Here is a 57671-nt window from a genome sequence, read left to right on the forward strand (position 1 = left end):
CGATTTCGGCGCCGTTGACGTAGGCCGAGCGCGGGCTGGCCAGGAACAGGGCCACGTCGGCGATGTCCTGCGGCTCGCCGATGCGGCGGCTGGCGGTGACCTGGGCGCGCCGCGCTTCAAAGCCCGGCTCTTCGTAGAACTTGGCCGACAGGGCGGTGCGGATCATGCCGGGGCAGATGGCGTTGCTGCGGATGCCCAGCGGGCCCCATTCGGTGGCCATCTGGCGCGACATGAGCAGCACGCCGGCTTTGCTGGCGCTGTAGGCGCCGCTGGCGGTCTGCGGAAAGTTCGCTGAGATGGAGGCCACGTGCACCAGCGCGCCGCGCGTGCGCTGCAGTTGCGCCTTGAAGGCCCGCGCGCACAGCAGGTAGCCCGTCAGGTTCACCGACAGCACCGTGTTCCAGTCCGCCACGCTCACGCTCTCCAGCGTCCCAGCCTTCAACAGGCCGGCGTTGTTGATCAGGGCATCGCAAGGCCCCCAGGTGTCTTGAACTTTTTGGGCGACCTCCAGCATTTGCGCTTCATCACTGATGTCACACACCCAGGCCTGCGCTTCGCCTCCCGCCGCCTGCACCTGCTCGGCCATGCGCCGGACTCCCGGGCCATCCCGATCGAGCAAAACCACACGGGCACCTACCGCCGAAAACCCTGCGGCCATGGCGGCACCGATGCCGCTGGCGGCACCCGTCACGACGCAGACACGCGCCGCCAACCCCAGCCAATCCTGTCCTTCACGCAAGGCTTGTCTCCTGTTCAACTGAGCCGGGATTGTTGGTTCCGGGGCCGGATCCGAACCCAACGTTTATGGCAAAGAACAGGACGTTTCGTGCATGGATGGCCCGTGAATCAGCAATTTCAGGGTTATCCCTAGCGGGGTTTGAGCGCCAATCAGACCGCTGTCCCCGGTGCGTGAAACGGGCCGCGCACCCGCCATCAGTCGACCCAGGCACCGTCCACGGGCCCTGTCGACCCTACCTGCTGCGTAGGGTGCTATCGACGACGGTGTGGCTCGATTCGTGGTGCAGGACAGGCCCATCCACCCGAAGATTTCTGGCGAGCCCGGCGGGATCTGTGGCCCCTGCCCCCATCACACCCGGTCTTGTTGAAAACCTGCCGGCTTCGCCGCATTCCCAGCAGCACGATGAGGCGCGTCTCGAGAGCAGCCAGGCCCTCAGCAGGGTGCGCCCTGCCCCGCTGTCATGCGTTCAGGGAAGCTGTTCGAGCGCGTGCATGTAACGCTCACTGACCATCAGCGCGGCCCAGTCGAGGGAGCGCCCCTGAGGCACCAGAGCGCGCCGACGCTCTTCGCTGGCCGGGTTCGGGACCCAGCGGCCTTCGATCTGGGCCCGCGCCAGTGCTTCGATGGCCTCATCGATGGGAGCGCCCTCGTCCACCACCGACTGGTTGCACAGCAGCACCAGGTCGCCGCCCGCGCCCAGCGCAGCGAGCGCCGCCTCGGCAAACCCGACCTCGCGCCCTTCAATCACGCGGGCCGCCGCCATGCTCAGGTCGTCGCTGAAAATCGCCCCGGTGAAGCCGAGCCGGCCACGCAGGATGTCCTGCAGCCAGCGCGCCGAGAACCCCGCCGGCCGCGCATCCACCCGCGGGTAGATCACGTGGGCCGGCATGACCGCGTCCAGGCTCGCCGACAGCCAGCCGTAGGGCGCAGCGTCTTCGGCCAGGATGGCCCGCAGGCTGCGCCGGTCCACAGGCACCGCCAGGTGGGAGTCGGCACGCACAAACCCATGGCCGGGAAAGTGCTTGCCGCAGTTGCCCATGCCACTGTTGCGCAAGCCGTGCATGAGTGCCTGGGCCAGCATGGTCACCACGCGCGGGTCGCGGGCGAAGGCCCGGTCTCCGATGACCGCGCTTTCGCCGTAGTCCAGATCGAGCACGGGTGTGAAGCTGAGGTCGACGCCACACGCCCGCAGTTCCGCACCCAGCACGTAACCGGCCGCGGTCGCTGCGTTGGCAGCGCGCAAGGCCGGCCCGCCGTCAACCTCACCCGGGCGCGGGGTTTCGTGCCAGAGGCGGCCCAGGGCCGCCATGGGCGGCAGATGCGTGAACCCGTCGCCGCGAAACCGCTGCACACGGCCCCCCTCATGGTCCACGGCGATCAGCAGATCGCGCCGCACCGCCTTGATCTGCGCGCACAGCCGGGTGAGCTGCGCACGGTCTTTCCAGTTGCGCCCGAAAAGGATGACGCCCCCCACCAGCGGATGGGCCAGGCGCTGGCGGTCGGCGTGTGTCAGGCGGTGACCCGCCACATCGATGATCAGGGGCGCGTGATGGAGCATGGATGCGGGGCCGTCAGGCCTGGTGAGCAGAAGGTTCCAGGGTTTCGACCACCACGAAGCTGGCCGCGTAGTCGGTCTCGTCGGTCACCGTGACGTGTGCGCGCCAGCCGCGCGCGGCGAACCAGTTTTGCAGCTCGCCATGCAGCACGATCACGGGTTGCCCGCTGGGCAGGTTGGCGATCTCGCAATGCCGCCAGGTCATGGGCATGCGCATGCCCAGGCCGATGGCCTTGGAGAAGGCTTCCTTGGCCGAAAAGCGCGTGGCCAGGTAACGCAGGCCGCGCTGCGGCCACCGGGCACCTCGCCGCTGCCAGACGGCGAACTCGGCGTCGCTGAGCACCTTGTGCGCGAACCGCTCGCCCTGACGCTCCATCGTGGCCTGGATTCGGCGCACGTCGCACACGTCGGTGCCGATGCCCACGATCATGGTCAGACCGCCCCGGGTCCGAATGCCTGCGCAATGCAGTCCTGGTAGCCGGCCACCGTGGTGGCATAGCCCAGCTCCAGCGCGTCGGCGATCAGTGCATGCCCGATGGAGACCTCGCTGACGCCCGGCACCGCGCGCAGAAACGCCGTGAGGTTGTCGCGGTTGAGGTCGTGACCGGCGTTCACACCGAGGCCGACCGCCAGCGCCGCCTGCGCTGCGGCAGCGTAGCGGCCCAGTTGGGTCGTGGCGTCTGGCCCACCCCAGGCGGCCGCGTAGGGTTCGGTGTACAGCTCCACCCGGTCGGCTCCCACGGCGCGGGCGGGCGCCATCTGCGCCGGCTCGGGGTCCATGAACAGGCTGACACGCACGCCCAGGGCATGGGCCTCCGCCACCACCGGCGCCAAGCGCTGCGCATCGGCCGGGAATCCCCAGCCGTGATCGCTGGTGAACTGGCCTTCGCTGTCGGGCACGAAGGTCAACTGGTGCAAGGGCAGCCCCAGCCCCTTGAGTTCACGGGCCAGGGGCATGAGGTTGTGAAAAGGGTTGCCTTCGATGTTGAACTCGCGTTGCGGCCAGGCCTGCATCAGCTCGGCCAGTTCGAACACATCGTGCCGGCGAATGTGGCGCTCGTCGGGGCGCGGGTGGATGGTGATGCCTTGCGCACCGGCCTGCAGGCACAGCGTCGCCGCCCGGGTGACCGACGGAATGCCCAGATGCCGCGTGTTGCGCACCAGGGCCACTTTGTTGAGGTTGACGGACAGGGCGGTGCGAACGGAAGCGGTCATGGCAGAGGTGAAGAAGCGTCGGGCCGAACCACCGGTCCGGCCGGATCGGACGGGCTGAGCACGCTGCTCGCGCGGCCCATGGCCTGCACATCGAGCATCAGTTGCCGCGTGCGGAACACCCGCACGCCACTATGGTAGTGCAGCAGGCTCCGCGTCTGCGTGCGCAGGGCGGTGTGCACGGGCATGCTGGCGCGCAACGTGGCCAGGAACGCGTCGCGCGCCGACATCGCGGCATCCAGGGCCAACCACTGCGCACCCGTCAATCCCTGCCCGGCCTCTTCGTCGGCCAGGGGGCTCAGGCCGGCTTCCGGCCGCAAGGTGTAGGCCTGGTCCGGGTCGAGCACCGCCAGGCTGCTGCCCTCGCGCCCCAGATCCGGCAGCAGGCCGACCGAGCGCAACAGCAGCAGCTCGAACGCCCGCAGCACCAGTTGCGTGGCATCGCTGCGCTCGGCCAGCAGTTCGACCGCGAGCGCGTAGTGGTCGAACAGGACCGGGTGCGGATCGTCGCGCGCAAGCAGCCGCATCAGCAATTCGTTGAGATAGCTGCCCGCCATCAAGGCATCGCCTGTGGGCATCACGTGCCCACCCTGCCACTGCGCCGATTTGAGCGTGCGCACTTCGGCGTCGCCCCCCCAGGACAGCGACAGCGGTTGCAGCGGCAACAACACGGGCCGGAACTGCGAAGTCGGTTTCTTCACCCCCTTGGCCACGAGGGCGAGGCGGCCATGGTGCCGGCTGAACACTTCGAGGATGAGACTGGATTCGCTCCAGTCGTAACGGTGCAGAACGAAGGCCGCCTCTTCGCTGACCCGTTTGCTCATAGGCACCCGCAGCGGGTGTGCAGACCGGCCTGCCCCGCGCCTACGGCTGTGCGCAGGAGCACGGTGTGCGGCACGTGGCAATACGCAGAGGCTCTATTCATACCCGAACGACCGCACCCGGGCATCGTCGTCGGCCCAACCCGAACGCACCTTGACCCACAGCTCCAGAAACACCTTGCAGTCCCAGAGCTTTTCGAGCTCCTGCCGCGCTTCGGTGCCAATGCGCTTGAGCTTTTCGCCCTTTTCGCCGATGACCATGCCCTTGTGCCCCTCGCGCTCGACCACGATGGTGGCCGCGACGCGGCGCATGGCGCCATCCAGTTCGAACTTGTCCACCACCACGGTGGAGGTGTAGGGCAGTTCGTCTCCGGTCAGCCGGAAGAGCTTCTCACGCACCATTTCGGCCGCCATGAAACGTTCGCTGCGATCGGTGAGTTCGTCGGGTTCGTGCATCCAGGGCTGCTGCGGCAGGTATTTGCCACAGATGTCGAAGAGCCGGCCGATGTCGCGCGGGTTCTTGGCCGACATGGGCACGAATTCGGCAAAAGCGTGCCGCTCCTGCATCGAGCGCAGCCAGGGGGCCAGTTCGCCGCGCCGGTGCACGAGATCGAACTTGTTGGCCAGCAGGATCACGGGGATGTTCTTGGGCAGCAGGTCCAGCACCTTGGCATCGGCCAGATTGAACCGCCCGGCTTCGACGACGAAAAGAATGAGATCGACATCGGTCACGGCACCCAGCACGGTCTTGTTCAGCGAGCGGTTGAGCGCGTTGCCATGGCGGGTCTGGAAACCGGGCGTGTCCACAAACACGAACTGGTCGGTCCCCTGCGTGCGGTAACCGGTGATGCGATGCCGGGTGGTCTGCGCCTTGCGCGAGGTGATGCTGATCTTCTGCCCCACCAGGGCGTTGAGCAGCGTGGACTTGCCCACGTTCGGTTTGCCCACGATGGCCACGAAGCCGCAACGCTGCGCCGACTCGGGCACCTCCTCCGGGACCGCTTCTTCGGCCATGGGGACTTCGGTGGGCCCGGCAGCGGGCAACGGCTTGCCCAGCGCACGGGCCAGCATGGCGTCGAGATCGTCGGCAGCGGCAGAAGAGGGAACGGGCTTGGGAGAGTCGTTGGCCATGAGGTTCAGGCAGGGGTTCGGGAAGGTTGGGGATTGCCTGAGGCCTGCAGCGACTGCAACATGGCCTGGGCAGCCGCCTGCTCGCCCGCGCGACGCGAAGCGCCAATGCCGCGCTCGGTACGCCCCAGATCGGGCACCGCGCACTCCACGTCAAAAGTCTGTTTGTGCGCTTCGCCCAGGGTGGCAACGACCCGGTAGAGCGGCAGCGGCATCTTGCGCGCCTGCAGCCATTCCTGCAAGGCCGTCTTGGGGTCTTTGCCGAGGGCACTGGTGTGCACACTCAGATCGATGCCCGAGTAAAGCCGACGCACCAAGGCATTGGCGGTCTCGAAACCGGCGTCCAGATAGACGGCACCGATCACCGCTTCCAGCGCATCGGCCAGGATGGAGGGGCGCTTGTGCCCCCCCGAGCGCTTCTCGCCATCGCCCAGGCGCAGACCATCCGCCAGCCCCAGCCGCGAAGCCAACTGGAACAAGGCGTCCTGTTTGACCAGGTGCGCACGCACCCGAGAGAGGTCACCCTCGGGCACGTCGGGGAGTTTTTCGAACAGCAGACCGGAAACCGCGAGGCTGAGCACGGAATCGCCCAGAAACTCCAGACGCTCGTTGTGGTCGCTCGAAAAACTGCGATGGGTCAACGCCCGCTCCAGCAGGCGTTCATTCGAAAACCGGTGATCCAGGCGTTTTTGCAGCGCCACCAATGGGGGGTTCAAGACTTTGCGCACTCCTGCCAGGCCTGTGCCTGGCGCCTACCCGTCACTGGGAACTGCCTTGGTATTTCATGAGCACATAGGCCGGCCCGGCGATGTGCACTTCCCGGCTGTAGTCGTAGGACACGACCACCTTGTCGCCCTGCTTGCCCACTTCCAGGTCCTTGCCGGTAATGGTGCGGATGTCGTCGATCGCGGCGGCGCGGTCGAAGATGTTGCGGACCTCGGCCACCGTGGCGCCGGCAGCGGCTTTCTTGACCGCTTTGTCCACGGCCAGGTACTCGAGGTAGGTCGGCACGATCTGCGCAACGATCACCCCCAGGAAAGCCAACAGCCCCCCCACAAACAGGAGCCCCAGGAAGGTCAGGCCGGTCTGGCGTTTTTTCAGCTGCATGTGATCATCCTCCAATGGCCATGGACGGCCTCATTCGAAAGAGCCGATCCGCCCCAGGTCCCCGAAGTTCATCCAGACAAAGAAGGCTTTGCCCACAATGTTGCCCTCCGGCACGAACCCCCAGAAGCGCGAATCCAGCGAGTTGTCCCGATTGTCACCCATCATGAAATAGTGACCCTGCGGCACTTTGCACACAACCCCCTCCACGCTGTAGCGGCATTGGTCCTTGTAGTCGAAATCCGACACCCCGGGGACGAACGCCGGCCGATCGTCATCGTTGAGCGTGCCGTAGCGCTTGCCTTCCAGGGTTTCCCGGAACTGCTTGGCATAACGCATGCTGTCGCTGTCGAAAAAGTCCGGCAGGGCCTCTTTGGGCACGGCTTGGCCATTCACCGTCAGTTGTTTGTTCAGGTAGGCCACCTCGTCCCCCGGCACCCCCACCACACGCTTGATGTAGTCCAGGCTCGGCTGCGGTGGGTAGCGAAAAACAATCACGTCTCCCCGCTGGGGCTGGTGGTTTTCGATGATCTTGGTGTTGATCACCGGCAGCCGCACGCCATAGTGAAACTTGTTCACCAGAATCAGGTCACCCACGCGCAAGGTGGGGATCATCGATCCCGAGGGAATCTTGAACGGCTCGACAATGAAGGAGCGCAGCACGAACACCGCCAAGATCACCGGAAACAGGCCGGCAGTCCAGTCCAGCCACCAGGGCTGTGCCAGCAAGCGGTGCCGGGCGGCCTCTTCAAACTGCAGGTCCACCTTGTCGATGCCCTGTCGTTGGAGCGCTTCGCGGCGCTGCCCGACTTCCTGCTCCGCACGCTCCACGGCACGGCGGCGTTGCGGCAGGAAATAGAAGCGCTCGGCCAGCCAGTAAACCCCTGTCACCACGGTCGCCAGCAGCAACAGCAAGGCAAAGTTGCCCTCGATGAAGCCGAAATACCAACCTGCGGCGTAAGCCAGAAACGCCGCCAGCACCAAGGCGGTCACACTGCTCATCGCGTTCTGCATCACTCCTCCACCTGCAGGATGGCCAGGAAGGCTTCCTGGGGCACTTCGACCGAGCCGATCTGTTTCATGCGTTTCTTGCCTGCTTTCTGCTTCTCAAGGAGCTTGCGCTTGCGGGTGATGTCACCCCCGTAGCATTTTGCCAGCACGTTTTTGCGCAGCGCCTTGATGGTCTCGCGCGCAATGATGTTGCCACCGATGGCGGCCTGGATGGCCACGTCGAACTGCTGGCGACTGATGATTTCCCGCATCTTGGCCGCCACGGCGCGACCGCGATACTGCGCCTGCGTGCGGTGCACGATGATGGACAGCGCATCCACTTTTTCGCCGTTAAGCAGGATGTCGACCTTCACCACATCGGAGGCCCGGTACTCCTTGAACTCGTAGTCCATCGAGGCATACCCGCGGCTGACCGACTTGAGCTTGTCGAAAAAGTCCAGCACGATCTCGCCCAGCGGCATGTCGTAGGTCAGCATGACCTGCTTGCCGTGGTAGGCCATGTTCAGTTGCACGCCCCGCTTCTGATTGGCCAGCGTCATCACCGGCCCCACGTACTCTTGCGGCATGTACAGGTGTACGGTCACGATGGGTTCGCGGATTTCTTCGATGCGACCGATGTCGGGCATCTTGGACGGGTTCTCCACCTGGATCAGCTCGCCATCGCCCTTGAGCACTTCGTAGACCACACTCGGCGCGGTGGTGATCAGGTCCTGGTCGAACTCGCGCTCCAGACGCTCCTGCACGATCTCCATGTGCAGCAGACCGAGAAAGCCGCAACGGAAGCCGAAGCCCAGCGCCTGCGACACCTCGGGCTCGTAGCGCAGCGCCGCGTCGTTGAGCTGCAGCTTCTCCAGCGCGTCGCGCAGTTGGTCGTACTCGCTGGCCTCGGACGGGTACAGGCCCGCAAACACCTGAGGCTGTACCTCTTTGAAGCCGGGCAGGGCTTCGGTGGCGAAAGCCAAGTTAGCGCCGCTGCTGGTCTTGATAGCGGTGACGGTGTCGCCCACCTTGGCCGCCTTGAGTTCCTTGATGCCCGCAATGATGTAACCCACCTCGCCGGCTTCCAGCGATTCGCGCGGTTCGTTGTGCGGGGTAAAGACGCCCAGCTTCTCAGCGTTGTAGAGCGCACTGGTCGCCATCAGCTTGATCTTGTCGCCCCGGGCCAGACGCCCGTCGACCACGCGCACCAGCATCACCACCCCGACGTAGTTGTCGAACCAGCTGTCGATGATCATGGCGCGCAAAGGAGCGTCCGGTTTGCCGCGCGGAGCCGGCACTTTCGCCACCACCATCTCCAGGATGTCTTCCACGCCCATGCCGGTTTTGGCCGAGCAAGGCACCGCATCGGTGGCGTCGATGCCGATCACCTCCTCGATTTCCTGTTTGGCGTTGTCCGGATCGGCCTGCGGCAGATCCATCTTGTTCAGCACTGGCAACACTTCCACCCCGAGGTCCAGCGCGGTGTAGCAGTTGGCCACCGTCTGAGCTTCCACCCCCTGGCTAGCATCGACCACCAGCAAGGCCCCTTCACAGGCCGAGAGCGATCGCGACACCTCATAAGAGAAGTCCACGTGACCGGGCGTATCGATGAGATTGAGGTTGTAGACCTGACCATCGCGCGCCTTGTAATGGAGCGCCGCCGTCTGGGCCTTGATGGTGATGCCCCGTTCCTTTTCGAGGTCCATCGAGTCGAGCACCTGGTCGCTCATTTCGCGCTCCGACAGGCCCCCGCACAGCGTGATGATGCGGTCGGCCAACGTGGACTTGCCATGGTCGATGTGCGCGATGATGGAGAAATTGCGGATGTGGTTCATCGGAGATGAGGACCCGGCCCTGCGGAGCAGACAAACGCTCCCGGCACCGGCGAAACGAACATAAAAAAGGGCGCGTCAGGTGGTGACGCGCCCGTAACCAACAATCAATGGCAACTGCGATAGTTGGGATTTCATTGTAGGCAAAAAGCCCCGATCCGGTATCCCACCATCGCCCGCCTCGGCCTGTTGCGACGCAGCAACGCAGCCCTTAACCACAAGTTATCCACAGATTGTATGCCTTCGCAGATCACAAGGTGTGGACGACATGAACATATCCTGTGGACTTCTCGCATGATGAATCCGTCATACCGGATCCGTGCGAAATGGCCACCGGAAACCGCGTGATTTTACCGGGTTCGGTCACGAGCATGCATTCCAGTGAGTGATCACCAACACGAACCACGCTATCTATCGAGAAAGATCGATAGAAAACATCCTGTCGCGAAACGGCCAACCCTTAAAACCCCACATCCGACCGGGAAAGTCGGGTTTGGGGCTTGATCCCACCTTTACCGCCCCAGACGGATCACGGTGTACTGCGCCCACTCGCCGCGGCGGAACAGCACGCTGACCGGCTTGGAGCGATCTACCTTGGACAGCACACCCTCAAAGTCCTTGACCGAGGGCACCTCGGTGTTCGCCAAAGCAATGATCACATCGCCTTCGCGAAGACCCGCCCGGGCTGCAGCCCCGTCAGCGCTGTCGACACGAACACCGCCCTTCAGATTCAGGTCGCGCTTGTCGGCAGTGCTCAGATCGGAAAGCGCCAAGCCCAGCGCCTGTGCTGCCCCGGGGGCCGCCGGCGGCTTGCTGCCTTCGCCGGCCGAGGCCCGCGGCTGGGGTTTTTCCGGTTCTAGCTCCGCCACCGTGATGGTCAGGTCCCGCTGTCCGCCGCGCCGGAACACCGTCATGCTGCTGCGGTTGCCGGGCTTGGTGTTACCGACCAGCCGAGGCAGGTCGATCGAGCGCTCGATGTCCTTGCCGTCAAACTTCAGGATGATGTCACCGGCCTCCACGCCAGCTTTGGCCGCTGGCGAATTGGGCTCGACACTGCGCACCAATGCGCCACGGGGTTGGCCCAGGCCGATGGACTCGGCCACTTCCTTGCTGACCTGATCGATCTGCACCCCGATGCGGCCGCGGGAAACACGGCCGGAAGAGCGCAACTGGTCAGACACCCGCACCGCCTCATCGATCGGAATGGCGAAGGAGATGCCCTGGAAGCCTCCCGAGCGCGAGTAGATCTGGCTGTTGATGCCCACCACCTCACCACGCATGTTGATCAGCGGCCCGCCCGAATTGCCCGGATTGATGGCCACATCGGTCTGGATGAACGGCAGGAAGTCACCCGTATCGCGCTGCTTGGCGCTGACGATGCCGGCAGTGACGGTGTTTTCCAGCCCGAAGGGCGAGCCGATCGCCATCACCCATTCGCCCACCCGCAACCGGCTCACGTCGCCAATACGCACCGGCGACAGTCCCGAGGCCTCGATCTTCACCACCGCCACGTCGGTGCGTTTGTCGGCCCCCACCACACGGGCTTTGAATTCGCGTTTGTCCGGCAAGGTGACGATCAGCTCATCCGCGCCGTCCACCACATGGGCATTGGTCATGATGAAGCCATCGGCACTTAGCACGAACCCCGAACCCACGCCTTTGGGCTGTGCCTCTTCGGCTCCGCCCCGATCCGAACGCGGGGTCCGGGGTGTCATACCCGGTGGCACCGGAATGCCAAAGCGGCGGAAGAACTCCAGCATCTGCTCATCGGTGCCGCTCGACGCGCTGCCAGCGCGCTCAAGCGTCCGGATATTGACCACCGAAGGCCCCACCATTTCCACCAGGTCGGTGAAATCGGGCAACCCCCGCACGCTGGGCGCCACAGCCGGCTGGGCCGATGCGGCCACGGGGGCACCCAGAGCCATCAAGGCCAGCGGAGCCGCCACGGCGACGGATTGAAAACAACGCAAAGCGAAGGAAGGTCGGATCATGGCAAACCAGTCCTCGAAAAACGGGAAGAAACCGAAAACGGTGCGATAGATGGGGACAGGACAGGGGGATACAAGCCTGCCCCGGAAGCGTGCATCAGCGCGTGCGCTCCAGGGCCAGAACGAGCCGGCGCAATGCAGTGGGCGGCACCTCACCGATGGCCGTTACCCAGTGTTCCCCCATGCGGCGCGTCAGCGAATGGGTGGCCCCCGCAGCGATCACCTGTTCCTGCGTATGCCGCTGACTGTCGAATGGCTCAATGAACAGCGAGACCGACGCCAGCCCGTCAGAAAACACCCATTGCACCGAGGCTTCCGCGGGCGCAATCTGCGTGCCTTCCCGCACATAACAATTCATCGAGGCAAAGCCTGGCACCGGCTCTTTCAAACGCCAGCCCTGGGCCTCAGGCGTGGTCTTCTTCATCACAGGGCGGTGGACTTCATAGCCGCGCGTGTCCTTCATCTGCTTGGCCAGCTTGTCCATGCGCACCGGGGCGTCCATTTGCAGCTCGGAAAAGGCCACCTGCTCCAGCACCTTGTCCTGGTCCAGCGTCTGCAACTTGACCACCAAGCCCGTCTTTTTTTCCGCCCAGATGCGGTAACCGAACCGCAACCCGTCCTTGGGCACGATATCTACCACGTCGGCCAGGTGTCCGGCCACCCGCTCGGTGTCGCGCTCGTTCACCGCATAGAACTCAGCGATCGTGTTGCTTGGCGTGCGCAACAGCTCGGGGAACAGCCCCAGCGACTCGCGCTTTTCCACCCAGGCGGTCTTGGACTCCGGGATGAACGTGATGACTTCGTTGTTGCGGCGGATGGTGGTTCGGGGCACCCCGGTCAGCGTTTCGACGCGCTCCATCTGCTGGCGGCCATCACAGACGTGCCAGATGCGCGAAGCAGACATGTCGGTACCGGCCGAAACCACCAGCGTGCCGACGTAAGCCATTTCGCGCGAAGCCTCGTGCATGCGCGTCAGCCACTCGGTGAGGCTGCGAGCCGAGGTCGCGGGCGCCTGCGCCCAGGTGGATGCCCCCACCGTGCCAGCCAGCGCGACCAGCGCCACAGACACCCAGCGGCGCAGCCGGGGGCGTTGGAAGGAAAAAACCCAGGGAAGCGAGAGGGCCTGTTGCGTCATGAAACCGATGCTCAACGTCGCGGGCTGCCGTCATGGGTGGCATTGCGCAAGAAGCCTGCCGGCATCTGCAACGCCGACAGCCCACCGTACTGCCGGTGCTCTGCCAGCAGCTCCTCCAGCCGGGGATCGCGAATGATCGCGCCTTGCCCGGTCTGCACCACCACCATCGGCGACGCCGTTTCCGGCCCGGCATTCGACACCGCCTGCAGAACCGGCGTGCTACCGCCTGCGGCAGCCAACTGCGGCCCCGAGGCCGATCCGGCAGCGCCCGGCATCGCACCCAACACACTCCAGCCCACGGCAACCACCGCCGCCACCGAAGCCACGCCAGCCAGCATCTTCCACCGGAAAACGGCCTCGTTGGCCGCGCCCCCCCGAACCTGAGGGACCGGGGTCGTCAGCAACGCCGGCCGGACCACCTCATCCACCGTCAACCGTGCTTCGATATCGGCAAAGAAAGCACGGGATGCAGGCAGACAGGCCTGTCCGCGAAGCGCCTCCCCAATCAGGTGGTACCGATCCCAGTCGGCACACGCCTGGGCCGAGCCGCTACCACCTTGCAGCCAGACATCCCACTCCTGGGGCGTCGCTTCGCCGTCCATCAATGCCGACAACACGTCATCACCCGCCTGCGCGGGCACCAACCCGCCCGCCGTGGCAGCCGGTTTCGCATCAAAGGAAGAAGCGTTCATCATGACTCTCGTTCAAAACAGGGGCGTCGGCCTTACCAGCGTTTGCCGATCTGGCGGTCCAGCATGGGCTTGATCCGGTTGGAAATCGCTTCGCGGGCCCGGAAGATGCGTGAGCGCACCGTCCCGATCGGGCAATCCAGCGCCTGGGCAATGTCCTCATAGCTCAGCCCTTCAATTTCCCGCAAGGTGATTGCCATCCGCAGCTCTTCCGGCAAGGCTTCCATGGCCTCGTTCACCGCAAGGGCAATCTCCTTGCTGGCCAGCACGGCTTCGGGCGTCTCCGTATCGGCCACGCTGACATTTAGTTCACGCTCCGGCGCGGAAGTTTCATCGTCCTCACCGGATTTGAGCTGCGACTGAAAGACCAGCGGATCCCGCTTGAGTTCCATCAGCTGCTTTTTGGCCGTGTTCACCGCGATGCGGTACAGCCAGGTGTAGAACTGCGCGTCTCCGCGAAACTGCGCCAGCGCCCGATAGGCCCGAATGAAAGTCTCCTGGGCAATGTCCTGCACCAGATCGGTGTCGCGCACCATGCGCCCGATCAGGCGTTCCACCCGGCGCTGGTACTTGATCACCAGCAGTTCGTAGGCCCGCATCTCGCCGGCCAGCGTGCGCTGCACGAGCATGGCGTCGCTGTCGGGTGAAGGGGGAGCGGCGTGCGGATCGTTTGACATCTAGGGGTTAAGTTGGCCGCGGAAATATACCCGAAGGTCACCTCTCGGCACGCACCCGGTCCTTCTCTCAACCACCAGCCACCACAGCCCGCCGCATGGCCGACCAGTGGACCGGGTCGCATTGGCGCTCCACCCAGATCCAACGCGAGCCTCGATCCAGGAAGAACAGACGCAGACACATCCGGGTCTGCAAATCGAGCACGCATTCCACGCCTGTCAGGCGCGTGCCATCAGGGTAAGCCTGACTGCGCCAGAGCCAGCCGCCCTCACCCCGTTCGTCTGGCATCACGCCCGCTTCCCAGTGCAGCCATCCCTGAGGGGATCGCCACCACCCGTGAAACGCCACCAGGCACCATCCAGCCCAGGCCAGCAGGCCACCAGCCAAGGTCCAGGCTGCCCAGCCAGGCTGTCCAGACATGGAGTGCCCCCAAAGAAGCGCCATGACCAGCGCCAGCACGGCCAGCACACCCTGACAGGTACCATAGAAAGCACTGCGCCCCACCGGAAATACCACCGACGGGGCGCTGCGCATGGGAGAACAGGGCGGTCAGACCTTGCGGAAAACCAAGGTCCCGTTGGTGCCGCCAAAGCCGAAGTTGTTCTTCACCGCCACATCGATCTTCATATCCCGTGCCGTATTGGCGCAGTAATCCAGATCACACTCGGGATCCTGGTTGAAGATGTTGATGGTGGGCGGGCTCTTCTGATGATGCAGTGCCAGCACGGTGAACACGCTTTCAATGCCCCCCGCGCCACCCAGCAGGTGACCGGTCATCGACTTGGTGGAGTTGACCACGATCTTCTTCGCGTGATCACCCAACGTGGCCTTGATGGCATTGGTTTCGTTCACATCACCCAGCGGCGTGGACGTGCCATGCGCATTGACGTACTGCACTTCGTCGGCATTGATGCCGGCGTTGCGCAACGCGGCCGTCATCGAACGGCGCGGCCCATCGATGTTGGGTGCCGTCATGTGGTACGCATCGCCACTCATGCCGAAACCCGCGATTTCCGCGTAGATGCGGGCACCGCGCGCCTTGGCATGTTCGTATTCCTCGATCACCAGCACGCCCGCACCCTCGCCCAGCACGAAACCATCGCGGTCCTTGTCCCAGGGACGGGAAGCGGTCTTGGGATCGTCATTGCGGGTGGACAGCGCCCGGGCCGAAGCGAAACCGCCCAGACCCAGCGGGGACACCGTGGCCTCAGAACCCCCCGCCACCATCACGTCGGCATCGCCCGATTCGATCATGCGCGCAGCCAGCCCGATGGCGTGCAGCCCTGTCGTGCAGGCCGTAACCACCGCGATGTTGGGGCCCTTGAACCCGAACTTGATCGATACATGGCCCGAGATCATGTTGATGATCGAGGCTGGCACGAAAAACGGTGAAATGCGGCGCGGGCCGCGGGCCGTCAGTTCGGCATGGGTGTTTTCGATCAGCGGCAGGCCGCCAATACCCGACCCGATGTTCACACCGATGCGGGTAGCCTCCTCCTCGCCCAACGCATCGCCCGTCGGCAGACCGGAGTCGGCCACCGCCTGGCAAGCAGCGGCCAGCCCCAGATGAATGAAGCGGTCCATGTGACGCGCCTCTTTCTCGGGGATGTAATCCGCGATATTGAAACCCTTGACTTCACCAGCAAACTTGCACGCGAACGGGTTCGCATCGAAGTGGGTGATGAAGTCAATGCCGGACTGACCGGCGAGAAGATTGGCCCAAGTATCTTGCACCGTGTTGCCCACGGGCGAGATGCAACCCAGGCCGGTCACGACGACACGGCGACGGCTCATGGGCGAATCAGGCCTTCTGGTGCGAAACGGCGTAGTCGATGGCGTTTTGCACGGTGGTGATCTTTTCGGCGTCTTCGTCGGGGATTTCGATGCCGAATTCGTCTTCGAGGGCCATCACCAGTTCCACGGTGTCGAGCGAGTCAGCGCCCAGATCGGCCACAAAAGCCTTTTCATTGGTGACCTGACTTTCTTCCACGCCGAGTTGTTCGGCAATGATCTTCTTGACACGTGCTTCGATATCGCTCATAGATCCCTCTAAGGGTGGTTGAGATACAAACGTCCATTTTAGCCGGGACCGCCCGGCAGGCCGAATCCGGCCCGCCGGGCGGTCCGGCATGGGCTCATGCAGGCGACACGTTCAGGCCATGAACATGCCACCGTTGACGTGCAGTTCCTGCCCCGTCACGTAGGCGGCCTGGGGGCTGGCCAGGTACGACACCGCGTGCGCGATGTCGGCCGGCTTGCCAAGGTGCCCCAGCGGAATCTGACCCAGCAGCGCTTTCTGCTGCTCTTCAGGCAGAGAGGCGGTCATGTCGGTTTCGATGAAGCCCGGCGCCACGCAATTGACGGTGATGTTGCGACTGCCCAGTTCGCGCGCCAGTGCACGGGTCATGCCCGCCACGCCGGCTTTGGCCGCCGCATAGTTCGACTGGCCCGCATTGCCCGAGGCACCGACCACGCTGGTGATGCTGATGATGCGGCCATACCGCTGCTTCATCATCGGGCGGATCACCGCCCGGCTCAGGCGAAACACGGCTTTGAGGTTCGTGTCGAGCACGGCATCCCAGTCGTCGTCCTTCAAACGCATGGCCAGCATGTCGCGCGTGATGCCCGCATTGTTGACCAGCACCTGCAGGGCGCCGTGGTCTTTCACCAAGGCATCGACCAGCGCTTCGGCCGCAGCCGCGTCATTGACATCGAGCCGCGCCCCGCGGCAGCCTGTCACGGCACCGGGCACCGCCTGCAGCGCCTGGCTGATCCGGGCAGCACCATCGTCGCTGGTGGCGGTACCCACCACAATCAGCCCCTTGGCCACCAACTCCTGGGCAATCGCGGCCCCGATGCCGCGCGACGCGCCCGTCACCAAGGCCACCTGGCCCGCAAACTTCACTTCTGTCATAGACCTGTTCTTTCGCTTGGGGGATTCAGCCCAGCAGTGCCTTGACCTCGGCCAGCGTGGCCGGATCGAACAAGGGCGCGCCGTTCAGTTCGCTGTCGATGCGCTTCGTCATGCCCGCAAGGACCTTGCCGGGCCCACATTCGATCAGCGCCGCCACACCCCGCGCCTTGATAGCCTGCACGCATTCGACCCAGCGGACCGGCCCGAAGGCCTGGCGATACAGGGCATCACGGATGCGCTCGGCATCGGTTTCGACCGCCACATCGATGTTGTTGATCACCGGAATGCGCGGCGCCGCCAGCGTGGTGACTGCCAGTTGTTCGCGCAACTTGTCGGCCGCCGGTTTCATCAGGCTGGAATGGAACGGAGCCGACACAGGCAGAAGCAACGCGCGTTTGGCGCCTTGCGCCTTGAGCAGCTCGCAGGCCTTTTCAACCGCAGCCTTGCTGCCGGCAATGACCGTCTGGGCGGGGTCGTTGAAGTTCACAGCCTCCACCACTTCGCCGCTGTCGGCAGCAAAAGCGGCTTGCGCCTCGGCACAACCCGACCGGACCTTGCCGGACTCCATACCGAGAATCGCCGCCATGGCGCCGACACCCACCGGCACAGCCTCCTGCATGGCCGCGGCGCGAAACCGCACCAGCGGTGCTGCCTGCGCCAGCGTCAGCACGCCCGAGGCCACCAGCGCAGCGTATTCGCCGAGCGAATGGCCCGCCAAAGCGACAGGATCGGCGCCACCCTCAGCCTTCCACACACGCCAGGCAGCCACCCCGGCCACCAACATCACCGGCTGGGTATTGGTGGTCAGTGCCAGAGCCTCTTTGGGGCCTTCGTGGATCAGGCGTCCCACGTCTTCACCCAGGGCCTCGGACGCCTCTTTGAGCGTCTCGGCAACCACCGGATGATCGCCCCAGGCATCGAGCATGCCCACGGACTGCGAACCCTGCCCCGGAAAAACGAATGCAAATGCGGTCATCTTCAATTCATTCCATGACTGCGGGCCTGCCTGCGAGGCCCGACGCTCAGAAATCGAGCAGCACGGCACCCCAGGTGAAGCCGCCGCCCACACCTTCAAGCAACAGCGTGTCGCCCTTGCGAACCTGGCCTGCACGAACGGCGTGATCCAGCGCCAGCGGGATGGACGCTGCCGACGTGTTGCCATGCTGGTCCACCGTCACCACCACCTTGCCCATGGGCAGCTTGAGCTTGCGGGCCGTGCTTTGCATGATGCGGATGTTGGCCTGGTGCGGAATCAACCAGTCGATGTCGGCATCGGTCTTGCCAGCCTTGGTCAGCACGGCACGCGCCGCATCTTCCAACACACCGACCGCCAGCTTGAAGACCGCCTGACCATCCATCTTGAGCAACGGATCGCCAAGCACCTGCCCACCGGACACATGGCCGGGCACGCACAGGATGCCCACGTGCTTGCCATCCGCATGCAGATCGGACGCCAGGATGCCGGGCGTGTCCGACGCCTCCACCACCACGGCACCAGCGCCATCGCCGAACAGCACGCAGGTGGTGCGGTCGTTGAAGTCCAACAGGCGCGAGAACACTTCGGCACCGATCACCAGCGCCCGGTTGGCCGAACCGACCTTGATCATGGCGTCGGCAATGCTCAGTGCGTACACAAAACCGCTGCACACGGCCTGCACATCGAACACCGGGCACCCCGCCAGTCCCAGCTTGTGCTGGATGATGGCCGCGGTCGACGGAAACACCATGTCCGGCGTCGACGTGGCCACGATGATCAGGTCGATCGACGCACCGTCCACACCGGCCGCGGCCAGCGCACGACGCGCCGCTTCGGCCCCCAAATCGCTGGAAAAGACGCCTTCACCAACAAAATGCCGGGCCCGGATACCGGTGCGCTCGACGATCCATTCGTCACTGGTATCGACACCGCGCGGAGCCAGCAGGTCCACCATGTCCTGATTGGTCAGGCGCTGGGGAGGCAGGCAACTGCCGGTACCTGTGATGCGGGCGTAACGGGTCATGCGAAGTCGGGCGTGTCAGAACATCAAAGGGTGGGAATGCCGCGCAGGTCGCTCGGCGTCACATCACCGGAGATCAAGGGTGCGGCATGGGCAATGCGGGATTGCACATCGTCGAGCAACCGATGACGGGCCGCATCATAAGCCCGAGCCAGCGCGTGCTCGAACGCAAACGCGTCAGCCGATCCATGGCTTTTGAACACCAGCCCCCGCAGCCCGAGCAGCGCCGCACCGTTGTAACGTCGATGATCCACCCGCTTCTTGAACGCAGATAACACCGGATACGCAAACAAACCACCCAATTTGGTGAAGATGCTGCGCGAGAACTCTTCGCGAATGAAGCCCCCGATCATGGCCGCCAGCCCTTCGCTGGCCTTGAGCGCCACATTGCCCACGAAACCATCGCACACCACGATGTCCGTGGTGCCCTTGAAGATGTCGTCGCCTTCGACGTTGCCGAAAAAATTCAAGTCCCCGGTGTTCGCGGCATTGCGCAGCAACACGCCCGCCTTCTTGATCACCTCGCTGCCCTTGATGACCTCCTCGCCCACGTTGAGAAGGCCGACACTCGGGTTTTCGCGCCGATCGGCAGCCGCCACGAGGGCCGATCCCATGACCGCGAACTGCAGCAGGTGTTCGGCTGTGCAGTCGACATTGGCCCCCAGATCCAGCACCGTCGTGGCACCGCCACGGGCATTGGGCAACTGGGTGGCGATCGCCGGACGGTCAATGCCCTCCAGCGTCTTGAGCACATAACGGGCAATCGCCATCAAGGCTCCGGTATTGCCCGCCGAAACCGCCGCCTGCGCCGCGCCTTCCTTGACCTGGGCGATGGCCACCCGCATGGAAGAGTCCTTCTTCTTGCGCAGCGCCACCTCCACCGTATCGTCCATGGTCACGACCTCGGTGGCCGGTACCACGCGGCAGCGCACATTGTTGACGACCTGCGACCAACCGGCCAGGGCTTGCGGCTGCCCCACCAGCAGCAACTGCACATCGGCATGGCGCCCGAGAAAGGCCGCACAGGCCGGCAGGGTGGCGGAGGGACCGATGTCGCCCCCCATGCAATCCACGGCAATCGTGATCATGAACGCTTCCGGAGAATGACCCCATCCGGGTCACCAAAACAACAAAGGCCCGCATGAAAAGCCATGCGGGCCTGTGCCTGGGGCCTGACATGCTGGCGCGCTGCCGCGCCGCCAGACCAGGCGGGTCCGTCAGGCTTCGGACTTGTTCTTGAGCACCTGGCGGCCACGGTAGAAGCCGTTCGGGCTGATGTGGTGACGCAGGTGCGTTTCACCGGTGGTCGGCTCAACGGCGATACCCGGCACGCTCAGAGCGTTGTGCGAACGGTGCATACCGCGCTTGGAGGGGGACTTTTTGTTTTGCTGGACGGCCATGATGGGCTCCTTGGGATCCTTGAGGATCGGAATTGGTCTACGGGTGCGCCGCGAACCCTACACAAAACCGTGAAACGGATGCCAGCGCAAAGCCAAGCATTATAACCGGCTGATCGCCACTCGCCAAGCCTGGGCTTTTTACCGCTTTTTCAGGTCGGCCAGTGCAGCAAACGGATTCGGTGCCTCAGCGGGCGCAGCCCCGGCGGCATCCGCTCCCAGATCGCCGGCCGACATGACAACCGGGCCCGGGCACACCTCGTGCATGGGCACCAGGGGCAACTCCATCAGCAGCTCGTCTTCCATCAGATCCAGCAGGTTCGGCCGGGGCTCCAGCGCCAGCACATCCTCGTCGCTGTCCTCATCCTCTGCCGCCGCCGTCGCCTCGTCGTCGACAAAACGGAACCAGCGATCCACCCCCAGAGGCAGGACCACCGGCTTCAGGCAACGCTGACAGGTCACCGGCACCTGCGCCTGGGCCTGCAGATGCAGCCACACTGCGCCCACGCCCGAGGGCCCCGCACGCCAATCACCCTGGACGGACCAGCTCACCGGTACCTGACGGGTGGCATCCTCTGCCGACTCGGCCACCAGCCGGTCAAAATGGGCCAGAGGTTCATCACCCGACAGCGTCCCACCCGCCTGGGCAAAGGCGGCCACATCCAGCCGTTGCGGATTCCAGTTGACGTTGGCGGCTTTTTTCATGGGCGGCAGTGTACGGGACATCCCGCCGCTCGCCCGGATGCCCACGAAGACAGCGGCACAATCGCGGCATGACTCCGAGCACCGCCCTCCCCTCCACGGGCCGCCCCCTGATCCTGGGCTCAACCTCACCTTACCGCCGCGAGCTGCTGAGCCGGCTGGCCGTGCCTTTCGACACCGCCAGCCCCCAGGTAGACGAAACCCCTCTGCCCGGGGAAAGCCCGCGTACGCTGGCACTGCGCCTGGCCGAAGCCAAGGCCCGTGAGGTCGCCCGCCGGTATCCGCAGGCAGTGGTGATTGGCAGCGACCAGGTGGCCGATCTGGCTGGACTGCCCCTGGGCAAACCCGGCACTCACGAACGCGCCGTGGCCCAGCTGCGCCAGATGAGCGGCCAGACCGTGGTCTTCCAGACCGCCGTGGCCGTGGTCTGCGAAGCGACCGGTTTCTGCCAGATCGACCTGGCCGCCGTCAACGTGGTGTTTCGCCCCCTCGGCGACGCCGAAATCGAGCGCTACCTGCACCTCGAACAGCCCTATGACTGCGCCGGCAGCGCCAAAAGCGAGGGTCTCGGCATCGCCTTGCTCGAACGCATTGACAACGACGACCCCACCGCCTTGGTGGGCCTGCCACTCATCCGCACCTGCCGCATGATCCGCGCCGCCGGCGTGGCCATTCTGTGAGCCCCTCATGACGGGCAAGCTCTATCTCGTCCCCACACCGCTGGATTTTGGCTGCACGGACGAGCACCCACCCGCCCCAGTGAGTGCCTGGCTGCCAGCGAATACCTTGGCAGTCGCAGCCGGTCTGCAGCACTGGATTGCCGAAAACGCCAAGAGCACACGCGCCTTTCTCAAACGGGTGGGGGCCGAAGCCCCACTCGCAGCGCCACTGCAGACGCTGCAGATCACCGAATTGCCTCGCGCTGCCCACAAAAAGGGCGATCACCTCCCCACCACCGCCAGCGATGCCCAGGCCCGCAGCCTGTTGCAAGCTGCGCTGGAAGGACATGACATGGGACTCGTCAGCGAGGCGGGCATGCCGGCCATCGCCGACCCCGGCAGCGCCATCGTGCGCGCCGCCCACGCCCTGGGCATTCCCGTGGTACCGCTCACTGGCCCGATCTCGCTCATGCTGGCGCTGGCGGGCAGCGGGCTGAACGGGCAACACTTCGCCTTCGTGGGCTACGTTCCCCAGGAGCCCGCCGAACGGGCCAGGCGCTTGCGCGAACTGGAAACGCAGGCCCTCAAAAGCGGGCAGACCCAGATCCTGATCGAAACGCCCTACCGCAATGCCGCGCTGCTGCAGGCGCTGCTGCAGAACCTGCAGGCAAACACGCGCCTGGCGGTGGCGTGCGGCCTCACGCTGCCGAACCAGACCATTCGGAGCGCGCTGGTCTCCGAATGGAGAAAGACCGCCTCCCCGCACGACAACCCAACCCTCAAGGCGCCGGCCATTTTCATGCTGGGCAGGTAGCGCGTCAGAACGCCCGGCCCATCAGCTCAGCGCCTTTTGCATGTGTGCCCGCACGGCACCGCTGAGTTCGGGGTCTGCCAGCGCCAGATCGATCGTGGCCTCCAGGAACCCGGTTTTGCTGCCACAGTCGTAGCGCTTGCCCTGGTAGCGGTAAGCGTAGACCTTCTCGGTCCCGATCAGGGCGGCGATGCCATCGGTCAGCTGGATCTCGCCACCCGCTCCTTGCGGCTGGCGACGGATGCTCCGGAACACCGAGGGCGAAAGGATGTAGCGACCGGCCACAGCCAGGGTCGAGGGCGCTACTTCGGGTACCGGCTTCTCCACCATGCCGAAAACTTCAGCCAGCGATTCATTGACCCCGCGGACGTCGACCACGCCATAGCGGCGCGTGTCCTCGCGCGGCACATCCTGCACCGCCAACACCGTGCCGGGCGCACTTTCGTAGGCATCCACCATTTGCTTGAGCACCGACGGGCCACCCGGCGGGCCGACCATCAGGTCATCGGCCAACAACACGGCGAAAGGCTCATTGCCCACCACCCGCTCCGCGCACAGCACCGCATGACCCAGGCCCAGCGGACGCGGCTGACGGATGAACACGCAGTCCATGTCATCGGGTTTGATGGCGTGCACCAGCTTGAGTAGTTCGGTCTTGCGACCACGCTCCAGCTCGTATTCGAGTTCGAACGCCGCATCGAAGTGATCGCCGATGGCGCGCTTGTGCCGCCCGGTGATGAAAATCATCTGCCGGATGCCGGCGGCATAGGCCTCGTCGACGGCGTACTGGATCAAGGGCTTGTCCACCACCGGCAGCATCTCTTTGGGAATCGCCTTGGTGGCCGGCAGAAAGCGCGTGCCCAAGCCCCCAACAGGAAAGACGGCTTTGGTAATCAAATGGGCTCCTGGATGAAAAAGATCGGTAAGTAAGGTCAGCCAGCGCCGACTTACTTCAACGGTGCGAAGGAATGGGCGGCAGCCGCCTCGAACAGGCCCTGCCCCATGGACACGCCAAACTGGCGCGCCAGGCGCATGCCCACGTTTTCGCGCTGGGTGTAATCGACGATGGATTCGGCCTTGACGATCTCGCGGGCCACGAAGTCCACATTGCCCAGACCATCCGCCAGGCCCTGGGCCACAGCCTGCTGGCCGCTCCAGACCAAGCCGCTGAAGGTGTCGGGCGTTTCCTTGAGGCGCGTACCCCGGCCCTTTTTCACAACCGCGATGAACTGGTTGTGAATTTCGGTCAGCATGGACTGGATGTACGCCTTCTGCGTCTCGTCCTGCGGGCTGAACGGGTCCAACATCGCCTTGTTTTGGCCGGCCGTCATGAGGCGCCGCTCGACACCGAGTTTTTCCATCAACCCCGTGAAGCCGAACCCGTCCATCAGAACCCCGATGCTGCCCACCAGGCTGGCCTTGTCGACATAGATTTCATCAGCGGCGGCAGCGATGTAATACGCCGCCGAGGCGCAGGTTTCTTCCACCACCGCATAGACCTTCTTGCCATGCAGCGTCTTGAGCCGGGTGATTTCGTCGTTGATGATGCCGGCCTGCACCGGGCTGCCACCTGGTGAATTGATCAGCAGCACCACCGCCTGGGCGCCACTGTCCTCGAAGGCGGAGTTGAGCGAGGCCACCACATTTTCAGCACTGGCCTCGGCGTTCGCCGCGATGGTGCCCTCGATCTCGATCAGTGCTGTGTGGGGCGTGCTGACGCTGCTGGTCAGCCGGTTGGCGTTCCAAATGCCCCAGGCCAGCGCGGAAAAAACACCCAGCCACAGCAGGCGCATGACCAGCCGCCAGCGGCGCGCAGCGCGCTGCTCCTTCAACTGGGCAAAGAGCAGTTTTTCGATGGTGGCCCGCTCCCAGCCAGCGGGTGTGGAGCTGGGAAGCGCAGAAGCGGCCGGGCGGTTGTCGTCTTCGAACATGAAGGAATCGGTTTCAGTACAAAACGGGCTTAAGCAGGTATTGTGACTGCCAGTGCACCACGCCGTCACGCTCGACCAGATCGATCTTGATCAGACCGCCCTTGCACGGCCCCCCTTTGCAGGCGCCAGTGGACGGTTCGTAGTGCGCGCCGTGGGTGGCACACAGCAGCCATCGCCCGGAATCATCGAAAAAGCGGTCTGGCTGCCAGTCCATCTCCATCGCCACATGCGTGCAGCGATTGAGGTAGGCATGTGCCGCCCCCTGATACCGGATCGCAAAAGCGCGGCAAGTCTGCCCGGCGTAAATCACATCAAAACCCACGGCCAAGCCACCCTCGGCCAAGTCGGCACTGCGGCAAAGCGGATAGACGGGTTCGGTAGCGGAGGCAGACATCGACGCCCTCAATCAAGCATGGGCTGACAGCCAGTCCCGGAGCTCGCTCACCGAGTGCGCCACATGCAAAGGTTGCAAGGCGTGAAAAGCGTCCGGCTCGTGCGCCCCATAGCTCACCCCCACGCAGGCGCAACCGGCGTTGCGCGCCATCTGCAGATCGTGGGTGGTATCACCCACCATGAGCGTGCGTTCGGGGTCGACCCCGAACTCGCGCATCAGTTCGTGCAGCATGAGCGGGCTGGGCTTGCCAGCGGTTTCATCCGCCGTACGGGACCCGTCAAAAACCCCCTGCAGTTCGACCGCCTGCAAAGCCTCATCCAGCCCGCGGCGGCTTTTGCCGGTGGCCACCGTCAACCAGTGATGGCGCGCCTTGAGCGCGGCCAGCATGGGCAAAACCCCGTCAAACAGGCTGATGGCGTTCTGACTCTGCCCGTAGTGGTGACGGTAGCGCTCGCCCAACAAGGGGTATTTTTCGGGAGGCACATCCGGCGCGGCATGCGCCAGGGCCTGCATCAGGCCCATGCCGATGACGTAGCTGGCCGCCTGCTGGCTGGGCATGGCACCGCCCACGTCTTTCACGGCTGCCTGAATGCACCGCACGATCACTGCCGTGGAATCAAACAGCGTGCCATCCCAGTCAAAGGCGATCAGGTCAAATTGTCGAGGGCGCATCAGTTACCCCACCTTCTGCGGCTTGGGCAGGGCCCAATCCGACATACCATTGCTTGCCAAGCCTTGCCGATACAACCCGCATGTTTCAAATCGTCACAAATCAAGCAACCGCGAACCAATAGACCATTCAATGCATTTCTGTTGGCCATAGAAAAAGCGCCCGAAGGCGCTTTGCATCGGTCAGGGCGATCAAATGCGGAAATCTTCAATGCTCTTGCCAGAAGCCAGCACCGCCTTGACCCATTCCGGCTTGCGACCCGGGCCGCCCGCCCAAAGTTCCCCGTTGGGGCCCCGGTATTTGGCGGCCGACTTGGCTTTGCCCGCCTTGCGGGTACCCCCCGCAGCACCCAGATCGGCAACCGTAATGCCGTATTCTTTCATTTTGGCCTTGATGTCCGCAATCACGGAGGCCAGTTCATCCTTGCGGGCCTGTTCGGCCTGCGCCATCAGCGCTTGGGCTTGCGCCATCAGTTCGGAATAGCTTGCCATTGACGTTCCTTAAATTGTTTAATCTTGACTTTCACCAGCACCAACGATGCTGCCTGCATTTTAATCACAAACCCGCCCACCTCTGCAGCTCCCCAGGCAATTCGGAGCACAATTCCATGCTTGCCCCGGTCACCGGATGGGCGATTCGCAATCGCCAGGCATGCAGAAACATGCGGCGCAATCCCGCCCGGGCCAATTCCCGATTGAATGCAAAATCCCCATACTTTTCATCCCCGGCGATCGGATAGCCGGCACTGGCCAGATGCACGCGGATCTGGTGGGTCCGCCCCGTCTTGATCGTCACCTCCAGCAAGCTCAACGGCCCCAGCGCGGCCACGGGCACGCCCAGCCCCTCCGCAGCCCCTCGCACCTTGACCAGCGTCACCGAACGCATGCCATCCGGATCGTCCCGCCCAGTGACGCGCACGCGGCGTTCACCATCGGCCAACAGGTATTTGATCAACGGTTGATCCAACACCTTCAGGCGAGTCGGCCAGGCGCCTTTGACCAGCGCCAGATAGGTCTTGCCGGTTTCCCGCTCGCGAAACTGATCTTGCAGCGCCTTGAGGGCACTGCGCTTCTTTGCAATCAACAACAGGCCACTGGTTTCGCGGTCCAGGCGGTGCACCAGCTCCAGAAAACGCGCCTGCGGTCGCGCGCGACGAAGTTGCTCGATCACGCCGGAACTGACCCCGCTGCCACCGTGCACGGCCACCCCAGCCGGCTTGTCGATCGCCAGGAACGCCTCATCCTCATAAAGAACCGGGAATTCGCGGGCCGGTGCTGCCAGCGCCACATCGGGCTCGGCACGCTCCGCCAGACGTACGGGCGGAATCCGCAACACGTCGCCAGCCTCCACACGGTCATCCGCCGAGACCCGCCCTTTGTTGCGACGCACCTCTCCCGATCGGATGATGCGGTAAATGTGGGTTTTGGGCACACCCTTGAGGTGCCGGATCAGGTAGTTGTCCAGCCGCTGCCCGGCCGACTCCGCGTCGACCGTCAGATGCCGGACCGCAGCGGGTGTTGAAGGCGTCATGCAGATTCCGAAAAAGCCGCGCCACGCGGCCAAGGCTGCGCACTATAATGCACCGGACCCACCGATCAATGTAAGTGGTTGATTTGCTTGAGTTTACGGCAATCATCCGGCAGCCCACCTCCCGGCAGCCCCCATCATCACATTGTCCGACGGGTCGAGATGGCCACCGCCTCCCAGGCCCCGGCGGCGCTTCCTGCCTTGCGAGACGAATCCGCAGGCCGGCGGCGCGACTGCCAGGCTGGCTGGCGACCGTGAATCGAACGAGACTCGCAAACCGAATACGGAATACCCCAATCGGTCAGCCCGGCTTCCCGCCCGGCTGACCGAGGATCCAGTGAAGACAGCCTGGCCCACGGACAGATCAAAGATGCCGATCCCCTTCAAGCCCGCCCTGTTCACCCGGCTCCACGCGCCTACGTCCTGACTTGGCGCGGCAACGCAGCGTTTGGGCCTTACAACGCCCGCGCCCTGATGCGTCGCCGCCCGCCCCGCCAGCGACTCTCCGGCAATTCCTCCTTTGTTTGCGCCCTCGCCAGGCTCCGGCCTCCGGTGCCCGGGTTTCGACCCTGGCAACTGAAGTTCAACGCGAAGGAAACGCAACATGAAGCGCATGCTGATCAATGCCACGCAGGCGGAAGAGCGCCGGCTGGCCATCGTGGACGGGCAGAAACTGCTCGACTACGAAATCGAAATCGAAGGGCGCGAACAGCGCAAGGGCAACATCTACAAGGCGGTGGTCACCCGCGTGGAGCCCTCGCTCGAAGCCTGTTTCGTCGACTACGGCGAAGACCGCCACGGCTTCCTGCCATTCAAGGAAATTTCCAAGCAGTTCTTCCAGGGCAATGTGTCGCCGTCGCAGGCACGCATCAACGACGTGATCAAGGAAGGCCAGGAGCTGCTGGTCCAGGTCGAAAAGGAAGAGCGCGGCAACAAGGGCGCAGCCCTGACCACCTTCATCAGCCTGGCCGGCCGCTACGTGGTGCTGATGCCCAACAACCCGCGCGGCGGTGGCGTCAGCCGCCGCATCGAGGGCGAAGACCGCCAGGAACTCAAGGCCGCGCTGGACCAGCTGGAATACCCCAACGGCATGAGCATCATCGCCCGCACGGCCGGCATCGGCCGCGACGCGGCCGAACTGCAGTGGGACCTGAACTACCTGCTCAAGCTCTGGACCGCCATCGAAGGGGCTGGCAAAGCTGGCAAGGGCGCCTTCCTGATCTACCAGGAATCGAGCCTGGTGATCCGCGCCATCCGCGACTACTTCAACAGCGACATCGGTGAGATCCTGATCGACACCGACGACATCTTCGATCAGGCGCACCAGTTCATGGCGCATGTGATGCCCGAGCATGAGCACCGCGTGAAGCGCTACCGCGACGACGCGCCACTGTTCAGCCGCTTCCAGATCGAGCACCAGATCGAGACCGCCTACAGCCGCATCGTGAACCTGCCCAGCGGCGGCGCCATCGTGATCGACCAGACCGAAGCCCTGGTGGCCGTGGACGTGAACTCGGCACGCGCCATCAAGGGTGGCGACATCGAGGAAACCGCCACCCGCACCAACCTGGAAGCCGCCGACGAAGTGGCACGCCAGGCCCGCCTGCGCGACCTGGGCGGCCTGATCGTGATCGACTTCATCGACATGGAAGAGTCGAAGAACCGGCGCGAGGTCGAGAACCGCCTGCGCGACGCGCTGCGCCAGGACCGTGCCCGCGTGCAGTTCGGCTCCATCAGCAAGTTCGGCCTGCTCGAAATGAGCCGCCAGCGTCTGAAGCCCATGCTGAGCGAAGGCTCGTCCATCCCCTGCCCGCGCTGCGGCGGCTCCGGCCACATCCGCGACACCGAAAGCTCGGCACTGCAGATCCTGCGCGTGATCCAGGAGGAGTCGCTCAAGGACAGCACGGCCGCCGTGCTGGTGCAGGTGCCGGTCGAAGTGGCCAGCTTCCTGCTCAACGAGAAGCGCACCGAGATCACCAAGATCGAACTCAAGCAGCGCATCAACGTGCTGCTGGTGCCCAACAAGTCGCTGGACACGCCGAACTACAAGCTCGAACGCCTCAAGCACGACGACCCGCGCCTGGACAACCTCGACTCCAGCTACAAGCTGGCAGAAGAAGTGGACGACGTGGCCAGCTTCACGCGCCGCAGCCAGGAGCGCACCAACAAGCAGGAACCGGTGATCAAGGGCGTGCTGCCCGACGGCCCCGCTCCCGTGGCGGCGCCCAAGCCCGAAGCGGTGGCGGCTGCGCCCGTGGTCGCCCCGGTGGCACCGGCTCCCAAGCCGGCAGCACCGGCCGAACGCGGCTTCTTCGGCTGGCTCAAGAGCCTGTTCGGCGGACAACCCGCCGCAGCGCCCGCACCGGTGGCAGTGCCCGCTGCCGCCCCGGCAACCAGCAAGGACACTCGCAGCGATGGCAAGAGCCCCCGTGGCGACGGCCGAGGCCGTGGCGGCCGCAGCGAGGCCCGCGGCGACCAGCCTCGCGGCGAAGGACGTTCGGGCAACCGCCCCCCGCGGGAAGGTCGCAACAACGAAGGCCGCGGCGAAGGGCGCCTGCAGGGTGAGCAACGCCGCTCACCGGAAGGCCAGCGTGAAGAGAACCCGCGTCAGGGCCGCAATGGCCAACCCCGGCGCGAAGGCCGCCGGGATGCGGCCCCCGTGGCGGAAGCCCAGAATGCCGACATGCTGGGCGTGTCCCAGGTGTCCGCACCGGCAGGCACCGACAACGACGCGGCACAGGACAACCAGCGCCGCGATCGCCGCGGCCGCAGTGATCGCCGTCGCCAGGGCCCGGATGGCGAACCGTCGCAGCAAGCCAACATGCCCGCCGCCATCGCCGAAACGGCGCCCATGACCGCTGGCGAAACCGCACAGACACCGGTGGAAGCGGCACCCACCATGGGCGACGAAGGTGCCCAGGACGGTGCACCGCGCGAACGCCGCAGCCGTGACCGCTATGGCCGCGACCGGCGCGACCGCCGCGAGCGGGGTGCACGCGATGCGGCTGCGCCCGAGACGGTGGTCGAAACCGATGCCGTTGCCGCAGAAACCAGCGATGTCGAGCAGGCACCGCCCACGCGCAGCTACTTCAAAGCCCCGGCGGCAGTGGCCCCGGTGACGGCTGAAGCGGCCCCCGCCCCCGAGCCCCAGGCACCGACGGCACCGCTGCTGGCAGCCGATCCCATCGTGGTCACGCCGCCGGCCGTGGAGCCGGCGACGGGCCTGCCGCGCGTGCAACCCTTTGAACTCGCCCTGGAGGCGCTGCAACAGGTGGCACGCGACGGTGGGCTGGAATGGGTCAACTCCGATGCTGAGAAAGTGGCTCAGGTGCAGGCAGCCATCGCGGCAGAGCCGGCGCCCGTCCACGTTCCGCGTGAGCCGCGGCCGGTGGTGCTGGTGGACGAAGGTCCGCTGGTGCTGGTCGAAACGCGCAAAGACCTGCGTCAGGTCACACTGCCGTTCGAGACCCAGTAAACCCTGAAAGCCTCGCACCAACGCCAGCAGACCCCGGTCTGCTGGCGTTTTCTTTTGCCTGGGCCGGCTGTGTGCGCCCTGCCTTTCCGGTCTGCCGGCCGCGCTGCTCGGGTCATCCTGAGCGCCGTTGTGCTGTCCTGCGAGCGCGCCTTCGGTAAGCGGCTATTGCAATGTCATGGCGGGCTCCCTGTGCAGAAGGCAGAACGCAAGGCAGAAAGACCACCAGTGAGGGAGGCACAGACGCCGCCCCCGCAAGGGCCTCAGTCGATCTGTGCTGCCTTTTTCCAGGCTGCCTGGGCCGCGGTGTCGTCGCCCCGCTCTTCAGCGAGTTGAGCGAGCGCACACCAGGTACGGCGCAAAAGCGTGGTGTCCTGCAGACTGTGGCTGGCCTGGCCGAGCAACTGGGCCGATTTGCCCCAGAGCTGGCGCTGCTTGAACGCCTGGCCGGCCAGATACTGCAGAAACGGATTGCTCGGCCACTGGCGCTGCGCCTGCTCCAGGCGCCCCAGCCCGGCCGCGTCCAGATGGGGCAATCCGGGTTCCAACGCACGCACGAAATCGCGCCACTGGCTTTCACCCAGGGTTTCCAGGTGGGCCCAGAGCGGCTCGGTCCACGCCGAGAGCAGGCCGAAGGCCATCTCTCGGTCCGAAGCCTGCCAGTCCGGCGAATCGGCCCCGGGCTCTTCTGCGGAGAGGGCCAAACCGTTCAGGCGCGCCGCCGCTGCCAGAATCAATTCCGGCATGGCTTGCTCCCCGGTGTCCAATCGCGACCACACCGCCTGCAACTGGGACAGGTCGTGCGCGTCCCGCAGCGCGTCCATGGCCAGCCCGCGGACAACACTGCCCGCCACCTCGGGCGAGAAAGCCCGGTGCTTGGCCAGCAAACGGGCCACTTCCAGCGCTTCGAGCGTTTCGCCCGACATGCGGGCCACGCGCAGCTTCAGGCGCAAGGCCTGGATACGGCGGGCCGTGCCCTGGGGCAACTCCGCGAGCAAGTGGCGGGCGGTTTCGGGCCGCCGGTCTTCCACCGCCCAGCGCACAGCACGCAACAACGCCCCCTCGTGGGCTTCGGGGGCGCTGCGCGCCAGGGTCGGGTGCAACGCAGCCTGCAAATGGGTATCCCGGCTGCTGCGGTTCTGCAGGGCCTGCGCACTCTCGGCCGCCAGCAAGTGCGCCAGCAGTTGCAACTGCTGGCGCCGCGACCACTGGGCCGAGGGCATGCCGTTGAGCTGTTCCAGCGCCTGCAGCGCTGCCGACTGCGCCCGCACAAAGCGACCGGCCAGTTGGTGGGACAGGGCATCCAACACCGCGGCCACCGCCCCCCGCTCCACCTGCTGGTCACGCCAGCGGCGCGCCTGCGAAGGCAGATCACGCAGCACCGACAGCCCGCGCAAGGCCAGATGGATCACCACGAACGTGGCCACCAGAACGAACAGCACAAAGTTGAAAGAGACGTCGAAGCGGTAAGGAGGCCAGAACAGCGAGAACGTCGCCTGGTTGTCCCCCATCAGCAGTGCCAGCGCCACCGCCACGGCCGCCAGCCCCAGCAGCAGGAACACGCTGCGCATGGCCATTCCGCGCTGGCTGCGGCGAACCTTCATCAGCGACCCCCTGCGGCGACGGCCAAGGCCGCCAGGCTCTCGTCGGGCCGGGGCAATTCGGTCACCAGCAGCGCTTCGCGCACCTGGGCCACGTGCTTGCGGGCGCTCTCAACCGCCGGCGTGCGGCCATCAAAATACCGCCTCAGCGCCGCATCGATGGCCGCCAGGTCGGTCTGCGCGGCCCCCATGTGCCGGGCCAACAAAGCCAGGCGGGCATTGAGCAGTTTGAGCTTGAGGTTTTCCCGGAGGAAAAACGCCTGCTCGGGGGCCAGCAGCACGGCTTCGGGGTGGTCGATGCGGCTGACACGCACCAGATCACGCCCGCTGCGCAACACTTCGGTCACCACCCGGGTGCCCCAAGCCCGCAAGGTCTCCTGCCAGCCAGCGTCGGACGGCGGGCCTTCTGCGGCGGCCTGGGCCGGTACTGTGTCCGCCTTCGGCGGCGACGTGCGATCAGGCGCGACCACCGGCCCCTCAGCCGATGCTGGCGCTGCGGACTGAGGCCCGACTTCGTTGATCACCGGCCACTCGTCGACCTGACGCGCCAGCTCGTCCAGCCGCAGCGCGAGCGAGGGAATGTCGGCCACCGAGGCACTGCGAATGCGGTCAATGTCCCGTGCGATGGCCCGCTGCACCGGATTCAGGCGCGGTTGCGCTGCGCGCCCAATGCGCTGGTCGGCGGCCTGCAAGGCCGAGACCAACGGCTGCGTGCTGCCTGTCAATTGGGCTTGCTGCTGGGCCAGACGCAGCGCCGATTCGATTTCTTCGACCAGTGTGTCGTCGCGGGTCCGCGACAGCGCAAGCATGAGCTCTTCCAACTGGGTGCGCTGCAGGCTGACCTCGGACAACCGAACTTCAGCCACCGACAAGCGCGCCTGCAACTCCTGCGTCAGCGCTTCGGCCTGACCGGCCAGCGTGCGCGCCTCGACGGATTTGGAGAGACTCTCCTGGCTCTGGCGTGCCAGTTCCTGGCGCGCCGCATCGAGACGCTGCCACAGCATGGCACTGATGGCCAGCGACAACAGGGCCACCAGCAGCGCCAGCGCCAATACCCACGACGCGCCCGAACGGGAAGCCGACACAGGCACGGCAGAGGCCCCGGCCGAAGGCAGCGGCGACACGGGCGGTGGAGAAGAAGGGGGGGCGGAAGAGCTCATGGCAGGCGTGATACCGATTCTAGGGCCCGCGTCACGTCGGGCGGCGCCGGTCGCGCCTCCACCACGTGACCAAAGCCCGCCGCGCGCGCCGCTGCGGCAATGCGGGGATGGGTGGCCACGGCTCGGGCCCGGGACCAGTCGGCGCCAGGCACCAGGCGGTCCAGTTGCGCCACCCCCTGGGAACTGCTGAACAGCCACAGACTGCCGTCGGTCTGAGCCGCCTGGGCGCGCGCCTGCTGCGCCGGCGTCCAGGCCGGCGCACCGCGCTCATAGGCCACGCAGGCCTCCACCTGCGCGCCGGCCTGCTGGCACTGCCGCATCAGCCAGTCACGCCCCTGGCCGGCCCACGCACCCGGCGATGGCGCCGCCCGATCATCTCCCGCACCGCGCACCCACAGAATGCGCCAGCCTGGCCGAACCTGCGCCGCCACCACCGCCCAGAGGGCCTCCGAATCGAACTGGCCGGCGTCGGCCGCCGGCGCCTGGATACGGCCCTGCCAGCCAGCGGCCTGCAGCGATGAGGCCAGGCGTTGCGCCGTGCCCGGGCCAGGGGCCCACAACTGGGGACGAAGGTCTTCACCAGCGGCCGGCCAGATCGCTCCCGACAGGAAATGCGCCACCGCCGCGCCGCTCACAAACATCACCGCGTCGCAGTCCAGCCAATCCCGACGCCACGTCGCCAAGGCCTCCAGCGTCGCGCTGTCGCGTGGGGGGGCAATGGCCAGCAGAGGCAGGCTCTCGGCCGGCCAGCCATGCGCCAGCAAAGCCGCCAGCCACGCACCGGCTTCGTGCACCGGCCGCGTCAGCAGCACGGGAGGACGGTGGGCGGCGTCGGCCGGAGCGTTCACGCCAGGAGGTCCGCCAAGGGGCCCGTCACGCCGCTCAGGCCTGTGCGCCAGCGGCACGCAGAGCCAGCGCCACCCGCTGCCCCAGCGCCACGGCTTCGTCCAACGACCGGACCGGGGCAGCCTCTTGCACGCGCACCACCGGCAGGCGGCCTTCGGGATCGCCCCAGGCCGCCTCCAAGTGCAGCAGCCGGTCATCGGACCAGTCGGCATACGCCGCCAGCGGCACCGAACAACTGCCCCCGAGCGAACGGGACACCTCGCGTTCGGCCGCCACGCGCAGCCAGGTCGGCTCGTGGGCCAGCGGTTTGAGCAGCGCCAGCAAGTCCGCGCGGTCGGCCCGGACCTCGATGCCCAGCGCGCCCTGGCCGGCCGCCGGCAGGGATTGCGCCGGCTCGAAGATGGCGCGGATGCGCTGCGCCAGGCCCAACCGTTTGAGGCCCGCCGCGGCCAGCACGATGGCGTGGTACTGCCCTTCGTCCAGTTTGCGCAGCCGCGTATCGAGATTGCCCCGCAGCGGCTCAATGCGCACGTCCTGCCGGCCCAGCCGGTCCAGCGCTTCGCGCAGCAGCACCAGGCGGCGCAGGCTGGACGTGCCCACCACGGCCTGCGGGGGCAGGTCGGCCAGCCCGGGGCAGTGCGGCGACACCCAGGCGTCGCGCGGATCTTCGCGCTCCATCACACAGGCCAGCACGAAGCCCTCGGGCAGCTCCATCGGCACGTCCTTGAGCGAATGCACCGCCAAGTCGGCCCGCCCCTCTTCCAGCGCCGTTTCAAGCTCTTTCACGAACAGGCCCTTGCCGCCCACCTTGGAGAGGCTGCGGTCCAGGATCTGGTCGCCTCGCGTGGTCATGCCCAGCAGGTTCACGGGGTGGCCCAGCTCTTGCAAGCGGGCCTGGACATGTTCGGCCTGCCAGAGGGCCAGACGGCTTTCGCGCGTGGCGATGGTGAGCGTCAAGGCGGTCGGGGAATGTGAAACGGACACAGCGCGCAATCGAAAAAAGATCAAGCCAATCAGGCGATTTCGTACCCCGTTGGTAACGGGAAAACACCTGGGGGATGCTAGCATGACCACTGCTCAAAAAATCAGCAACACCATACCCGCGCCACCCATGAGCCCCAAGCCTTCCCGAGCCTCCGCCCCCATCGCACAGCCCGACAAGGAAAAGCCACTGACCGAAGACATCCGCCTGCTGGGACGCTTCCTCGGCGATGTGATCCGCGAGCAGGAAGGGGCGCCGATGTTCGAGCTGATCGAACTGATCCGGCAGCTCTCGGTGGCCTTCCGCCGCCACGCCGACGAATCGGCCGACAAAACCCTCAAGAAGCTGCTCAAGGGCCTGTCGGGACAACAGACGGTGAGCGTGATCCGCGCTTTCACCTACTTCAGCCACCTGGTCAACCTGGCCGAAGACCAGCACCACATCCGCCGCCGCGCGGTGCACGAACGCGCCGGCCACCTGCAGGCGGGCAGCCTGTCCATGACCCTGCAGCGGCTGGAGAAAGCCGGCATCGCCCCCGAAGCGGTGGTGCAGACCCTGGCCGACGCCCACATTTCGCCCGTGCTGACGGCCCACCCCACCGAAGTGCAGCGCAAGAGCATCCTCGACGCCGAGCGCGACATCGCCCGGCTGCTGGCAGAACGCGAACACCTGCTGCCCCGCGAACTGGCTGAAAACGAACTGCAGATCCGCGCCCGTGTCACCCAGCTGTGGCAGACCCGCCTGCTGCGCTACACCAAGCTCACCGTGGCCGACGAGATCGAAAACGCGCTGAGCTACTACCAGTCCACCTTCCTCGCTGAAATCCCGCGCCTGTACCGCGACCTCGAAGAGGGGCTGGGTGAGGCCGCTGCCGACGGTGTCGCCCCTTTCCTGCGCATGGGCCAGTGGATCGGCGGTGACCGCGACGGCAACCCCAACGTCACGGCCGAAACACTGGAACTGGCGGTGCGCAGCCAGTCGGACATGGTGCTGCGCCACCACCTGACGCAACTGCACCGACTGGGTGCGGAACTGTCGGTGTCGGCCATCCTGACCCCGGTGTCGCCCGCCATGCAGGCCCTGGCCGAGCGCTCGCCCGACCAGAGCCCGCACCGCGAGGACGAACCGTACCGCCGGGCCCTCACCGGCATGTACGCCCGGCTCGCCGCGACCCTGACCGAACTGACGGGGGGCGAAGCCGCCCGCCACGCGGTGGCCCCGCAGGACCCGTACTCCGGCCCCGACGAGCTGCTGGCCGACCTGCGCACCATCGAAACCTCGCTGCTGGCGCACCACGGCGCCCACCTGGTGCGCGGACGGCTCAAGCCCCTGATCCGCGCGGTGGAGGTGTTCGGTTTCCACCTGGCCACGGTCGACCTGCGGCAAAGCTCCGACAAACACGAAGAGGTGGTGGCCGAGCTGCTGGCCCAGGCCCGCATCGAAGCCGACTACAGCGCGCTGGACGAAGCCGCCAAGCGTGCGGTGCTGCTGCGCCAACTGGACGACGCACGCCCCCTTCGCGTGCCCGGCATCGCCTATTCGGCGCACACCCGCGGCGAGCTGGCGATCTTCGAGACCGCCCGCTGGGCGCGCGAGCGCTTCGGTCCGGCCACCATCCGCCACGCCATCATCAGCCACACTGAAACCGTCAGCGACCTGCTGGAAGTGCTGCTGCTGCAAAAGGAAGTGGGCCTGATGCACGGCCTGCTCGGCGAGTCGGCCACGACCGACCTGATCGTGGTCCCGCTGTTCGAAACCATCGAAGACCTGCGCAACGCCGCGCCCATCATGCGCGACTACTACGCCCTGCCGGGCGTGCGCGCCATGGTGCAACGCGGCGCGGCCGACGGCTACAGCGAGCAAGACATCATGCTCGGCTACTCCGACTCCAACAAAGACGGGGGCATTTTCACCAGCAACTGGGAGCTCTACCGCGCCGAGACCGAACTGGTGAAGCTGTTCGACGAGTTGAACGAGCACACCGAAAAGCCCCTCCAGCTTCGCATGTTCCATGGCCGGGGTGGCACCGTCGGCCGCGGCGGCGGTCCCAGCTACCAGGCCATCCTGGCCCAGCCGCCCGGCACGGTGCGCGGCCAGATCCGCCTGACCGAGCAGGGCGAAGTGATCGGCTCCAAGTACGCAAACCCCGAGATCGGCCGCCGCAACCTCGAAACCCTGGTGGCCGCCACGCTCGAAGCCACCTTGTTGCAACCCACGCGAAACGCGCCCAAAGCCTTTCTGGAAGCCGCCGCCGCGCTCTCGGCCGACAGCATGGCCGCCTACCGCGCCCTGGTCTACGACACGCCACGCTTCCCCGAATACTTTTTCGCCGCCACGCCCATCCGCGAAATCGCCGAACTCAACATCGGCTCGCGCCCCGCTTCGCGCAAGGCCACACAGAAGATCGAAGACCTGCGCGCCATTCCCTGGGGCTTCAGCTGGGGCCAGTGCCGCTTGACCCTGCCGGGCTGGTACGGCTTCGGCTCCGCCGTGCAGACGTTCCTGAAAGCCGGTGGCACCAAGGAACAGGCCCAGCGCAAGGAACTGCTGAAAAAGATGTTCCGCCAGTGGCCGTTCTTCTCCACCCTGCTGTCCAACATGGACATGGTCATGGCCAAGAGCGACCTGGCGCTGGCCTCGCGCTACGCGGAGCTGGTGGAGGACAAGCGGCTGCGCGCCAAGGTCTTCAGCGCCATCGAGGCCGAGTGGCACCGCACGGCCGAAGCCCTGACCCTGATCACCGGCGAAAAGAAACGCCTGGTCGACAACGAGGCGCTGCAGCGCTCGGTGCGCCACCGCTTTCCGTACATCGACCCGCTGCACCACCTGCAGGTGGAGCTGGTGCGGCGCCATCGGGCCGGGGAACTCGACCAGGAAGACCAGAAGGTGCGGCGCGGCATCCACCTGTCGATCAACGGCATCGCGGCGGGCCTGCGCAACACCGGCTGATCCCGCGCGACCCTGGGGGCAATCGGCCCGTCGCCCGGCGGCGACGGGTGGCCTCCTAAAATGGCAGCGTGGACCACCTGCTCAACGCCGACCTGCACTGCCATTCCGTCGTCTCCGACGGCACCCTCACGCCCGAAGTCCTGGCGCTGCGCGCGCGCGACAACGGCGTCGAGCTCTGGGCGCTCACCGATCACGACGAAATCGGCGGCCAGGACCGCGCCATTGCGGCAGCCCGCGCGGCCGGATTGCCGTACCTGACCGGCACCGAAATCTCGGTCACTTTTGCGGGTGAGACCGTGCACATCGTGGGCCTCGGTTTCGACCACCACGATCCCGCCCTCACCGAAGGCCTACGCCAGACACGCGGCGGCCGTGGGCTGCGCGCGCAAGAGATGAGCGAGGACCTGGCGCGTGCCGGCATCCCCGGCACCTACGAAGGCGCGCTGAAATACGTCGGCAACCCGGAGCTGATTTCGCGCACCCACTTCGCCCGCTACATGGTCGAAGCTGGCTTCTGCCGCGACACGCCCGAAGTGTTCCGCCGCTACCTGACCGAAGGCAAACCCGGCTTCGTGCCCCACCGCTGGGCCAGTCTGCGCGATGCGGTGGGCTGGATCACCGGCGCCGGCGGCATCGCCATCATTGCCCACCCGGCACGCTACGGCTTCAGCCCGAACGAGGAGTACGCCCTGTTCACCGAGTTCAAGGCCCATGGCGGCCAGGGCGTGGAGGTGGTCACCGGCGCGCACAGCGCGGCCGAGGCGCTCAAGTACGCCGGGTTCTGCGCCGAATTCGACCTGCTGGCCTCGCGGGGCAGCGACTTCCACAGCCCCGACGAAAGCCATACCGATCTCGGCCGGCTGCCCCACTTGCCGGGCCCGGTCACCCCGGTGTGGGAGCGCTTGCGCCACCGCATCCACGCATGAGCACGGCGGCCCGATCCGGGCAGGCCCTGCTGGGCATTGCCATGTTCGTGCTGGCCACGGCTTGTTTTGTCGTCCTGGACACGTCCGTCAAGCTGCTCAGCGCCGTGGTGCCCGTGCTGATGGCGGTCTGGTTCCGATATGTGTTCCAGGCCGTCGCCGTGGCCGCCCTGTTCCTGCCCTCGCGCGGCTGGCGGCTGCTGCACACCGCCCACCTGGGTTGGCAGGCCGTGCGCGGCGTGCAGCTTTTTCTGGTCAGCCTGCTGGGCTTTCTCGCGGTCAAGTACATGCCCTTGGGAGAGTTCACGGCCATCGTGATGATCACGCCCCTGATGGTCACGCTGCTGGCGGCCCTGTTTCTGCATGAACGGGTCTCGCCCCTGCGCTGGCTGCTCGTGGCCGGGGGATTTGCCGGCGCCCTGCTGGTGGTGCAACCCGGTGGTGCCTTTTTCGGCTGGGCCAGCCTGCTCCCCCTGGGGCTGGTGGTCATCTATGCGTGGTTCCAGATTCTCACCAGCCGCCTGGCACGCACCGAAGACCCGATGACGCTGCACTTCTACACCGGCTTCACCGGTGCCCTGCTGGCGTCGCTGCTGCTGCCACTGGTCTGGCAGGCCATTCCCGACATGCGCACGCTGGCCCTGCTCTGCCTGGCGGGCCTGATGGGCACCGTCGGCCACTTCCTGCTCATCCTGGCCTTTGCCCGCGCGCCAGCCGCCACACTCTCGCCCTATCTGTACGCGCAGATCGGGTTCGCCATGCTGGCAGGCTGGCTGGTTTTCGATCACGTTCCCGGTCGCCTGGAACTGGCTGGCATCGCCCTGATCGTGCTCTGTGGCGTCACCGCCAGTTGGCTGACCGCACGCGCACGCACCTGAGGCACAGGCGCACAATCGAAGCATGTCGCAGTTCTTCGAAGTCCATCCCGCCAACCCCCAGGCCCGACTGCTCAAGCAGGCGGTGCAACTGCTCGAACGCGGCGGCGTACTGGCCGTGCCGACCGACTCCAGCTATGCACTGGTGTGCCACCTCGACGACAAAGCCGCCGCCGACCGGCTCCGGCGGATCCGACAGGTGGACGACAAGCACCACCTCACGCTGCTGTGCCGCGACCTGAGCGAACTGGCCAACTACGCCAAGGTGGACAACCGCCAGTACCGACTCATCAAGGCGGCCACGCCCGGGGCCTACACCTTCATCCTGGAAGCCAGCAAGGAAGTGCCCCGCCGCGTCAGCCACCCGTCGCGCAAGACCATCGGCCTGCGCGTGCCCGACCACCCGGTGATGCACCTGCTGCTGGAGCTGCACAACGCCCCCGTGCTGGCCACCACCCTGATCGCACCAGGCGAGGCCGATCCCATGAACGACGCCGAGGCCATCCGCGAACGCTTCGAACACGAGGTGGACGGGGTGATCGGCGCGGGCGCCTGCGCCCTGACGCCGACCACGGTGCTCGATCTCACCCCCATGGCCACCGGCGGCGACCCCGAGGTCGTGCGTGCCGGACTCGGTCCGCTGGCGCCGCTCGGCCTTTGAGCCGCCCTGCGCCGGCCGCCTGCCGGCATGGGGGACAATAGCGGTTTGACCGAGCCCGCCATGGACTTCGCCCAGATCATCCAGACCGTCACCCTCTACGCCATCCCGGTGCTGTTCGCCATCACCGTGCACGAGGCTGCGCACGGCTACGCGGCGCGCCACTTCGGCGACAACACCGCCGCGATGCTGGGCCGCATCACGCTCAACCCGGTCAAGCACATCGATCCGGTGGGCACCATCGCGATGCCGCTGCTGCTGTATTTCGCCACCGCCGGCACCTTCCTGTTCGGGTATGCCAAGCCCGTCCCGGTGCGCTTCGGCAATCTGCGCAACCCCAAACGCGACATGATCTGGGTCGCCCTGGCCGGCCCCGGCGCCAACCTCGTGCAGGCCATTCTGTGGACGGTGCTGGGGTATCTGCTGGTGGCTGCGGGCGTGGAAGAGCGCTTCTTCCTGCAGATGTGCCGCGCGGGGCTGATGGTCAATCTCGTGATGTTCGCCTTCAACCTGTTTCCGCTGCCGCCCCTGGATGGGGGCCGCATTCTGGTCGGCCTGCTGCCCTGGCGCCAGGCCGAACTGGTGTCCCGCGTGGAACCCTGGGGCTTTTTCATCGTCATGGCCCTGGTCATCACCGGCGTGGTGGGCAACCTCTGGCTGCGTCCGCTGATGAGCATCACCGGCCTGTTGATTGACGCCCTGCTCACGCCGCTGCGTCTGATTCTTTTCTGACTGTTTTCATGAGCACCCTGCGCGTCCTCACCGGCATCACCACCTCGGGCACCCCGCATCTGGGCAACTACGTCGGCGCCGTGCGCCCTACCGTGCGTGCCAGCCGTCAGCCGGACACCCAGAACTTCTACTTCCTGGCCGACTACCACGCCCTGATCAAGACCAGTGGCGACCCGGCCCGCGTGCAACGCTCCACCCTGGAAATTGCCGCCACCTGGCTGGCCTGTGGCCTGGACCCGGAAAAAGTCACGTTCTACCGCCAGTCCGACATCCCCGAGATCCCGGAGCTCACCTGGCTGCTCACCTGTGTCACCGGCAAAGGCCTGCTCAACCGCGCGCACGCCTACAAGGCATCGGTCGACAAGAACACCGCCGCCGGGACAGAGCCCGACGATGGCGTGACCGCCGGCCTGTTCATGTACCCGGTGCTGATGGCCGCCGACATCCTGATGTTCAACGCCCACCAGGTGCCCGTCGGCCGCGACCAGATCCAGCACATCGAGATGGCGCGCGACATCGCCGCCAGCTTCAACCACCTCTACGGCGAGCACTTCACCCTGCCCGAAGCCGCGATCGAGGCCAACGTGGCCACCCTGCCCGGCCTCGACGGCCGCAAGATGAGCAAAAGCTACGACAACACCATCCCGCTGTTCACCCCGCGGGACACGTTGCGCAAACTCATCATGGGCATCGTGACCGACTCGCGCGCGCCCGGCGAAACCAAGAGCACCGAAGGTTCGGCCCTGTTCCAGCTCTATCAGGCCTTTGCCTCTGCGGAAGAAACAGCGGCGCTGGCCCAGGCCTACGCCGACGGCATCGCCTGGGGCGACGCCAAGCAAGTGCTTTTTGAACGGATCGACCGCGAAATCGCCCCCATGCGCGAGACCTACGACGCGCTCATCCGCGACCCTGCGCGGATCGAAAAAACGCTCCGGCAAGGCGCCGAAAAGGCCCGCGCCCTTGCCACGCCGTTCACCGCCCGCCTGCGCCATGCCGTCGGCCTGCGGCCCCTTGACACCCAAGCCGCCACGCCAACGACCACCAAGGCCGCCAAACAGGTGTTGCCCGTGTTCAAGCAATACCGGGAAAAAGACGGCCTGTTCTACTTCAAGCTGCTCGACCCCAAAGGCGAACTGCTGTTGCAGAGCACGGGCTTCGACCAACCCCGCGAAGCCGCGCAGACCATGGCCCGGCTGCAACGCGAGGGCCAGCCGGCACTGACCGAGCTGGCACCCCGAATCGCATCGTCCGCCGATCCGGCGGCGGTACAGGCCGCTCTGACCCTCTTGGCAGCGGCCATCGACGAGGCCTGAAAAAGTGGCCGGAGGTTCGCAGAACCTCCCAGGGAGTTTTCTAAAAATAAAAACAAGGACCGCATCACGGCGTACTTTTCTATCGCCAGCGCGTCGCTTTGCCGATATCCTCCCCGGTTACAAAATTCAGACTCCCGACTCACCATGAGTATTTTTGTCATTGACGACCATCCCCTGATGCGCGAAGCCGTCGTCATGCTGCTGCGCCGCCTGCGGGCATCGACTCAGGTGATCGAACTGGAGCGCCTCGCAGCGGTGAGCAAGGCCATTGCCGAACACGGCGAACCCGAACTGGTCTGCCTGGACCTGAAGCTCCCGGACACCAACGGTGTGTCCGGCGTGCGCGAAGTGCGGCAGATGCTGCCCGACACTTCGCTCATCGTGCTTTCGGCCTCCCCGGCGACCGACTACGAAGACCTGGCCCGCGAAGCCGGTGCCGACGCCTACGTCGAAAAATCGGCCGGCGCAGCCCAGATCGGCCGTGTGCTCAAGGAATTCCTGTCGGACGAACCCGAAGACGAAAACGCGCCCACCATTCCGGAAAAGCTGTCCAAGCGGCAGAAACAGTTGCTGGTCATGCTCGACCGGGGGCTGTCCAACCGGGACATTGCGGAGCAGTTGCAGATCAGCGAACACACCGTCAAGGTGCATTTGTGGCGCCTGTTCCGGCGCCTGAACGTCAAGAGCCGTTCGCAGGCGAGTCACCTGGCCCGTACGGCCGGCCTGATCGACTACTGAACCAGGCTCGCGTTCACCTCACGCCACCGGTATCACGGCCGGCTGTGTGGCACCGCCCTCTGCACGCTGCGTGAAAGCCGGCACCAGCACCCGAAACACGCTACCCCGCCCGGCCTCCGAGGTCAACGCCAGCTGGTAGCCCATCATCGTGGCCAGCTTGGAAACGATGGTCAGGCCCAGACCCAGGCTGTCTTCGGTCCCCTGGTGCTGCGATACCCGGAAGAACTCCTGGAAGATCGCCTGCTGGTGCTCCCGGGGAATGCCAACCCCCGTGTCCCACACCTCGAACATCCACACACCGCTGCGCCGGCGCAGCGCCATCAGCACGCCGCCCTGACGGGTGTGCTTGAGCGCGTTGGACAGCAGATTGCCCAGAATCCGGCGCAACACCACCGGATCGCCCCAGATCATCACCGGTGCGGCCCGCATGCGCAGCCGCAGCGACTTCGCCGCCGCCACAGGCTCGAACTGCAGGGCCAGGTCGGCAAACAGCCGCTGCACATCCACATGCTGCAGCTTCACCTTGTAATTGCCCGCATCGATGCGCGTCAGGTCGAACAGCGAATCGAACAGTTCATTGATTGCACGGGTGGACTGGAGAATGCGCGGGGAAATGTCCCGCGCCATTTCCGGCTCGGTGGCCAGCCAGTCGGCATACAGACTCAACGCGTGCACAGGCTGGCGCAGATCGTGCGCCGCCGACGCAAGAAAACGGTTTTTGGCGGTCACCGCACGCATCGATGCGCGCGTCTGCTGGGTCAGCGAGTCGATCAGCTCCTGGTTAGAGAACTGCAATTCCAGACTCGCCCGGTGCACCGCATGCAGGCGGCGCCCGCCCAGAATCAGCAGCAGCCAAAAAATCGCCAACAAGGTGCATTTGAGCGCCATGTCCTGCCAATCGACCATGCCGGGCGACAGCCAGATGGCGGAGCTGATCAGTCCCAGCACGACCGATCCCATCAGCGCGTGGGTGTAGCGCCAGAAAATGGGCAGGTAGGCACTGAAGGACATCATCGATACCATGCCGTGCCCGATCACGACGATGGCGCCGATGAACTGGGTTTCCGGCGAAGTTTGCGCATGGGTCAGACCAATCGGCAGCCCCCAGCCGATGCCCACCGCCACCCAGGTCCATCCGAAACGGCGGATAAAGGTCTCCCGCATGGGGCCTTCCACGCTGTCGTAGCGCAGCCGATACAAACCGATGAGCCGATAGCGATAGGTCAACAACGCGCCCACCACGCCGCCCCAGCCCACCAGCACAGAGGTGGCCACTTCCCCGACCATCGCCCCGATCAGCACAGGCAGGGTCAACACGGCCGCGAGGAGCGAATGTAGCGTGCTGTCCATCAACACGCCAATCAGCTGCGAATCCACCCATCGATCCCTCACTTCGGCAGAGGCGGGCTGGTGCTGATGGGTAGCAGGTTGGGTGTCGACAAGCATGGCACAAGCAAAAGATGCCGCATTGTCGCATTCTGAAAATGCCTGACCGGTCAGCGAAAAGCCTCGCCCAGACCTGATAGAATCGTGGGCTTCGACGCGGAGAGGTGGCAGAGTGGTCGAATGCACCGGATTCGAAATCCGGCGTACAGTTCATACTGTACCGAGGGTTCGAATCCCTCCTTCTCCGCCAAAACACCCCAAAAAAGCGGCCTTCGGGCCGCTTTTTTCTTGGCTGATCTGCTGCCCTCTCGGATTCCCCGAGTGGCCGTCTTCTCCCACAGACAGGCACCGCCTCAAAGCCCTTTTCTGGGGGAACTTGTGGTTTAGCACTCTTCTCCAAGGAGTGCTAACATTTGGGGCACCCAGGAGGATTTCATCCATGTCCACATCCCTCGCACCTGCCATCCCCACGACCACGTCGCTGGCCGTGGCGGGTTCTTGGTCGAACCGGTCACTGACGCTGCCGCCGCTGGGCAATCTGGATGCCTACATTTCGGCGGTCAATCGAATGCCCCTGCTCTCCCAGGAAGAGGAGCAGGACGCTGCACGCCGTCTGCGCGATCACAACGACCTGGACGCCGCTGGCAAGTTGGTGATGTCGCACCTGCGCCTGGTGGTGTCCATCGCCCGCCAGTACCTGGGCTATGGCCTGCCCCATGGCGATCTGATCCAGGAAGGCAACGTCGGTCTGATGAAGGCCGTCAAGCGCTTCGACCCCGATCAGGGCGTGCGCCTGGTGAGTTATGCCATCCACTGGATCAAAGCTGAAATCCACGAATACATCCTGAAGAACTGGCGCATGGTGAAGGTGGCCACCACCAAGGCCCAGCGCAAGCTGTTCTTCAACCTGCGCAGCAAGAAGCAGGGTTTCCGCGCCGAAGCCGCCGAGGGGGACACCCACCGCGAAGCCCTCTCCGACCATGAAATCGACGTCGTGGCGCGCGACCTGCATGTCAAGCCGGAGGAAGTGCGCGAGATGGAGACCCGCATGGCCGGGGGCGATGTGGTGCTCGATCCCGCACCGGCCGGCGATGGCGAAGAGGCCTTTGGCCCGATCGCCTATCTGGCCGACGGCACCCACGAGCCCACCGCCATGATCGAAGCGGCTCAGCGTGACAGGCTGGCCACCGAAGGCATTGCCCGGGCCATGGGCGAGCTGGACGACCGCGCTCGCCGCATCGTGAGCGAACGCTGGCTCAAGGTGAACGACGACGGCTCGGGCGGCATGACGCTGCACGAACTGGCGGCCGAATACGGCGTCAGTGCCGAGCGCATCCGCCAGATCGAGGTGGCGGCCATGAAGAAGATGCGCAAGGCGCTGGCGGCCTACGCCTGAGTCCGGCCACCCTCTCCGCAAAGAAAGGCCTGCCACCAAGCAGGCCTTTTTTGTGGACGATCGGCCTCAGGGCCTCAACTCCAGGAGATCGATGGTGGGGCGTACACCGAGACGGGCAGGCACCCCCACCAGCCCGACGCCCGGGGTCACCAACAAACGCCCGGCCGGTGTGTCGTAGAGTCCATTCCAGCGGCCGCTGGCGCTGTTGGTGTGGCGCAGCCACCAGGGTGAAAAACCAGGTATCCAGAGCTGGCCACCGTGGGTGTGCCCCGCCATGGCCAGAAAAACGGCTCCGGGCGGCAGAAGATCTTGCGTATCGGGCTGGTGAAACAGCGCCAGGCGGGGTGGCCCCTCTGCGGTCATGGCCGCTGGCGCAGGCCACAACTGGCGAATGTCCTGGCGTGGCCGGCCACCCCACAGATCGCTCAAGCCCACGAGCTCCCAGCCGCGGATCGTCACGCGCTCCCCATCGATCAGCCGTACGCCATGGGCACGCAGCGCCTCGCGCAGGGGCTCGGTCAGCGCCGGCCCTGGCGCGCCAGTGTCGTGGTTGCCCAGCACGCCATACACAGGGTGACGCAGCGCCGCCAAGGGCGCCAGCCCACCGCGCAGATCCAGCGGCGGTTCATGCACCCAGTCGCCGGCCACCAGCACAGCGTCCACGTCCAAGGCATTGAGTCGGGCAACCAGGCGGCGCAGGTCGCCTTCGCGCACGAACAGGCCCCAGTGCAGATCGGCCACCAAGGCGAGCCGCAGCGGCGATGCACCAACAGGTGCACCAGACACCATGGTGGTGCGTTCGCGCAGCCACAGCGGCTCCACCAGCGAAGCCCAGAGCCCCATCAGCACAAAACCAGCCCCCAAAGTGGGCACCAACCGGCGCCAGCCCGTGGTTTGGCAGACCCGCAAGACCAGCCACCCCAGCAGGAACGGTCCCGCGATGCGAGGCCCCCAGTACAGGCCCAGCATCACCAGATTGCGCAGATAGTGGCCCGGGGTGTGCCAGCGTCCACCGTAATCCCAGAGCGAGACGGCCAGGGTCAACACCATGGCCGCCCAGAACAGGCGGCGGCTCCAGACCAGGACCGGAGTGACCACGCGGCCGGGCGCGCTCAGGTGCGCCGCAACGCGGGGAAGAGGATCACGTCACGGATGCTGGGGCTGTCGGTCAGCAGCATCATCAGGCGATCGATACCGATGCCACAGCCACCGGCCGGCGGCATGCCGTATTCGAGCGCGCGCACATAGTCGGCATCGAAGAACATGGCCTCGTCATCGCCGGCATCTTTGTTGGCGACCTGGGCATGGAAGCGTGCGGCCTGGTCTTCGGCGTCGTTCAGCTCGGAGAAGGCGTTGCCGAACTCACGACCGGTGATGTAAAGCTCGAAGCGTTCGGTCACCTCGGGCCGGGCATCGTTGGCGCGTGCCAGCGGCGAAATCTCGGTCGGGTGGTCCATGATGAAGGTCGGGTTCCAGAGCTGCTCTTCGACCTTCTCTTCGAAATAGAGCACCTGCAGGCCGGCCACCGAGCGCGACGAGAGCTGGTGTTTGTCCTCGCTCAGGCCCAGCTTCTTGAGCTGCGCGATCAGCCAGACCGGATCGTCCACGCCGGCCTCACCTGCGTCGGTGTACTTGAGGATGGCTTCCCGGATCGTGAGGCGTTCGAACGGCGAGAACACGTCCACAGGGCGCCCCTGATAGCTCAACGGCGTATCACCGTGCACCTTCTGCACCACGTGGCGAATGAGTTGCTCGTTGAAGTCCATCAGATCGCGGTAGTTCCAGTAGGCCGCGTAGAACTCCATCATGGTGAACTCGGGGTTGTGGCGGACGCTGATCCCCTCGTTGCGGAAGTTGCGGTTGATCTCGAACACCCGCTCGAAGCCACCCACCAGCAGGCGCTTGAGATACAGCTCGGGCGCGATGCGCAGGAACATTTCCTGGTCGAGCGCATTGTGGTGCGTGACAAAGGGCTTGGCGTTGGCACCGCCAGGAATCGGGTGCAGCATGGGCGTTTCGACTTCGAGGAAGCCGTGCGACACCATGAAATCGCGGATGCTCGACAGCGCCTGGCTGCGCGTGACGAAACGGCGCCGTGCGGCCTCGTCGGTCATCAGGTCCACGTAGCGCTGGCGGTACTTGATTTCCTGGTCCTGCACGCCGTGGAATTTGTCGGGCAGCGGACGCAGGCTCTTGGTCAGCAGGCGCACGCTGTCGGCGTGCACGGTCAGCTCGCCGGTGCGGGTGCGCATCAGTTTGCCTTCGGCCGCAACGATGTCCCCCAGATCCCAGTGCTTGAAGGCATCCAGAGCGGCTTCGCCGACACTGTCCTTGTTCAGGTAGATCTGGATGCGCCCACCGCTGGCACCGAGCGAGCCGTCCTGCAAGGTGGCAAAACAGGCCTTGCCCATCACGCGTTTGAGCATCATCCGCCCGGCAATCCGGGCGCGAATCGGGCTGCTTTCCAGCGCCTCGGCGGTGGTGTCCCCGTGGAGCGCAAACAGCGTGGCGGCGTTGTCTGCCGGCTGGAAATCGTTGGGGAAGGCCACGCCCTCGCCACGCGCCTGCGCTTCACGCAGGCCCTTGAGTTTCTCCCGGCGTTCGGCGATGAGCTGGTTGTCGTCGGCAGCGGGCGTGGCAGGAGCGTGTTCGGTGGTCATGGTGATGGGCAAGAAAAAAGCGGGCTGCGCCACCAGGGCGCAACCCGCTATTGTAATTTTTCGCGAAGACGGTGCCTCGCGAAGGCCGTCTCAGTGGCCCAGATAAGCCTCGCGCACACGGGGATCGACCAGCAGATCCTTGCCCTGACCGGTCATGGTGATCTCGCCGGAGTCCATCACATAGCCACGATCCGCGATCTGCAGCGCGCGCTGGGCGTTCTGCTCGACCAGCACAATGGTCACCCCCTGCGCCGACACGTCGCGCACGACTTCGAAGATCTTGTCCACCATGATCGGCGACAGCCCCATCGAAGGTTCGTCGAGCAGCAGCACCTTGGGCTGGCTCATGAGGGCGCGGGCCATGGCCAGCATCTGCTGCTCGCCCCCCGACATCGTGCCCGCGAGCTGGTCCTTGCGCTCCTTCAGGCGCGGGAAGATACCGAACATGCGGTCGATATCCTGCTGGATACCGGCCTTGTCCGAGCGGATGTAGGCGCCCATCAGCAGGTTTTCGGTGATGGTCATGCGTGTGAAGACGCCGCGGCCCTCGGGCACCATCGCCAGCCCCTGTTTGACCAGGTCCCACGCGCCGCGCCCTTTGATGTTCTGGCCCAGGTACTCGATGCTGCCGCCTTCGATGCCCAGCGACCCGGTGATCGCTTTCATGGTGGTGGTCTTGCCGGCGCCGTTGGAGCCGATGAGGGAGATCAGCTCGCCCTCGCGCACCTCCATGTCGACGCCCTTGACGGCCTTGATGCCGCCATAGGAAACCTTCAGGCCACTGACTTTCAGGAGAGTGTTTGCCATGTTCTTGTGTCCTTGATCAGTGTCCGCCCGTACCCAGATAGGCTTCGATCACCTTCGGGTCCTTCTGCACTTCGGCCGGGGTTCCCGACGACAGCTGCTTGCCGTAGTCGAGCACCGTGACACGGTCGCACAGCCCCATCACCAGCTTCACATCGTGCTCGATGAGCAGGATGGTGCGGTTGTCGTTGCGAATGCGGTCAATCAGCTCGCGCAACTGCACTTTTTCGGTCGCATTCATGCCGGCGGCCGGCTCATCCAGCGCGATGAGCTGCGGATCGGTGGCCAACGCACGGGCAATTTCCAGGCGGCGCTGGTCACCGTAGCTGAGCGTGCGCGACTTGTACTCGGCAAACTTGGCAATGCCCACGTAGTCGAGCAGTTCCTTGGCCCGCGCGCGGATTTCAGCCTCTTCCTTCTTGAAACCGGGCGTGCGCAGCACAGCACCGATCAGGCCCGAGCGTGTGCGCACGTGCCGGCCGACCATCACGTTTTCCAGCGCGGTCATCTCGGGAAACAGCCGGATGTTCTGGAACGTGCGGGCGATACCGGCTTTGGCCACCTCGTGCACGGCGGTCGGTGTATAGGGCTTGCCGGCCAGCTCGAAGCTGCCGCTGTCGGGCGTGTACAGCCCCGTCAGCACGTTGAAGAACGTGGTCTTGCCAGCGCCGTTGGGGCCGATCAGGCCATAGACCTGGCCACGCTGGATTTCGATGCCCACACCGCTCAGGGCCTGCAAGCCCCCGAAGCGCTTGGACACATTGGCGACTTTGAGAATGGTTTCACTCATGATGCATTGCCCCTTATTTCGCCAGCGACTTGCCGTGTTCGGGCGAAGGCCACAGGCCCTTGGGACGCAAGAGCATCACCACCACCATGGCCAGCGCGATCAGCAACTGGCGCAGGATTTCCGGGCCGAGCCGGCCACCGGTCAGCTCGGTCAATGGGTGCGCCACATGGCGCAGCACTTCAGGCAGGCCAGCCAGCATTAGGGCACCCAGGATCACGCCCGGAATGTGGCCGATGCCGCCGAGCACCACCATGGCGACCACCATGACGGATTCCATCAGCGAGAACGACTCCGGCGAAACAAAGCGCTGGAACGAAGCAAACAAAACGCCCGACATACCGCCGAAAGTGGCGCCCATGCCGAAAGCCAGCAGCTTGAGGTTGCGGGTGTTCAACCCCATGGCCTTGGCGGCGATTTCGTCCTCGCGCACGGCCATCCAGGCGCGGCCGATGCGCGAATCTTGCAGGCGGTAGGACAGCACCACCGCGAGCAGCACGAAGAACAGGAACAGGTAGTAGTACAGCGTCACCGGCTGGAAGGTGTAGCTCCAGTCTCCCAGGGACAGCGTGTGCCGCTGCCCCATGTTGAAGCCGAACACCGTGAGCGGATCAATCTGACTCAGTCCCTTGGGGCCGTTGGTGATGTTGATCGGACGGTCGAGGTTGAGCAGGAAGATTCGGATGATTTCACCGAATCCCAGCGTGATGATGGCCAGGTAGTCGCCCCGGAGTTTCAGGGTGGGCGCCCCCAGAATCATGCCGACCACCCCGGCCACGACTGCCGCGATGATCATCACGAGCCAGATGCTCAGGTGCAGACCCTCGGGAAACATGGCCTTGATGGCGGGGAAGGTGTCGGCCAGGTGCGGCGACGCCAGCAGACCGTAGAGGTAGGCGCCCACCGCAAAAAAAGCGATATAGCCCAGATCCAGCAGGCCGGCATAACCGACCACGATGTTCAGGCCCAGCGCCAGCAGCACGTACAGCAGGGCGATGTCGACGATGCGGGCCCAGGAGTTGCTGCCGGTGGCCTGCAGCAGCACGGGCACCGCAAGCAGCACGATGGCTGCAATGATGAAAGTGGCCAGCTTGGCGGGTTTGATGTTGCTCATGCGTTGTCTCCCGCGGTATCAGGCGCGATCGGCCACACGCTCGCCCAGCAGGCCCGAGGGGCGCAGTGTGAGCACCAGAGCCAGCACGATGAACGCAAAGATGTCCACATACTGGCTGCCCAGGAAGCCCCCGGTCAGGGCACCGAGATAGCCCGCCCCCAGCGCCTCGATCAGCCCCAGGGCAATGCCACCGACCACCGCACCGGCGAGGTTGCCAATGCCCCCCATCACCGCCGCGACGAACGCCTTGAGCCCAGGCATGAAACCCATGGCGTGCTGCACCGTGCCGTAGTTCGACGCCCACATCACACCGGCAATCGCCGCGAGCATGGCGCCGATGATGAAGGTGGCCGAAATCACCACGTCAGGCCGGATGCCCATCAGAGCGGCCACACGCGGGTTTTCGGCGGTGGCGCGCATGGCCCGGCCCAGACTGGTCTTGTTGACCAGGTACATCAGGGCTGCCAGCGTGATGGCGGTCGTGGCCAGGATGGTGATCTGCGTCACCGAGATCACGGCCCCTCCGAGGTGGATCGGCTCGCGCGAGAGCATCGATGGATAGGGTTTGGGATTGGGCGCCCAGATGATCATGGCCAGCGTCTGCAACAGGAGCGACATGCCGATGGCCGTAATCAGCGGCGCCAACCGCGGTGAATTGCGCAGTGGCCGGTAAGCCAGTTTTTCGATCGTGAAATTCAGCGCGGCGCAGACCACCATCGCGATCATGGTGGCGACCAGAAGGATCAGCCAGCCGGGCAGACCGGCCCAAGCTTCCGCCATCCAGCCGATGAGCGTCCAGCTGGTCAACGCCCCCACCATCAGCACCTCCCCGTGCGCGAAGTTGATGAGGCCAATGATCCCGTAGACCATCGTGTAGCCCAGCGCCACCAACGCATACATACTGCCCAGAACCAGACCGTTGATGATCTGCTGCAGCAAGATATCCATGAAGTTTCTCCGTGTTTTTGACAGGCCGGGACGTTACTCGGCATGCGGTTCGCGGACCATTGTGCGGTCCGGAGCCCCGTGTACAGCCCCGCTTCAACTTAGCAAAAAACCCGCCAGGGTCGGACTGCGAACAGGCCGATTGGCGGGTTGGCGGGCGGATTTTAGCCAAGCCCCAAGGTGCCCCAGATGGGTGCAAGCCCTTATGCGACGCGGGTTTACCCGCAATTCAGGGGATCTGTGATGAGGCCATCAGCCTAACAAGCACGTCATTAGTTTTTTTGATCATTCAGACGCTTAAGCTCCCTAAGCTTATCGCCAATGCGGATTTCCAGCCCCCGATCGACCGGCCGGTAGAACGCGGTGGACGGCATTCCGTCGGGCAGGTAGCGTTCTCCGGCCGCAAAACCGCCCTCTTCATCGTGCGCATAGCGGTAGCCCTTGCCGTAGTCCAGTGCCTTCATCAGTTTCGTCGGTGCGTTGCGCAGATGCATCGGCACCGGCCGGGTGCCGTCCTTCTTGACGAAGGCCTTGGCTTCGTTGAATGCCTTGTAAACCGCGTTGGATTTGGGGGCCACCGCCAGATAGACCACGCATTCGGCCAGGGCCAATTCCCCTTCGGGGGAACCCAACCGCTCATAGACCTCGGCCGCGTCCAGCGCCAGCCGCAAGGCACGCGGATCGGCCAGGCCGATGTCTTCGGCCGCCATACGGATGAAGCGCCGCGCCATGTAGCGCGGGTCGGCGCCACCGTCGAGCATGCGCACGAACCAGTACAGGGCGGCATCGGGGTCCGAGCCGCGCACGCTTTTGTGCAGCGCGCTGATGGTGTCGTAGAACTGCTCGCCCCCCTTGTCGTAGCGGCGCATGCGTTCGCCGAGCACGCGCAGCAGCCAGGCATCCGTCACCTCGGCGAGCTTTTCACGGTCTGCCGCCACCGCCAGGGTTTCGAGCGTGTTCAGAAGGCGGCGTGCATCGCCATCGGCATAGGCGATGAGCCGGTCGCTAGCGGCCGCTTCGATGGCCGGCACCGCGTTGATCGCCTGCGCGCGGGTCAGCAACTGGCGCAGGTCGTCCTCAGCCAGGGGCTGCAGCACGTAGACCGCAGCCCGCGAGAGCAAGGCGGAATTGACTTCAAACGAAGGGTTTTCGGTCGTCGCACCGATGAAGGTGAACAGGCCGCTTTCCACGTGGGGCAAAAAGGCGTCCTGCTGGCTTTTGTTGAAGCGGTGCACCTCGTCGACAAACACGATGGTGTGCTGGGCCTGCAGACCCTCGCGTGCGCGCTGCGCCAGCTCCACCGCTTCCCGGATCTCCTTGACGCCCCCCAGCACCGCGCTGATGGTGATGAACTGGGCATCGAAGGCGTCGGCCATCAGCCGTGCGATGGTGGTTTTGCCCACGCCCGGGGGGCCCCACAGAATGCAACTGTGCGGTTGACCGGATTCGAACGCGAGCCGCAGCGCCATACCTTCGCCGAGCAGGTGGCGCTGACCGATCACTTCGCCAAGCGATCGCGGCCGCAGGCGCTCGGCCAGCGGGACATGCGGGGACACAGGGGCTCGCGCCACGGGCAACGGCGGTGTTCAGGGGCGGATCACGTCGGCCCCAGCGGGCGGGGTGAAACGAAACTTTTCGGCCTTGAGCGCGGTATTGGCCTGCCACTGGCTGAAGGTCAGCACCGATTGCTGCCCCAGGCTGTCGGCGATGTCGAGCACCGCGACCTGCCCATCGCGAAAGCCCACGCGCACGCGTTCGATCTGGCCATCGCGGGCGCGCGGTCGCGCCTCCAGCCAGTTCATGCCGTCCTGTGCCGGCAGGGACTTGAGATCGAACACCGTTGACAGGGTTTTGATGTCGGTGCCGCCGGCAATCAGCGCGGCGGGCGTGCTGCCCAGCACGTCCTGCTGCTTGCGCGCCGTGACCTGGTTCAGATCGACGTCGTGCAGCCAGAGCGTCTGCCCATCGGCGACGATGGTCTGCTCGAACGGCTTGGTGTACTCAAAGCGGAACCGCTGTGGGCGCAAAAACTCGAACCGTCCGCTGGACGTCCGGGTCCGCGCGCTTGGCTCGCCCTCGCGTTTGGGCGAAGTGACCACCTGGGTGAAGTTCGCCTGCGCGCTGCGCACGTCGCGCAGAAAGGCTTCCAGGTCCTGCAGGCCATCGGCCCGCGCGGACAAGCACAGAAAGAAAGTGGTGGCCAGTGCCAGCAAGGGTTTGATCATGGGTTTTCCGATTCACGAAGGCCCGGCAAGTTTCCCGCGCGGGCGGCTGGGCGCGCCGGTAGGCCCGCAGGAACGCCCATCAATCGCCTCGCGAGGCCACCAGAATGTCGCGCTGGCCACTGGAGGTCAGCGCGCTCACCAACCCGGCATTCTCCATGTCTTCGAGCAGGCGGGCCGCGCGGTTGTAACCAATCTTGAGCTTGCGCTGCACGTAGGAAATGCTGGCCTTGCGGTCTTGCAGCACGATGGCCACCGCCTGGTCGTACAGCGGGTCTTTTTCACCCCCCCCACCGCCTTCGCCCAGCAGGTCACCCCCTTCGCCGTCACCGCCCACGTCCAACACACCGTCGATGTAATTGGGCTCGCCCCCCTGTTCTTTCAGGTAGGCCACGACGCGATGCACCTCGTCGTCGCTGACGAAAGCGCCGTGCACGCGCGTGGGAAAACCCGTGCCCGACGGCAGGTAGAGCATGTCGCCCATGCCCAGCAGCGCTTCGGCACCCATCTGGTCGAGGATGGTGCGGCTGTCGATCTTGCTGCTGACCTGGAACGACAGGCGGGTCGGGATGTTGGCCTTGATCAGGCCGGTGATCACGTCAACACTGGGCCGTTGCGTGGCCAGGATGAGGTGAATGCCGGCCGCGCGCGCTTTCTGCGCCAGACGCGCGATCAGTTCCTCGATCTTCTTGCCCACCACCATCATCAGGTCGGCCAGTTCATCGATCACCACCACGATGTGCGGCAGCCGCTCCAGCGGTTCGGGCTGCTCGGGCGTGAGGCTGAAGGGGTTGCCGATGATCTCGCCACGCGCATGCGCCTCGTCGAGCTTGGCGTTGAAACCCGCCAGGTTGCGCACACCCATCTTGCTCATGAGCTTGTAGCGCTTCTCCATCTCGGCCACGCACCAGTTCAGGCCATTGGCCGCCTGCTTCATGTCGGTCACCACCGGGCACAGCAGGTGCGGAATGCCTTCGTAGACGCTCAGTTCCAGCATCTTGGGATCGATCAGCAGCAGGCGCACGTCCTTGGCGTCGGCCTTGTACAGCAGCGACAGGATCATGGCGTTGATGCCGACCGACTTGCCCGAGCCCGTGGTACCCGCCACCAAGCAGTGCGGCATCTTGGCCAGGTCGGCCACCACCGGCAGACCGGCGATGTCCTTGCCCAGCCCCATGGTCAGCAGGCTCTTGGCATCGTGATAGACCTGCGAACCGAGGATTTCGCTGAGCTTGATGGTCTGCCGCTTGGCGTTGGGCAACTCCAGCGCCATCAGGTTCTTGCCCGGAATCGTCTCGATCACACGGATCGAGACCAGCGACAGCGAGCGCGCCAGATCGCGGCTGAGGTTGACGATCTGCGAGCCCTTCACGCCGGTGGCTGGTTCGATTTCGTAGCGCGTGATCACCGGGCCCGGCGCGGCCGCCACCACGCGCACTTCGACCCCGAAGTCCTTGAGCTTCTTCTCGATCAGTCGGCTGGTCATTTCCAGCGTCTGGGCATCGACCCCGGGCTGGTACAGGGGAGCACCGTCCAGCAGGTCCACCTGCGGCAGCTTGCTGTCGGGCATTTCCACGAACAGGGGCTTCTGCCGTTCCTTGGCGACCCGTTCGCTCTTGGGCACCTCGACCAGCGTCGGCTCGATCACCACCGGTATCGGATGGTGTTCTTCGTTCTCCACACGCTCGACCGCCACCACCTCTTCACGGGCACGTGCCGCCTGTTCGCCGATGCGCTGGTCTTCCACGGCTTCGCGCCGCTCGCGCCGCGCTTCGAACCAGCCGTAGCACCAGGCACCCAGCCCTTCGGCCCAATGCGCCCACGAGAAGAGAAACACGCGAGGCAGGCACACCACCAACACGGCCAGCATCAGCACCGCAGAGCCGTTGAAACCCAGCACGTGGGCCGCGATGTCCCCCAGGGCCATGCCCAACACGCCCCCCGCCGGACCGGGCAGCAAGGCCTCGTACCGGTACAGGCGCTCGTATTCCAGCACCGCGCTGCTCAGCAGCAGGAGCAGCAGGCACACCCAGAACACCGGGCGCCCTTGCCACCAGCGCAACCATGCTGGCAACGGCGGCGCCGACTCGGCTGGATCGGTGGCGCCCTGCTGCCCGCGAATCCACTGGGCCAGGACAGACAGCCAGGCGCGGAGCCCGGCCAGAAACGCCCACCACACCGAAAAACCCAGCAGGTAATAACCGCCATCGGACAGCACGGCCCCCAGTTGCCCGCCCCAGTTAGCGAGCGCGTCGTGGGTTCCAGTGGTGCTCCAGGCGGGATCGGCCGGGTTGTGGCTCAGCAGCGCCAGCCCCCAGAACAGCAGGGCTGCCGCACCGAATACCAGCCCGATTTCCTGGGCAAAGCGGGCCACCCCGGTGGGCTCCTGATGCGCCCGATCACCGTTGAGGGTGTTGATGGAATAGGTCATGAAACGAACCGTCAGCTTGGACGCCCCCGCATGGGGGCTCAACTCGGTCCGAGCTTACCCCAGACAACCCGTCGATCCCGTTTCAATCCGCTCAAATCCGCGCACCGTCGCCAGCGCGTTGACAGACCGGCGGCGGCGTCAGCCCAGCGAGGTCAGGCGTTCCTTGATGACGGTGCTGCCATCCGCCCCCAGCTCGATGAAGCCCCGGTCTTCCAGATCTTTCATGACCCGGCTGACCATCTCGCGCGACGCGCCGATCATCTTGGCCACGTCCTGGCGCGACACCCGCTCCTTGATCACGAGCTGCCCGTCGCGGTCCGGCTGGGCAAATTCGAGCAGCGCACGGGCCACCCGGCCATACACGTCCATCAGGGCCAACGACTCGATCTTGCGGTCCGCGTGGCGCAGGCGCTGCACCAGCCCCTTCATGATGGCGTAGGCCATGGAGGTGTTTTCCGGCAGGCAGCGGGCAAATTCCACCCGGCCCAGGATCAGCACGTCGGTCTGCACCTCGGCCCGCACCGAGGCCGAATGCGGCTGGTTATCGATCAGGCTCATTTCGCCGATGTAATCCCCGGGGCTCATGGTCGCCAGGATCACCTCGCGTCCGCGGGTATCGGTGGTCACGACGCGCGCCCGACCAGTCAGGACGATCGCCAGGAAGTTGGACTTCTTGCCTTGCTCCACGATGACCTCGCCGCGCTTGTACCGGCGCTTGACCACGGCGTCGGCCACAGACTCCGCCTGCGCCTGCGTCAGGGTGGAGAACAGCGGAACGCGGCGGATCAGGTCGAGATTGGACAGGAT

At 65.3% G+C, this 57671-nt stretch carries 55 protein-coding genes and 1 tRNA gene (1 of these 56 running past the window's edge); 12 read left to right on the plus strand and 44 right to left on the minus strand.

Annotation, left to right across the window (positions count from 1 at the left end; all coding sequences use genetic code 11):
* From L0977_RS20440 to L0977_RS20550, 23 genes are all read right to left on the minus strand, one after another.
* Positions 1-739, minus strand: a 739-nt coding sequence (locus L0977_RS20440; protein WP_234266712.1) for an SDR family NAD(P)-dependent oxidoreductase, incomplete at its 3' end; no start/stop codon positions are given.
* Positions 740-1205: 466 nt separating this feature from the next.
* Positions 1206-2297, minus strand: coding sequence for a beta-N-acetylhexosaminidase (gene nagZ / locus L0977_RS20445; protein ID WP_234266713.1), 1092 nt, complete (start codon positions 2295-2297; stop codon positions 1206-1208).
* A gap of 13 nt (positions 2298-2310) precedes the next feature.
* Positions 2311-2724 carry a holo-ACP synthase gene (gene acpS / locus L0977_RS20450; protein ID WP_234266714.1) on the minus strand — a complete coding sequence of 138 codons (414 nt, stop codon included), beginning with the start codon at positions 2722-2724 and terminating at the stop codon, positions 2311-2313.
* 2 nt (positions 2725-2726) lie between these two features.
* Complete coding sequence (locus L0977_RS20455) at positions 2727-3509, minus strand: pyridoxine 5'-phosphate synthase (protein ID WP_234266715.1); 783 nt, start codon at positions 3507-3509, stop codon at positions 2727-2729.
* Positions 3506-4330, minus strand: coding sequence for a DNA repair protein RecO (gene recO, locus L0977_RS20460; RefSeq protein WP_234266716.1), 825 nt, complete (start codon positions 4328-4330; stop codon positions 3506-3508). The genes L0977_RS20455 and recO overlap by 4 nt, the downstream gene beginning before the upstream one ends.
* 93 nt (positions 4331-4423) lie before the next feature.
* The gene (gene era / locus L0977_RS20465; RefSeq protein ID WP_234266717.1) at positions 4424-5458 is read right to left on the minus strand and encodes a GTPase Era; all 1035 of its coding nucleotides are present in this window, start codon (positions 5456-5458) and stop codon (positions 4424-4426) included.
* A 5-nt stretch (positions 5459-5463) separates the two neighbouring features.
* On the minus strand, positions 5464-6171 hold the full coding sequence (rnc, locus tag L0977_RS20470; RefSeq protein WP_234266718.1) for a ribonuclease III: 708 nt from the start codon (positions 6169-6171) through the stop codon (positions 5464-5466).
* A 43-nt stretch (positions 6172-6214) separates the two neighbouring features.
* On the minus strand, positions 6215-6562 hold the full coding sequence (locus L0977_RS20475; protein WP_234266719.1) for a DUF4845 domain-containing protein: 348 nt from the start codon (positions 6560-6562) through the stop codon (positions 6215-6217).
* Between the two features lie 30 nt (positions 6563-6592).
* Positions 6593-7561, minus strand: coding sequence for a signal peptidase I (gene lepB / locus L0977_RS20480; protein WP_234266720.1), 969 nt, complete (start codon positions 7559-7561; stop codon positions 6593-6595).
* Positions 7562-7572: 11 nt separating this feature from the next.
* The gene (gene lepA / locus L0977_RS20485; RefSeq protein WP_234266721.1) at positions 7573-9384 is read right to left on the minus strand and encodes a translation elongation factor 4; all 1812 of its coding nucleotides are present in this window, start codon (positions 9382-9384) and stop codon (positions 7573-7575) included.
* Between the two features lie 509 nt (positions 9385-9893).
* Complete coding sequence (locus tag L0977_RS20490) at positions 9894-11372, minus strand: Do family serine endopeptidase (RefSeq protein WP_234266722.1); 1479 nt, start codon at positions 11370-11372, stop codon at positions 9894-9896.
* Between the two features lie 94 nt (positions 11373-11466).
* Positions 11467-12504 carry a MucB/RseB C-terminal domain-containing protein gene (locus L0977_RS20495; RefSeq protein ID WP_234266723.1) on the minus strand — a complete coding sequence of 346 codons (1038 nt, stop codon included), beginning with the start codon at positions 12502-12504 and terminating at the stop codon, positions 11467-11469.
* An 11-nt stretch (positions 12505-12515) separates the two neighbouring features.
* A complete protein-coding gene (locus L0977_RS20500) occupies positions 12516-13196 on the minus strand; it encodes a sigma-E factor negative regulatory protein (RefSeq protein WP_234266724.1) in 681 nt (226 codons plus the stop codon).
* Between the two features lie 32 nt (positions 13197-13228).
* Positions 13229-13870: an RNA polymerase sigma factor RpoE gene (gene rpoE / locus L0977_RS20505; protein WP_234266725.1), complete on the minus strand. Its 642-nt coding sequence runs from the start codon at positions 13868-13870 to the stop codon at positions 13229-13231.
* A gap of 67 nt (positions 13871-13937) precedes the next feature.
* On the minus strand, positions 13938-14402 hold the full coding sequence (locus tag L0977_RS20510) for a hypothetical protein (RefSeq protein ID WP_234266726.1): 465 nt from the start codon (positions 14400-14402) through the stop codon (positions 13938-13940).
* Positions 14403-14417: 15 nt separating this feature from the next.
* Entirely contained in the window at positions 14418-15662 is a 1245-nt protein-coding gene (fabF, locus tag L0977_RS20515) for a beta-ketoacyl-ACP synthase II (protein ID WP_234266727.1), read from the minus strand.
* A 7-nt stretch (positions 15663-15669) separates the two neighbouring features.
* Positions 15670-15909 (minus strand): acyl carrier protein, encoded by a 240-nt coding sequence (acpP, locus tag L0977_RS20520; RefSeq protein ID WP_234266728.1) that lies wholly within the window; start codon positions 15907-15909, stop codon positions 15670-15672.
* Between the two features lie 111 nt (positions 15910-16020).
* On the minus strand, positions 16021-16782 hold the full coding sequence (gene fabG, locus L0977_RS20525; protein ID WP_234266729.1) for a 3-oxoacyl-ACP reductase FabG: 762 nt from the start codon (positions 16780-16782) through the stop codon (positions 16021-16023).
* A gap of 25 nt (positions 16783-16807) precedes the next feature.
* A complete protein-coding gene (gene fabD / locus L0977_RS20530) occupies positions 16808-17758 on the minus strand; it encodes an ACP S-malonyltransferase (protein ID WP_234266730.1) in 951 nt (316 codons plus the stop codon).
* 46 nt (positions 17759-17804) lie between these two features.
* Positions 17805-18782, minus strand: coding sequence for a beta-ketoacyl-ACP synthase III (locus tag L0977_RS20535; protein WP_234266731.1), 978 nt, complete (start codon positions 18780-18782; stop codon positions 17805-17807).
* Between the two features lie 23 nt (positions 18783-18805).
* The gene (gene plsX / locus L0977_RS20540; RefSeq protein WP_234266732.1) at positions 18806-19867 is read right to left on the minus strand and encodes a phosphate acyltransferase PlsX; all 1062 of its coding nucleotides are present in this window, start codon (positions 19865-19867) and stop codon (positions 18806-18808) included.
* Positions 19868-19996: 129 nt separating this feature from the next.
* Positions 19997-20179 (minus strand): 50S ribosomal protein L32, encoded by a 183-nt coding sequence (gene rpmF, locus L0977_RS20545; RefSeq protein ID WP_234266733.1) that lies wholly within the window; start codon positions 20177-20179, stop codon positions 19997-19999.
* Between the two features lie 138 nt (positions 20180-20317).
* Entirely contained in the window at positions 20318-20902 is a 585-nt protein-coding gene (locus L0977_RS20550) for a YceD family protein (protein ID WP_234266734.1), read from the minus strand.
* A 47-nt stretch (positions 20903-20949) separates the two neighbouring features.
* On the opposite strand from L0977_RS20550, the gene L0977_RS20555 reads away from it, so the two are divergent.
* Complete coding sequence (locus L0977_RS20555) at positions 20950-21558, plus strand: Maf family protein (protein ID WP_234266735.1); 609 nt, start codon at positions 20950-20952, stop codon at positions 21556-21558.
* A gap of 7 nt (positions 21559-21565) precedes the next feature.
* Positions 21566-22351, plus strand: a complete 786-nt coding sequence (locus L0977_RS20560) for an SAM-dependent methyltransferase (protein WP_234266736.1) — start codon at positions 21566-21568, stop codon at positions 22349-22351.
* Between the two features lie 21 nt (positions 22352-22372).
* On the opposite strand, the gene galU is transcribed toward L0977_RS20560, so the two are convergent.
* From galU to L0977_RS20590, 6 genes are all read right to left on the minus strand, one after another.
* Positions 22373-23245 carry a UTP--glucose-1-phosphate uridylyltransferase GalU gene (gene galU / locus L0977_RS20565; protein WP_234266737.1) on the minus strand — a complete coding sequence of 291 codons (873 nt, stop codon included), beginning with the start codon at positions 23243-23245 and terminating at the stop codon, positions 22373-22375.
* A 50-nt stretch (positions 23246-23295) separates the two neighbouring features.
* Entirely contained in the window at positions 23296-24279 is a 984-nt protein-coding gene (locus L0977_RS20570; RefSeq protein WP_234266738.1) for a S49 family peptidase, read from the minus strand.
* A 13-nt stretch (positions 24280-24292) separates the two neighbouring features.
* Positions 24293-24673: a Rieske (2Fe-2S) protein gene (locus L0977_RS20575; RefSeq protein ID WP_234266739.1), complete on the minus strand. Its 381-nt coding sequence runs from the start codon at positions 24671-24673 to the stop codon at positions 24293-24295.
* Positions 24674-24685: 12 nt separating this feature from the next.
* Positions 24686-25345 carry an HAD family hydrolase gene (locus L0977_RS20580; protein ID WP_234266740.1) on the minus strand — a complete coding sequence of 220 codons (660 nt, stop codon included), beginning with the start codon at positions 25343-25345 and terminating at the stop codon, positions 24686-24688.
* Positions 25346-25534: 189 nt separating this feature from the next.
* Positions 25535-25834, minus strand: a complete 300-nt coding sequence (locus L0977_RS20585; RefSeq protein WP_234266741.1) for an H-NS histone family protein — start codon at positions 25832-25834, stop codon at positions 25535-25537.
* A 64-nt stretch (positions 25835-25898) separates the two neighbouring features.
* Positions 25899-26873: an RluA family pseudouridine synthase gene (locus L0977_RS20590; protein ID WP_234266742.1), complete on the minus strand. Its 975-nt coding sequence runs from the start codon at positions 26871-26873 to the stop codon at positions 25899-25901.
* Positions 26874-27474: 601 nt separating this feature from the next.
* Between L0977_RS20590 and L0977_RS20595 the strand changes: the two genes are divergently transcribed.
* A complete protein-coding gene (locus L0977_RS20595; protein WP_234266743.1) occupies positions 27475-30345 on the plus strand; it encodes an Rne/Rng family ribonuclease in 2871 nt (956 codons plus the stop codon).
* Between the two features lie 260 nt (positions 30346-30605).
* On the opposite strand, the gene L0977_RS20600 is transcribed toward L0977_RS20595, so the two are convergent.
* From L0977_RS20600 to hemC, 4 genes are read right to left on the minus strand one after another with little or no spacing between them, the layout of a single operon-like run.
* On the minus strand, positions 30606-31946 hold the full coding sequence (locus L0977_RS20600; protein ID WP_326491092.1) for a heme biosynthesis HemY N-terminal domain-containing protein: 1341 nt from the start codon (positions 31944-31946) through the stop codon (positions 30606-30608).
* Positions 31946-33103 carry a uroporphyrinogen-III C-methyltransferase gene (locus L0977_RS20605; protein WP_234266744.1) on the minus strand — a complete coding sequence of 386 codons (1158 nt, stop codon included), beginning with the start codon at positions 33101-33103 and terminating at the stop codon, positions 31946-31948. Before L0977_RS20605 ends, L0977_RS20600 begins: the two co-directional genes overlap by 1 nt.
* On the minus strand, positions 33100-33951 hold the full coding sequence (locus L0977_RS20610) for a uroporphyrinogen-III synthase (protein ID WP_234266745.1): 852 nt from the start codon (positions 33949-33951) through the stop codon (positions 33100-33102). Before L0977_RS20610 ends, L0977_RS20605 begins: the two co-directional genes overlap by 4 nt.
* A 34-nt stretch (positions 33952-33985) precedes the next feature.
* Complete coding sequence (gene hemC, locus L0977_RS20615; RefSeq protein ID WP_234266746.1) at positions 33986-34906, minus strand: hydroxymethylbilane synthase; 921 nt, start codon at positions 34904-34906, stop codon at positions 33986-33988.
* A 154-nt stretch (positions 34907-35060) separates the two neighbouring features.
* Between hemC and ppc the strand changes: the two genes are divergently transcribed.
* The 7 genes from ppc (at position 35061) to L0977_RS20650 (ending at position 43119) form a co-directional block, all read left to right on the plus strand.
* Positions 35061-37880, plus strand: coding sequence for a phosphoenolpyruvate carboxylase (ppc, locus tag L0977_RS20620; protein WP_234266747.1), 2820 nt, complete (start codon positions 35061-35063; stop codon positions 37878-37880).
* Positions 37881-37948: 68 nt separating this feature from the next.
* Positions 37949-38806 (plus strand): 3',5'-nucleoside bisphosphate phosphatase, encoded by an 858-nt coding sequence (locus tag L0977_RS20625; protein ID WP_234266748.1) that lies wholly within the window; start codon positions 37949-37951, stop codon positions 38804-38806.
* Positions 38803-39681, plus strand: a complete 879-nt coding sequence (locus tag L0977_RS20630; protein ID WP_234266749.1) for a DMT family transporter — start codon at positions 38803-38805, stop codon at positions 39679-39681. The genes L0977_RS20625 and L0977_RS20630 overlap by 4 nt, the downstream gene beginning before the upstream one ends.
* A 22-nt stretch (positions 39682-39703) precedes the next feature.
* Entirely contained in the window at positions 39704-40339 is a 636-nt protein-coding gene (locus L0977_RS20635; RefSeq protein ID WP_234266750.1) for an L-threonylcarbamoyladenylate synthase, read from the plus strand.
* A 60-nt stretch (positions 40340-40399) separates the two neighbouring features.
* A complete protein-coding gene (locus tag L0977_RS20640; protein WP_234266795.1) occupies positions 40400-41068 on the plus strand; it encodes a site-2 protease family protein in 669 nt (222 codons plus the stop codon).
* An 8-nt stretch (positions 41069-41076) separates the two neighbouring features.
* The gene (locus L0977_RS20645; RefSeq protein ID WP_234266751.1) at positions 41077-42381 is read left to right on the plus strand and encodes a tryptophan--tRNA ligase; all 1305 of its coding nucleotides are present in this window, start codon (positions 41077-41079) and stop codon (positions 42379-42381) included.
* A 144-nt stretch (positions 42382-42525) separates the two neighbouring features.
* The gene (locus L0977_RS20650; RefSeq protein ID WP_234266752.1) at positions 42526-43119 is read left to right on the plus strand and encodes a LuxR C-terminal-related transcriptional regulator; all 594 of its coding nucleotides are present in this window, start codon (positions 42526-42528) and stop codon (positions 43117-43119) included.
* Positions 43120-43137: 18 nt separating this feature from the next.
* On the opposite strand, the gene L0977_RS20655 is transcribed toward L0977_RS20650, so the two are convergent.
* Positions 43138-44565, minus strand: a complete 1428-nt coding sequence (locus tag L0977_RS20655) for a sensor histidine kinase (RefSeq protein WP_234266753.1) — start codon at positions 44563-44565, stop codon at positions 43138-43140.
* Between the two features lie 98 nt (positions 44566-44663).
* Between L0977_RS20655 and L0977_RS20660 the strand changes: the two genes are divergently transcribed.
* Both L0977_RS20660 and rpoH read left to right on the plus strand, forming a co-directional pair.
* A tRNA-Ser gene (locus L0977_RS20660) sits at positions 44664-44755 on the plus strand.
* 189 nt (positions 44756-44944) lie between these two features.
* Complete coding sequence (rpoH, locus tag L0977_RS20665) at positions 44945-45901, plus strand: RNA polymerase sigma factor RpoH (RefSeq protein WP_234266754.1); 957 nt, start codon at positions 44945-44947, stop codon at positions 45899-45901.
* A 66-nt stretch (positions 45902-45967) separates the two neighbouring features.
* On the opposite strand, the gene L0977_RS20670 is transcribed toward rpoH, so the two are convergent.
* The 10 genes from L0977_RS20670 to L0977_RS20715 form a co-directional block, all read right to left on the minus strand.
* Positions 45968-46999, minus strand: coding sequence for a metallophosphoesterase (locus L0977_RS20670; protein WP_234266755.1), 1032 nt, complete (start codon positions 46997-46999; stop codon positions 45968-45970).
* Between the two features lie 14 nt (positions 47000-47013).
* Positions 47014-48561: a lysine--tRNA ligase gene (gene lysS, locus L0977_RS20675; protein ID WP_234266756.1), complete on the minus strand. Its 1548-nt coding sequence runs from the start codon at positions 48559-48561 to the stop codon at positions 47014-47016.
* 90 nt (positions 48562-48651) lie between these two features.
* Positions 48652-49368, minus strand: a complete 717-nt coding sequence (locus L0977_RS20680) for an ABC transporter ATP-binding protein (protein ID WP_234266757.1) — start codon at positions 49366-49368, stop codon at positions 48652-48654.
* A gap of 16 nt (positions 49369-49384) precedes the next feature.
* Positions 49385-50155: an ABC transporter ATP-binding protein gene (locus L0977_RS20685; protein WP_234266758.1), complete on the minus strand. Its 771-nt coding sequence runs from the start codon at positions 50153-50155 to the stop codon at positions 49385-49387.
* Positions 50156-50168: 13 nt separating this feature from the next.
* Complete coding sequence (locus L0977_RS20690; protein ID WP_234266759.1) at positions 50169-51266, minus strand: branched-chain amino acid ABC transporter permease; 1098 nt, start codon at positions 51264-51266, stop codon at positions 50169-50171.
* Positions 51267-51284: 18 nt separating this feature from the next.
* Positions 51285-52214: a branched-chain amino acid ABC transporter permease gene (locus tag L0977_RS20695; RefSeq protein ID WP_234266760.1), complete on the minus strand. Its 930-nt coding sequence runs from the start codon at positions 52212-52214 to the stop codon at positions 51285-51287.
* A 269-nt stretch (positions 52215-52483) separates the two neighbouring features.
* Positions 52484-53767 (minus strand): replication-associated recombination protein A, encoded by a 1284-nt coding sequence (locus tag L0977_RS20700; RefSeq protein ID WP_234266761.1) that lies wholly within the window; start codon positions 53765-53767, stop codon positions 52484-52486.
* A 30-nt stretch (positions 53768-53797) separates the two neighbouring features.
* Positions 53798-54436, minus strand: coding sequence for an outer membrane lipoprotein chaperone LolA (gene lolA / locus L0977_RS20705; RefSeq protein ID WP_234266762.1), 639 nt, complete (start codon positions 54434-54436; stop codon positions 53798-53800).
* 79 nt (positions 54437-54515) lie between these two features.
* Positions 54516-56864, minus strand: coding sequence for a DNA translocase FtsK (locus L0977_RS20710; protein ID WP_234266763.1), 2349 nt, complete (start codon positions 56862-56864; stop codon positions 54516-54518).
* A gap of 138 nt (positions 56865-57002) precedes the next feature.
* A protein-coding gene (locus L0977_RS20715; RefSeq protein WP_234266764.1) for a Crp/Fnr family transcriptional regulator crosses the window boundary here: on the minus strand, positions 57003-57671 show its 3' portion. 6 nt of this gene lie beyond the right edge of the window; only the last 669 of its 675 coding nucleotides appear in the window; the start codon falls outside the window, past its right edge; the stop codon is at positions 57003-57005.

This window comes from Hydrogenophaga sp. NFH-34 (assembly GCF_021401345.1).
GTDB lineage: Bacteria > Pseudomonadota > Gammaproteobacteria > Burkholderiales > Burkholderiaceae_C > Hydrogenophaga > Hydrogenophaga electricum.

Coding starts and splice junctions, on each gene's coding strand:
- lepA (WP_234266721.1), bottom strand. CDS start 9,384: ATGAACCACATCCGCAATTTCTCCATCATCGCGCACATCGACCATGGC.
- rpoH (WP_234266754.1), top strand. CDS start 44,945: ATGTCCACATCCCTCGCACCTGCCATCCCCACGACCACGTCGCTGGCC.
- L0977_RS20575 (WP_234266739.1), bottom strand. CDS start 24,673: ATGTCTGCCTCCGCTACCGAACCCGTCTATCCGCTTTGCCGCAGTGCC.
- L0977_RS20455 (WP_234266715.1), bottom strand. CDS start 3,509: ATGACCGCTTCCGTTCGCACCGCCCTGTCCGTCAACCTCAACAAAGTG.
- L0977_RS20570 (WP_234266738.1), bottom strand. CDS start 24,279: ATGTTCGAAGACGACAACCGCCCGGCCGCTTCTGCGCTTCCCAGCTCC.
- fabD (WP_234266730.1), bottom strand. CDS start 17,758: ATGACCGCATTTGCATTCGTTTTTCCGGGGCAGGGTTCGCAGTCCGTG.
- L0977_RS20555 (WP_234266735.1), top strand. CDS start 20,950: ATGACTCCGAGCACCGCCCTCCCCTCCACGGGCCGCCCCCTGATCCTG.
- L0977_RS20535 (WP_234266731.1), bottom strand. CDS start 18,782: ATGACCCGTTACGCCCGCATCACAGGTACCGGCAGTTGCCTGCCTCCC.
- L0977_RS20680 (WP_234266757.1), bottom strand. CDS start 49,368: ATGGCAAACACTCTCCTGAAAGTCAGTGGCCTGAAGGTTTCCTATGGC.
- acpP (WP_234266728.1), bottom strand. CDS start 15,909: ATGAGCGATATCGAAGCACGTGTCAAGAAGATCATTGCCGAACAACTC.
- L0977_RS20645 (WP_234266751.1), top strand. CDS start 41,077: ATGAGCACCCTGCGCGTCCTCACCGGCATCACCACCTCGGGCACCCCG.
- lysS (WP_234266756.1), bottom strand. CDS start 48,561: ATGACCACCGAACACGCTCCTGCCACGCCCGCTGCCGACGACAACCAG.
- L0977_RS20710 (WP_234266763.1), bottom strand. CDS start 56,864: ATGACCTATTCCATCAACACCCTCAACGGTGATCGGGCGCATCAGGAG.
- era (WP_234266717.1), bottom strand. CDS start 5,458: ATGGCCAACGACTCTCCCAAGCCCGTTCCCTCTTCTGCCGCTGCCGAC.
- L0977_RS20500 (WP_234266724.1), bottom strand. CDS start 13,196: ATGAACGCTTCTTCCTTTGATGCGAAACCGGCTGCCACGGCGGGCGGG.
- recO (WP_234266716.1), bottom strand. CDS start 4,330: ATGAGCAAACGGGTCAGCGAAGAGGCGGCCTTCGTTCTGCACCGTTAC.
- L0977_RS20655 (WP_234266753.1), bottom strand. CDS start 44,565: ATGCTTGTCGACACCCAACCTGCTACCCATCAGCACCAGCCCGCCTCT.
- L0977_RS20595 (WP_234266743.1), top strand. CDS start 27,475: ATGAAGCGCATGCTGATCAATGCCACGCAGGCGGAAGAGCGCCGGCTG.
- nagZ (WP_234266713.1), bottom strand. CDS start 2,297: ATGCTCCATCACGCGCCCCTGATCATCGATGTGGCGGGTCACCGCCTG.
- L0977_RS20495 (WP_234266723.1), bottom strand. CDS start 12,504: ATGACGCAACAGGCCCTCTCGCTTCCCTGGGTTTTTTCCTTCCAACGC.
- ppc (WP_234266747.1), top strand. CDS start 35,061: ATGAGCCCCAAGCCTTCCCGAGCCTCCGCCCCCATCGCACAGCCCGAC.
- L0977_RS20550 (WP_234266734.1), bottom strand. CDS start 20,902: ATGTCCCGTACACTGCCGCCCATGAAAAAAGCCGCCAACGTCAACTGG.
- L0977_RS20560 (WP_234266736.1), top strand. CDS start 21,566: ATGACGGGCAAGCTCTATCTCGTCCCCACACCGCTGGATTTTGGCTGC.
- L0977_RS20475 (WP_234266719.1), bottom strand. CDS start 6,562: ATGCAGCTGAAAAAACGCCAGACCGGCCTGACCTTCCTGGGGCTCCTG.
- L0977_RS20510 (WP_234266726.1), bottom strand. CDS start 14,402: ATGCGCAGCGCCCCGTCGGTGGTATTTCCGGTGGGGCGCAGTGCTTTC.
- L0977_RS20640 (WP_234266795.1), top strand. CDS start 40,400: ATGGACTTCGCCCAGATCATCCAGACCGTCACCCTCTACGCCATCCCG.
- L0977_RS20590 (WP_234266742.1), bottom strand. CDS start 26,873: ATGACGCCTTCAACACCCGCTGCGGTCCGGCATCTGACGGTCGACGCG.
- lolA (WP_234266762.1), bottom strand. CDS start 54,436: ATGATCAAACCCTTGCTGGCACTGGCCACCACTTTCTTTCTGTGCTTG.
- L0977_RS20580 (WP_234266740.1), bottom strand. CDS start 25,345: ATGCGCCCTCGACAATTTGACCTGATCGCCTTTGACTGGGATGGCACG.
- lepB (WP_234266720.1), bottom strand. CDS start 7,561: ATGAGCAGTGTGACCGCCTTGGTGCTGGCGGCGTTTCTGGCTTACGCC.
- L0977_RS20695 (WP_234266760.1), bottom strand. CDS start 52,214: ATGGATATCTTGCTGCAGCAGATCATCAACGGTCTGGTTCTGGGCAGT.
- L0977_RS20490 (WP_234266722.1), bottom strand. CDS start 11,372: ATGATCCGACCTTCCTTCGCTTTGCGTTGTTTTCAATCCGTCGCCGTG.
- fabF (WP_234266727.1), bottom strand. CDS start 15,662: ATGAGCCGTCGCCGTGTCGTCGTGACCGGCCTGGGTTGCATCTCGCCC.
- plsX (WP_234266732.1), bottom strand. CDS start 19,867: ATGATCACGATTGCCGTGGATTGCATGGGGGGCGACATCGGTCCCTCC.
- L0977_RS20600 (WP_326491092.1), bottom strand. CDS start 31,946: ATGAAGGTTCGCCGCAGCCAGCGCGGAATGGCCATGCGCAGCGTGTTC.
- L0977_RS20635 (WP_234266750.1), top strand. CDS start 39,704: ATGTCGCAGTTCTTCGAAGTCCATCCCGCCAACCCCCAGGCCCGACTG.
- L0977_RS20685 (WP_234266758.1), bottom strand. CDS start 50,155: ATGAGTGAAACCATTCTCAAAGTCGCCAATGTGTCCAAGCGCTTCGGG.
- rpoE (WP_234266725.1), bottom strand. CDS start 13,870: ATGTCAAACGATCCGCACGCCGCTCCCCCTTCACCCGACAGCGACGCC.
- L0977_RS20650 (WP_234266752.1), top strand. CDS start 42,526: ATGAGTATTTTTGTCATTGACGACCATCCCCTGATGCGCGAAGCCGTC.
- L0977_RS20630 (WP_234266749.1), top strand. CDS start 38,803: ATGAGCACGGCGGCCCGATCCGGGCAGGCCCTGCTGGGCATTGCCATG.
- fabG (WP_234266729.1), bottom strand. CDS start 16,782: ATGACAGAAGTGAAGTTTGCGGGCCAGGTGGCCTTGGTGACGGGCGCG.
- L0977_RS20585 (WP_234266741.1), bottom strand. CDS start 25,834: ATGGCAAGCTATTCCGAACTGATGGCGCAAGCCCAAGCGCTGATGGCG.
- acpS (WP_234266714.1), bottom strand. CDS start 2,724: ATGATCGTGGGCATCGGCACCGACGTGTGCGACGTGCGCCGAATCCAG.
- L0977_RS20690 (WP_234266759.1), bottom strand. CDS start 51,266: ATGAGCAACATCAAACCCGCCAAGCTGGCCACTTTCATCATTGCAGCC.
- rpmF (WP_234266733.1), bottom strand. CDS start 20,179: ATGGCCGTCCAGCAAAACAAAAAGTCCCCCTCCAAGCGCGGTATGCAC.
- L0977_RS20605 (WP_234266744.1), bottom strand. CDS start 33,103: ATGAGCTCTTCCGCCCCCCCTTCTTCTCCACCGCCCGTGTCGCCGCTG.